The sequence below is a fragment of the Streptomyces sp. NPDC093544 genome, assembly GCF_040683495.1.
GTDB lineage: Bacteria > Actinomycetota > Actinomycetes > Streptomycetales > Streptomycetaceae > Streptomyces.
On the sequence record NZ_JBFBEA010000016.1, the window covers coordinates 1 to 57,671 of the forward strand.

Annotated in this window: 47 protein-coding genes (1 of these 47 running past the window's edge); 32 read left to right on the forward strand and 15 right to left on the reverse strand. The window is 69.4% G+C overall.

The features are described from left to right. Window positions 1–119 precede the first annotated feature (119 nt). Window positions 120–560 (reverse strand): DUF3052 domain-containing protein, encoded by a 441-nt coding sequence (locus tag AB0N66_RS24175; RefSeq protein ID WP_365438658.1) that lies wholly within the window; start codon window positions 558–560, stop codon window positions 120–122. A 470-nt stretch (window positions 561–1,030) separates the two neighbouring features. Between AB0N66_RS24175 and aceE the strand changes: the two genes are divergently transcribed. Together aceE and AB0N66_RS24185 are read left to right on the forward strand one after the other, a co-directional pair. Next, window positions 1,031–3,763, forward strand: coding sequence for a pyruvate dehydrogenase (acetyl-transferring), homodimeric type (aceE, locus tag AB0N66_RS24180; protein ID WP_365438660.1), 2,733 nt, complete (start codon window positions 1,031–1,033; stop codon window positions 3,761–3,763). Window positions 3,764–3,858: 95 nt separating this feature from the next. Further along, window positions 3,859–4,656, forward strand: coding sequence for a potassium channel family protein (locus AB0N66_RS24185; RefSeq protein ID WP_365438662.1), 798 nt, complete (start codon window positions 3,859–3,861; stop codon window positions 4,654–4,656). Window positions 4,657–4,710: 54 nt separating this feature from the next. On the opposite strand, the gene AB0N66_RS24190 is transcribed toward AB0N66_RS24185, so the two are convergent. Both AB0N66_RS24190 and AB0N66_RS24195 read right to left on the reverse strand, forming a co-directional pair. Continuing rightward, on the reverse strand, window positions 4,711–5,019 hold the full coding sequence (locus AB0N66_RS24190; RefSeq protein WP_365438664.1) for a small hydrophobic protein: 309 nt from the start codon (window positions 5,017–5,019) through the stop codon (window positions 4,711–4,713). 277 nt (window positions 5,020–5,296) lie between these two features. Continuing rightward, window positions 5,297–6,916 carry an MFS transporter gene (locus tag AB0N66_RS24195; RefSeq protein WP_365438666.1) on the reverse strand — a complete coding sequence of 540 codons (1,620 nt, stop codon included), beginning with the start codon at window positions 6,914–6,916 and terminating at the stop codon, window positions 5,297–5,299. 146 nt (window positions 6,917–7,062) lie between these two features. On the opposite strand from AB0N66_RS24195, the gene AB0N66_RS24200 reads away from it, so the two are divergent. The 3 genes from AB0N66_RS24200 to AB0N66_RS24210 all read left to right on the forward strand — a co-directional run bounded on the left by AB0N66_RS24200 (window position 7,063) and on the right by AB0N66_RS24210 (window position 10,082). After that, entirely contained in the window at window positions 7,063–7,722 is a 660-nt protein-coding gene (locus AB0N66_RS24200) for a TetR family transcriptional regulator (RefSeq protein ID WP_365438668.1), read from the forward strand. 214 nt (window positions 7,723–7,936) lie between these two features. Next, on the forward strand, window positions 7,937–9,145 hold the full coding sequence (locus AB0N66_RS24205; protein WP_365438670.1) for an alpha/beta hydrolase: 1,209 nt from the start codon (window positions 7,937–7,939) through the stop codon (window positions 9,143–9,145). Between the two features lie 67 nt (window positions 9,146–9,212). Next, on the forward strand, window positions 9,213–10,082 hold the full coding sequence (locus AB0N66_RS24210; RefSeq protein ID WP_365439046.1) for a DUF4429 domain-containing protein: 870 nt from the start codon (window positions 9,213–9,215) through the stop codon (window positions 10,080–10,082). A 256-nt stretch (window positions 10,083–10,338) separates the two neighbouring features. Here the strand turns inward: AB0N66_RS24210 and AB0N66_RS24215 are convergent, their stop codons facing one another. Together AB0N66_RS24215 and AB0N66_RS24220 are read right to left on the reverse strand one after the other, a co-directional pair. Then, entirely contained in the window at window positions 10,339–11,355 is a 1,017-nt protein-coding gene (locus AB0N66_RS24215) for an aldo/keto reductase (protein ID WP_365438672.1), read from the reverse strand. Beyond that, a complete protein-coding gene (locus AB0N66_RS24220) occupies window positions 11,355–11,837 on the reverse strand; it encodes a MerR family transcriptional regulator (RefSeq protein ID WP_365438674.1) in 483 nt (160 codons plus the stop codon). Before AB0N66_RS24220 ends, AB0N66_RS24215 begins: the two co-directional genes overlap by 1 nt. Before the next feature lie 95 nt (window positions 11,838–11,932). On the opposite strand from AB0N66_RS24220, the gene AB0N66_RS24225 reads away from it, so the two are divergent. The 3 genes from AB0N66_RS24225 (at window position 11,933) to AB0N66_RS24235 (ending at window position 15,186) form a co-directional block, all read left to right on the forward strand. After that, window positions 11,933–12,403, forward strand: a complete 471-nt coding sequence (locus AB0N66_RS24225) for a GNAT family N-acetyltransferase (RefSeq protein ID WP_365438676.1) — start codon at window positions 11,933–11,935, stop codon at window positions 12,401–12,403. 19 nt (window positions 12,404–12,422) lie between these two features. Further along, on the forward strand, window positions 12,423–13,259 hold the full coding sequence (locus tag AB0N66_RS24230; protein WP_365438678.1) for a serine hydrolase domain-containing protein: 837 nt from the start codon (window positions 12,423–12,425) through the stop codon (window positions 13,257–13,259). Between the two features lie 112 nt (window positions 13,260–13,371). Further along, window positions 13,372–15,186, forward strand: coding sequence for a protein kinase (locus tag AB0N66_RS24235; RefSeq protein ID WP_365438680.1), 1,815 nt, complete (start codon window positions 13,372–13,374; stop codon window positions 15,184–15,186). A gap of 51 nt (window positions 15,187–15,237) precedes the next feature. Here AB0N66_RS24235 and AB0N66_RS24240 read toward each other — a convergent pair whose 3' ends face one another. Next, entirely contained in the window at window positions 15,238–15,891 is a 654-nt protein-coding gene (locus tag AB0N66_RS24240) for a pirin family protein (RefSeq protein WP_365439048.1), read from the reverse strand. 94 nt (window positions 15,892–15,985) lie between these two features. Here AB0N66_RS24240 and AB0N66_RS24245 point away from each other — a divergent pair, with 94 nt between their 5' ends. From AB0N66_RS24245 to AB0N66_RS24265, 5 genes are all read left to right on the forward strand, one after another. Continuing rightward, window positions 15,986–17,191, forward strand: coding sequence for a helix-turn-helix domain-containing protein (locus AB0N66_RS24245; protein WP_365438682.1), 1,206 nt, complete (start codon window positions 15,986–15,988; stop codon window positions 17,189–17,191). 89 nt (window positions 17,192–17,280) lie between these two features. Continuing rightward, complete coding sequence (locus AB0N66_RS24250) at window positions 17,281–18,195, forward strand: ACP S-malonyltransferase (RefSeq protein WP_365438684.1); 915 nt, start codon at window positions 17,281–17,283, stop codon at window positions 18,193–18,195. Between the two features lie 16 nt (window positions 18,196–18,211). Continuing rightward, window positions 18,212–19,246 carry a ketoacyl-ACP synthase III gene (locus AB0N66_RS24255; RefSeq protein ID WP_365438686.1) on the forward strand — a complete coding sequence of 345 codons (1,035 nt, stop codon included), beginning with the start codon at window positions 18,212–18,214 and terminating at the stop codon, window positions 19,244–19,246. Between the two features lie 71 nt (window positions 19,247–19,317). Continuing rightward, entirely contained in the window at window positions 19,318–19,566 is a 249-nt protein-coding gene (locus tag AB0N66_RS24260; protein WP_365438688.1) for an acyl carrier protein, read from the forward strand. 104 nt (window positions 19,567–19,670) lie between these two features. Further along, a complete protein-coding gene (locus AB0N66_RS24265) occupies window positions 19,671–20,942 on the forward strand; it encodes a beta-ketoacyl-[acyl-carrier-protein] synthase family protein (protein WP_365438690.1) in 1,272 nt (423 codons plus the stop codon). Window positions 20,943–21,088: 146 nt separating this feature from the next. Here AB0N66_RS24265 and AB0N66_RS24270 read toward each other — a convergent pair whose 3' ends face one another. Continuing rightward, complete coding sequence (locus AB0N66_RS24270) at window positions 21,089–21,583, reverse strand: DUF3145 domain-containing protein (protein WP_266826886.1); 495 nt, start codon at window positions 21,581–21,583, stop codon at window positions 21,089–21,091. A gap of 220 nt (window positions 21,584–21,803) precedes the next feature. Between AB0N66_RS24270 and AB0N66_RS24275 the strand changes: the two genes are divergently transcribed. Together AB0N66_RS24275 and AB0N66_RS24280 are read left to right on the forward strand one after the other, a co-directional pair. Further along, window positions 21,804–22,706: an SGNH/GDSL hydrolase family protein gene (locus tag AB0N66_RS24275; RefSeq protein WP_365438692.1), complete on the forward strand. Its 903-nt coding sequence runs from the start codon at window positions 21,804–21,806 to the stop codon at window positions 22,704–22,706. Between the two features lie 189 nt (window positions 22,707–22,895). Further along, the gene (locus AB0N66_RS24280) at window positions 22,896–23,885 is read left to right on the forward strand and encodes an aldose epimerase family protein (protein WP_365438694.1); all 990 of its coding nucleotides are present in this window, start codon (window positions 22,896–22,898) and stop codon (window positions 23,883–23,885) included. A gap of 89 nt (window positions 23,886–23,974) precedes the next feature. On the opposite strand, the gene AB0N66_RS24285 is transcribed toward AB0N66_RS24280, so the two are convergent. Further along, window positions 23,975–26,467, reverse strand: coding sequence for a glycoside hydrolase family 3 C-terminal domain-containing protein (locus AB0N66_RS24285; protein WP_365438696.1), 2,493 nt, complete (start codon window positions 26,465–26,467; stop codon window positions 23,975–23,977). 230 nt (window positions 26,468–26,697) lie between these two features. Between AB0N66_RS24285 and AB0N66_RS24290 the strand changes: the two genes are divergently transcribed. Beyond that, window positions 26,698–27,948 (forward strand): pyroglutamyl peptidase, encoded by a 1,251-nt coding sequence (locus AB0N66_RS24290; protein WP_365438698.1) that lies wholly within the window; start codon window positions 26,698–26,700, stop codon window positions 27,946–27,948. Between the two features lie 100 nt (window positions 27,949–28,048). Here AB0N66_RS24290 and AB0N66_RS24295 read toward each other — a convergent pair whose 3' ends face one another. Together AB0N66_RS24295 and AB0N66_RS24300 are read right to left on the reverse strand one after the other, a co-directional pair. Continuing rightward, window positions 28,049–28,861 carry an EI24 domain-containing protein gene (locus AB0N66_RS24295; protein WP_365438700.1) on the reverse strand — a complete coding sequence of 271 codons (813 nt, stop codon included), beginning with the start codon at window positions 28,859–28,861 and terminating at the stop codon, window positions 28,049–28,051. A gap of 92 nt (window positions 28,862–28,953) precedes the next feature. After that, the gene (locus tag AB0N66_RS24300; protein ID WP_365438702.1) at window positions 28,954–30,099 is read right to left on the reverse strand and encodes an epoxide hydrolase family protein; all 1,146 of its coding nucleotides are present in this window, start codon (window positions 30,097–30,099) and stop codon (window positions 28,954–28,956) included. Between the two features lie 63 nt (window positions 30,100–30,162). Between AB0N66_RS24300 and AB0N66_RS24305 the strand changes: the two genes are divergently transcribed. The 4 genes from AB0N66_RS24305 to AB0N66_RS24320 all read left to right on the forward strand — a co-directional run bounded on the left by AB0N66_RS24305 (window position 30,163) and on the right by AB0N66_RS24320 (window position 37,544). Next, complete coding sequence (locus AB0N66_RS24305) at window positions 30,163–31,128, forward strand: YafY family protein (RefSeq protein ID WP_365438704.1); 966 nt, start codon at window positions 30,163–30,165, stop codon at window positions 31,126–31,128. A 220-nt stretch (window positions 31,129–31,348) separates the two neighbouring features. Beyond that, window positions 31,349–32,695 (forward strand): cytochrome ubiquinol oxidase subunit I, encoded by a 1,347-nt coding sequence (locus AB0N66_RS24310; protein ID WP_365438706.1) that lies wholly within the window; start codon window positions 31,349–31,351, stop codon window positions 32,693–32,695. Next, on the forward strand, window positions 32,692–33,963 hold the full coding sequence (locus tag AB0N66_RS24315; protein WP_365438708.1) for a cytochrome d ubiquinol oxidase subunit II: 1,272 nt from the start codon (window positions 32,692–32,694) through the stop codon (window positions 33,961–33,963). Before AB0N66_RS24310 ends, AB0N66_RS24315 begins: the two co-directional genes overlap by 4 nt. Before the next feature lie 44 nt (window positions 33,964–34,007). Next, entirely contained in the window at window positions 34,008–37,544 is a 3,537-nt protein-coding gene (locus AB0N66_RS24320; protein ID WP_365438710.1) for an ATP-binding cassette domain-containing protein, read from the forward strand. Window positions 37,545–37,748: 204 nt separating this feature from the next. Here AB0N66_RS24320 and AB0N66_RS24325 read toward each other — a convergent pair whose 3' ends face one another. Then, on the reverse strand, window positions 37,749–38,225 hold the full coding sequence (locus AB0N66_RS24325; RefSeq protein ID WP_365439050.1) for an Rrf2 family transcriptional regulator: 477 nt from the start codon (window positions 38,223–38,225) through the stop codon (window positions 37,749–37,751). A gap of 177 nt (window positions 38,226–38,402) precedes the next feature. On the opposite strand from AB0N66_RS24325, the gene AB0N66_RS24330 reads away from it, so the two are divergent. Beyond that, entirely contained in the window at window positions 38,403–39,131 is a 729-nt protein-coding gene (locus AB0N66_RS24330; RefSeq protein WP_365438712.1) for an NAD(P)H-binding protein, read from the forward strand. 31 nt (window positions 39,132–39,162) lie between these two features. Here the strand turns inward: AB0N66_RS24330 and AB0N66_RS24335 are convergent, their stop codons facing one another. Further along, window positions 39,163–40,026, reverse strand: a complete 864-nt coding sequence (locus AB0N66_RS24335; RefSeq protein ID WP_365438714.1) for a hypothetical protein — start codon at window positions 40,024–40,026, stop codon at window positions 39,163–39,165. 211 nt (window positions 40,027–40,237) lie between these two features. On the opposite strand from AB0N66_RS24335, the gene AB0N66_RS24340 reads away from it, so the two are divergent. Further along, window positions 40,238–42,772: a M14 family zinc carboxypeptidase gene (locus AB0N66_RS24340; RefSeq protein WP_365438716.1), complete on the forward strand. Its 2,535-nt coding sequence runs from the start codon at window positions 40,238–40,240 to the stop codon at window positions 42,770–42,772. 72 nt (window positions 42,773–42,844) lie between these two features. Here the strand turns inward: AB0N66_RS24340 and AB0N66_RS24345 are convergent, their stop codons facing one another. Both AB0N66_RS24345 and AB0N66_RS24350 read right to left on the reverse strand, forming a co-directional pair. Further along, window positions 42,845–43,264 (reverse strand): organic hydroperoxide resistance protein, encoded by a 420-nt coding sequence (locus AB0N66_RS24345; protein WP_365438718.1) that lies wholly within the window; start codon window positions 43,262–43,264, stop codon window positions 42,845–42,847. Window positions 43,265–43,395: 131 nt separating this feature from the next. Next, window positions 43,396–44,418: an NADP-dependent oxidoreductase gene (locus AB0N66_RS24350; RefSeq protein ID WP_365438720.1), complete on the reverse strand. Its 1,023-nt coding sequence runs from the start codon at window positions 44,416–44,418 to the stop codon at window positions 43,396–43,398. 141 nt (window positions 44,419–44,559) lie between these two features. On the opposite strand from AB0N66_RS24350, the gene AB0N66_RS24355 reads away from it, so the two are divergent. Continuing rightward, entirely contained in the window at window positions 44,560–44,994 is a 435-nt protein-coding gene (locus AB0N66_RS24355; RefSeq protein ID WP_365438722.1) for a MarR family transcriptional regulator, read from the forward strand. A gap of 125 nt (window positions 44,995–45,119) precedes the next feature. Here AB0N66_RS24355 and AB0N66_RS24360 read toward each other — a convergent pair whose 3' ends face one another. Further along, a complete protein-coding gene (locus tag AB0N66_RS24360; protein ID WP_365438724.1) occupies window positions 45,120–45,695 on the reverse strand; it encodes a hypothetical protein in 576 nt (191 codons plus the stop codon). Between the two features lie 395 nt (window positions 45,696–46,090). Here AB0N66_RS24360 and AB0N66_RS24365 point away from each other — a divergent pair, with 395 nt between their 5' ends. The 9 genes from AB0N66_RS24365 to AB0N66_RS24405 form a co-directional block, all read left to right on the forward strand. Beyond that, window positions 46,091–47,248, forward strand: coding sequence for a mandelate racemase/muconate lactonizing enzyme family protein (locus AB0N66_RS24365; RefSeq protein WP_365438726.1), 1,158 nt, complete (start codon window positions 46,091–46,093; stop codon window positions 47,246–47,248). Beyond that, on the forward strand, window positions 47,245–48,255 hold the full coding sequence (locus tag AB0N66_RS24370) for an alcohol dehydrogenase catalytic domain-containing protein (protein WP_365438728.1): 1,011 nt from the start codon (window positions 47,245–47,247) through the stop codon (window positions 48,253–48,255). The genes AB0N66_RS24365 and AB0N66_RS24370 overlap by 4 nt, the downstream gene beginning before the upstream one ends. A gap of 225 nt (window positions 48,256–48,480) precedes the next feature. After that, window positions 48,481–49,449 (forward strand): hypothetical protein, encoded by a 969-nt coding sequence (locus tag AB0N66_RS24375; RefSeq protein ID WP_365438730.1) that lies wholly within the window; start codon window positions 48,481–48,483, stop codon window positions 49,447–49,449. 149 nt (window positions 49,450–49,598) lie between these two features. Next, window positions 49,599–50,711 (forward strand): multiple monosaccharide ABC transporter substrate-binding protein, encoded by a 1,113-nt coding sequence (chvE, locus tag AB0N66_RS24380; protein ID WP_365438732.1) that lies wholly within the window; start codon window positions 49,599–49,601, stop codon window positions 50,709–50,711. 32 nt (window positions 50,712–50,743) lie between these two features. Next, entirely contained in the window at window positions 50,744–52,294 is a 1,551-nt protein-coding gene (gene mmsA, locus AB0N66_RS24385; RefSeq protein WP_365438734.1) for a multiple monosaccharide ABC transporter ATP-binding protein, read from the forward strand. Then, window positions 52,291–53,532, forward strand: coding sequence for a multiple monosaccharide ABC transporter permease (gene mmsB, locus AB0N66_RS24390; protein WP_365438736.1), 1,242 nt, complete (start codon window positions 52,291–52,293; stop codon window positions 53,530–53,532). The genes mmsA and mmsB overlap by 4 nt, the downstream gene beginning before the upstream one ends. A gap of 136 nt (window positions 53,533–53,668) precedes the next feature. Further along, on the forward strand, window positions 53,669–54,817 hold the full coding sequence (locus AB0N66_RS24395; protein WP_365438738.1) for an aldose epimerase family protein: 1,149 nt from the start codon (window positions 53,669–53,671) through the stop codon (window positions 54,815–54,817). Between the two features lie 261 nt (window positions 54,818–55,078). Next, the gene (locus AB0N66_RS24400; protein ID WP_365438740.1) at window positions 55,079–56,731 is read left to right on the forward strand and encodes a histidinol-phosphate transaminase; all 1,653 of its coding nucleotides are present in this window, start codon (window positions 55,079–55,081) and stop codon (window positions 56,729–56,731) included. A 180-nt stretch (window positions 56,732–56,911) separates the two neighbouring features. Then, window positions 56,912–57,671 carry the 5' portion of an intradiol ring-cleavage dioxygenase gene (locus tag AB0N66_RS24405; RefSeq protein ID WP_365438742.1) on the forward strand. 23 nt of this gene lie beyond the right edge of the window, so the window shows 760 of its 783 coding nt (coding positions 1–760); it begins with the start codon at window positions 56,912–56,914; the stop codon falls past the right edge of the window.

Here is a 57,671-nt window from a genome sequence, read left to right on the forward strand (position 1 = left end):
ACCGGGCTGAGAGTCTCAGCCCGGTCCGGCGTTTTATGACGAGGCCGTTCAGGCCGCATGCCCGGGAGCCCGGGGGCGGAAGCCTCCGGAGTGGTTGCCCGGATCGGCCCGGCGGAGTATCAGCGCTTGCCGGACTTGGCCCCCTTCGGGGTGGCCAGCCGGCTGCCGCTCCAGTCCTTGCCCACGCTGGCGCTCTTGGTCGCCGACAGACCCGCAGTCGTCGCCGCTTCGGCGATGTCGCTCGGCTCCACGTAGCCGTCACGGCCGGTCTTCGGCGTCAGCAGGAGGATCGCGCCGCCCTCTTCGATGTACGTGGTGGCATCCACCAGTACGTCGGTCAGGTCGCCGTCCTCGTCGCGGAACCACAGCACCACGGCATCGGCGACGTCGTCGTAATCCTCGTCCACGAGCTCGCTGCCGATGACTTCCTCAATGGCCTCGCGGAGCTCCTGGTCGACGTCGTCGTCGTAGCCGATCTCCTGGACCACCTGCTCGGGCTGGAACCCCAGCCTTGCGGCAGGGTTCGTCCTCTCCTCCGCGTGGTCCGCGGTCGCGCTCACGGGTTGCCTCCTGATCATGTTTCTGGTTGGGGTCTCCCCCGGCTTTGTCGGAGCCTGGGGAGTCTTCTGGCCACGCGCGTGCGCGAAGCATTGGCCGTAGTCCACACGGACGGGGCGGATCGCGCAAGTACCCGGCCGTCGAGACCGCCGAAACGGTGACGATCCTGGCGGTGTCGACGCAACTCCAGGCACGGAATCGCGACACCTGGTGACGCGCACCACACCCTTCTGTCCGGTTTGCGAATTTCACGACCCTTGAAGGGTACGAGACCCGAACGACTTTGCGGAACGCGTCATGGACTGAGCGTATCGTTGCGTTTTGGCCGGGCACGTCCCAACGTACTGCGAGAACGTCCCGGTTACCTCCCAGTAGAGGTGACGATTCCGTTCACCGGGTACACGATGGGGAACGGTATGAACACAGCGAAGTACAGCCCCATCTGACAGCCCTCTGACAGCGAAGGAACAGCGTGGCTTCCGGATCCGATCGCAACCCGATCATCATTGGCGGCCTTCCCAGCCAGGTCCCGGACTTCGACCCTGAGGAGACTCAGGAGTGGCTCGACTCCCTCGACGCCGCCGTCGACGAGCGCGGCCGTGAGCGTGCCCGCTATCTGATGCTGCGGCTGATCGAACGGGCCCGCGAGAAGCGCGTGGCCGTGCCCGAGATGCGCAGCACGGACTACGTCAACACGATCGCCACCAAGGACGAGCCGTTCTTCCCCGGCAACGAGGAGATCGAGCGCAAGGTCCTCAACGCGACCCGCTGGAACGCGGCGGTGATGGTGTCCAGGGCCCAGCGCCCGGGTATCGGCGTCGGCGGTCACATCGCCACCTTCGCGTCCTCCGCCTCGCTGTACGACGTGGGCTTCAACCACTTCTTCCGCGGCAAGGACGAGGGCGACGGCGGCGACCAGATCTTCTTCCAGGGGCACGCCTCGCCGGGCATCTACGCCCGCGCGTTCCTCCTGGACCGGCTGAGCGAGCAGCAGCTCGACGCGTTCCGGCAGGAGAAGTCGAAGGCGCCGTACGGGCTGTCCTCGTACCCGCACCCGCGGCTGATGCCGGACTTCTGGGAGTTTCCGACCGTCTCCATGGGCCTCGGCCCGCTCGGCGCGATCTTCCAGGCGCGGATGAACCGCTACATGGAGGCGCGCGAGATCGCGGACACCTCCAAGTCGCACGTCTGGGCGTTCCTCGGCGACGGCGAGATGGACGAGCCGGAGTCGCTCGGCCAGCTGTCGATCGCGGCGCGCGAGGGCCTGGACAACCTGACCTTCGTCGTCAACTGCAACCTCCAGCGGCTCGACGGCCCGGTGCGCGGCAACGGCAAGATCATCCAGGAGCTGGAGTCGCAGTTCCGGGGCGCCGGCTGGAACGTCATCAAGCTGGTCTGGGACCGCACCTGGGACCCGCTGCTCGCACAGGACCGCGACGGCGTACTGGTCAACCAGCTGAACACCACGCCGGACGGCCAGTTCCAGACGTACGCCACCGAGACCGGCGCGTACATCCGCGAGCACTTCTTCGGGCACGACCACCGGCTGCGCGCGATGGTCGAGAACATGACGGACGACCAGATCCTGCACCTGGGGCGCGGCGGTCACGACCACAACAAGGTGTACGCGGCCTTCGCGGCGGCCAAGGCGCACAAGGGCCAGCCGACGGTGGTCCTTGCGCAGACCGTCAAGGGGTGGACGCTCGGCCCGAACTTCGAGGGACGCAACGCGACCCACCAGATGAAGAAGCTGACGACCGCGGACCTCAAGGGCTTCCGCGACCGGCTGCACATCCCGATCACCGACCAGCAGTTGGAGGGCGGCGCGCCGCCGTACTACCACCCGGGCCGCGACTCGGAAGAGATCCAGTACATGCACGACCGCCGCAAGAGCCTGGGCGGGTACGTCCCGACCCGCGTCGTGCGGTCTAAGCCTCTCGTGCTCCCCGAGGACAAGACGTACGCGAGTGTGAAGAAGGGCTCGGGTCAGCAGTCGATCGCCACGACCATGGCGTTCGTCCGACTGCTCAAGGACCTCATGCGGGACAAGGAGATCGGCAGGCGGTTCGTGCTGATCGCGCCCGACGAATACCGCACCTTCGGCATGGACTCGTTCTTCCCGAGCGCGAAGATCTACAACCCGCTCGGCCAGCAGTACGAGTCCGTGGACCGCGATCTGCTGCTCGCGTACAAGGAGTCGCCGACGGGCCAGATGCTGCACGACGGCATCTCGGAGGCGGGCTGTACAGCCTCGCTGATCGCCGCGGGTTCGGCGTACGCCACCCACGGCGAGCCGCTGATCCCCGTCTACGTCTTCTACTCGATGTTCGGTTTCCAGCGCACCGGCGACCAGTTCTGGCAGATGGCCGACCAGTTGGCGCGCGGTTTCGTACTGGGTGCGACCGCCGGTCGTACGACTCTGACCGGTGAGGGTCTCCAGCACGCGGACGGCCACTCCCAGCTGCTCGCCTCGACGAACCCGGGGTGTGTCGCGTACGACCCGGCGTACGGGTACGAGATCGCGTACATCGTCAAGGACGGGCTGCGCCGGATGTACGGCCCCGACAGCGAGGACGTCTTCTACTACCTGACCGTCTACAACGAGCCGATCCAGCATCCGGCAGAACCGGAGAGCGTGGACGTGGACGGCATTCTGAAGGGCATCTACCGCCTCAAGTCCGGTGATCAGGGCACCATCCCCGCGCAGATCATGGCCTCCGGTGTCGCGGTGCCGTGGGCGGTCGAGGCGCAGCGGATCCTGGCCGCCGACTGGAACGTGAAGGCGGACGTCTGGTCGGCGACCTCCTGGAACGAGCTGCGGCGCGAGGCCGTCGAGGTGGAGCGGCACAATCTGCTGCACCCCGAGGAGGAGCAGCGCGTCCCGTACGTGACGCAGAAGCTGTCCGGGGCCGAGGGTCCGTTCGTCGCCGTCTCCGACTGGATGCGGTCCGTCCCCGACCAGATCTCCCGCTGGGTGCCGGGGACCTACCAGTCCCTGGGCGCCGACGGTTTCGGCTTCGCGGACACGCGTGGGGCGGCCCGGCGCTTCTTCCACATCGACGCGCAGTCGATCGTGGTCGCGGTGCTGACCGAGCTGGCGCGCGACGGCAAGGTCGACCGGTCCTTGCTGAAGCAGGCGATCGACCGCTACCAGCTGCTCGACGTGCAGGCGGCCGACCCGGGGGCCGCGGGCGGCGACGCGTAGTTCGTACGTCTCCTGTTCGTACGTCTCCTGAGGGGCGGTGGGGCCACGGGCCCCGCCGCCCCTTTCGCTCTCTTCTTATTACTTACGATGCGGGCATGAAGGAGCAGTCGGCACAAGTCCGCTGGGAGCGGCGCACGCAGCGGCCGCTGCTGGGGTTCGCCCTGGCGTTCGCCGTCGCCTACGCCGTGCCGATCGTGTGGCCCGCCGCGGGTCACGACGTGGCGTCCGTGTGCACGGCGGTGGAGTGGGTGGTGTGGGGCGCGTTCGCGGCGGACTACGCCGCGCGGCTGATACTCGCCGAGCGGCGCAAGGAGTTCGTACGGACGCACTGGCTGGACCTGATCGCGGTGGTGCTGCCGCTGGTCCAGCCGATGCGGCTGCTGCGGCTCGTCTCCACACTGCTGCTGGCCGGGCAACGGGCCCGGATCGCCTCACAGATACAGCTCACGACGTACGTCGCGGGCTCGGTGGTGGGCCTGTTGATGTTCGGCTCGCTCGCGGTCCTCTCCGTGGAGCGGGAGTCGCCGAACGGGAACATCAAGACGCTGGGCGACGCGGTGTGGTGGTCGTTCACGACGATGACGACGGTGGGGTACGGGGACCACGCCCCGACCACCGGTCTGGGCCGCGTACTCGCGGTCGGTCTGATGCTCTCCGGCATCGCCCTGCTGGGTGTCGTCACCGCCAACATCGCCGCCTGGTTCATCTCCCGCTTCGAGATGGACGACGTCGAGGAACGCCGGCAGACGGCCGCGATCACCGCCCTCACGGAGGAGGTACGCGCCCTGCGGGCGGAGGTGGCGGCGCTGTCGCGGGGTACGGCGCCCGAAGGCACGCCCTTCACGGCGGTGCCGCACCCGGTGCCGGGTGCGGCGGAGGAGCACTCGCTCTAGTCAACGGCCGTGTGCGTAATGCGAGTCGGTGCGCGCCGTCGTCCTGGGCCGCGGTCAGAGCAGTCCGGTACCCGGGCCTGCCGTTCCGGCCAGCCACATGATGGCCAGCAGGGTGTCGATCGCGCCCAGAACCAGCGCGACGACGGCCGGGATGGGGCGGGCTCCGGCCCAACTGCGGCCCATGGCGAGCCAGCCGCAGACGATCGCCACCGGGCCGAGGATGATCCCCAGCACGAAGAAGCCGGCGATCGCGCAGATGAGTCCCACGGTGCCCAGCGTCGCGCGATCCGGCCCGGTCCGTGACCTCGTACGGCTACGTGAACGGGGGTACTTGCGCGTGCCGTGCTCAAAGCCCGCCATCATCCATCAACTCCTGAACTCCCGGTGAAGCTCGGTCGGTTCGGGTCGATATGCGGGTACCCCCGTATCCCGGCTTAAGACCTGGCGGCGCGCTGCCCCCCTCCGGCAGCGCGCCGCAAGTCCGGTCGTCCCCCCAGGCCGTACGGAGGACTTGACCCACTGTGACGTGCGGCGCGTGCCGGGTGCGAGGGATCTTTAGCGTTGTCACCCTGATAGGGGAAACGGCCCCTGGAACGGGCCTGGGGACAGGCCTTGGACAGGCCCTGGACAGGAACAGGTCCTAGATGTGGCCGGCGCCGGCGCCCGCCTCCGCGTTGGCGCCCCGCTTGGTGAGCAGTGCGACGAAGACCGCCACGACGGCGACCCCGGACGCGACCAGGCAGGCCAGGCTCATGCCGGAGATGAAGGTGTCGTGGGCGACGTCCGTGATCTGCGCGGCGAGGGAGGCGGGCGTGTCCGGGGTGACCGGCGCGGCGCCGACCTGGACCGCCTCGGAGGCCGCGTCCAGTTGCTCCGGGGTGAGCGGGGGCAGTTTGGCGTCGGCCCAGTTGCCCGCGAGGTCGCCGTCGACCTTGGAGGCCATCACGGCGCCGAGTACCGCCGTACCGAGGCTGCCGCCGATCTGCATCGCGGCCTGCTGGAGACCACCGGCGACACCGGAGAGCTCCATCGGCGCGTTGCCCACGATGACCTCGGTGGCACCGACCATGACCGGAGCGAGACCGAAGCCGAGACCGGCGAACCAGAGCGACATGACGAAGCTGCCGGTGTTCGTGTCCAGCGTGGACATGCCGTACATGGAGATCGCGGTGAGGGCCATACCGCCGGCGAGCGGGATGCGCGGGCCGGTCTTGGTGATCATGGCGCCGGCCAGCGGGGAGGCCACGATCATCATCCCGGTCAGCGGGAGAAGGTGCAGGCCCGCGTCGACCGGGCTCATCCCGTGCACGTTCTGCAGGTAGAAGGTGACGAAGAACAGGCCGCCCAGGAAGGCGATGGCCATCAGGACCATGAGGACCACGCCCGCCGACAGCGGCACGGAGCGGAACAGCCCCAAGGGGATCAGCGGTTCCTTCACCCGCTTCTCCCAGAAGGCGAAGAGCCCGAAGCAGAGCACCGAGGCGCCCAGGAAGGCCCAGGTCAGGCCGTCGCCCCAGCCCCAGGTCGGGGCCTTGATGAGGGCCCAGACCAGGCAGAACATGGCGGTGGACAGCAGGGCTATGCCGAGGACGTCGAAGGAACGGGGGGCGTTCGCCGCGCGGTGGTCGGTCAGGATCAGCGCGCCGCCGACCAGCGCGATGACGCCGACCGGCACGTTGATGAAGAACACCGACTGCCAGCTGACGTGCTGGACCAGCAGACCGCCGAGGATCGGGCCGCCCGCGGTGGACGCGCCGATGACCATGCCCCAGATGCCGATCGCCATGTTCAGCTTCTCGGCCGGGAAGGTGGCCCGCAGCAGACCGAGCGCGGCCGGCATGAGCAGCGCGCCGAACAGACCCTGCAGGACACGGAAGGTGACCACCAGGGCGATGCTGCTGGAGAACCCGATGGCCCCGGAGGCCGCGGCGAAGCCGATCACGCCGATGAGGAAGGTCTGCCGGTGACCGAACCGGTCGCCGAGCTTGCCCGCGGTGATCAGGGTGACCGCGAGCGCGAGGAAGTAGCCGTTGGTGATCCACTGGACGTCGGCGAAGCTCGCGCCGAGGTCCTTCTGGATGGCCGGGTTGGCGATGGCCACGATGGTGCCGTCCAGGGCGACCATCATGACGCCGACGGCGACGGTGAAGAGGGTGAACCACGGGTGGCCGCGCAGCCCCGAGGTCGGTGTCGGCCCGGAGACGGGTCCCGGGGCCTTGTCGGCCGGGCCCGTCGCGTCGACGGTGGTCTGACTAGTCATGTTTTCGAGGCTAGTGTCAGCCGCTGACAGTTGACAAACCAATTCACAAGTCGGTAACTGTCATGTCGCTCGCGGATACCCTGAACCGGGCAGAAGGTTCACAAGGTACAAACGGTCCGGAGGCGAGGGACCAGAGGAGAGGGAGCATGGACACGGCGGACCGGATCGGCCCGGCGCCACGACCAGGGCTGCGCGAGCTCAAGAAACAGCGCACCCGGGACGCGCTCCTGCGCGCCGCCCTCGAACTGTTCACCACCCAGGGGTACGAACGGACGACCGTCGACGAGATCACCGAGGCCGTCGACGTCTCGCAGCGCACCTTCTTCCGCTACTTCGCGGGCAAGGAGGAAGTCGCCCTCTTCACCCAGCGGCTCACGGAGTCGCGCTTCCTCGCCGCCGTACGCGAACGCCCGCCCCACGAAGCCCCTTTGGAGGCCCTGCGGCGCTCCGTCCTGGAGAGCTGGGACACCATCGGCGAGGCGATCGAGGCCGTCATCCCGATCGAACTGCACATGCGCACCTTTCAGTTGATCGAGTCGACGCCCGCGCTGCTCGCCGTCCATCTGCGCCGTTCCGCGGAGCTGGAGGAGGAGATCGCACGGGTGATCGCCGAGCGAGAGGGGCTCGACATGGACGCGGACCCACGCCCGCGCGTCGCGGTCGCCGTGTTCAGCGGAGTGATGCGCGTGACGGGCCGCCTGTGGGGCCGGGGCGAGGACATCAGCGTCGAGGCGATCCGCGAACTGACCGCCTCATATCTCGACCAGGTGGGGCCCGCATTGGCCGAGACATGGCGTACGGAATAACTCCTGCCGTACGGAGAGATGTTCGACCGGCGAACTGAACACCGCCCACCCTGCACGCAGAGTCACTCCGAGCCCACAGGATCCCGACTTCTCTCACTCAGCGTGAGTATTTAACTCAAACTGAACCCACTTTGCCCCAATCACCCCACCAGAAACGTGATCCGGCTCACTCGGTTAACGCGAGACCCGTTTGTTCTCCTAGTGTGTCCTCCCAGTGACTTCCTTCGACGCATCCCCCCAACTGAACGTCTGGCGCGCACTGCTCGCGCTGGCCGTGGTGTTCGTGATGCTGGCCACCAGTGGCTGGACCGCGATTCACAGCCATCGGGGGTCCTCGGCCCTCGAGTCCTCGCGCTCCTCGTGGGAGCACGGCAGCCTCGCCGGACACGCGCTCCCGGACACCGACTCCGCGCCGAGCGTCCTGGCCCGCTTCTTCGCCTCGCTCGACGCCGGTCAGCGCGACCGTCTCGTCCACCGCTACCCGCTCGCGGTCGGCAACATGAACGGGGCGCCCGTGACCCTGCGCTACCAGGCGAACCGCCTCGCCCTGGACAAGCAGCGCAAGGTCGAGCTCAAGCGCATGCACGACACCCGGCTCTCGCCGCTCGGACAGCACGAGGCGGGTCGCCGGATGCACCGCTACGAGGCGCTGCTCGAAAAGGGCCGCAAGATCCTTGCCTTCGACCCGATGGGGTCGGGCCGGATCGCCGAGGTCTTCGGAAACCTGGACACGGCCGAGCGCGTCTCGGTCGTGGTGCCCGGCGTCGACACGAACCTGCTCACCTTCCAGCGCACGGTCAAGAAGTACACCGCGCCCGTCGGCATGGCGCACTCCCTGTACTCGGCCGAGCACGAGGCAAGCCCCACGACGGCTACCGCCGTGATCGCCTGGGCCGACTACACCGCGCCCAGCGGGCTCGGCATCGACTCGGCCACCGCGATGCGCGCCGAGGAGGGCGCGGTCCGGCTGAACGCGCTGGTGCGGGCGCTGCCGGGGAGCTCGTCGGTCGCGCTGTACTGCCACAGCTACGGCTCCGTGCTGTGCGGGGTCGCCGCCCGGGAGCTGCCCTCACGGGTCTCCGACATAGCGGTCGCGGGCAGCCCCGGCATGCGGGCCGACACGGTCGGCGGACTGCACACCACGGCCCAGGTCTGGGCGATGCGCGACTCCGACGACTGGATCCAGGACGTACCGCATCTGGAGGTCGGTGGGCTCGGACACGGCGCCGACCCGGTGTCGTCGGGGTTCGGGGCGCGGGTCCTGTCCGCGCGGGACGCGAATGGCCACACCGGCTACTTCGAACCGGGCACCGACAGCCTCCACAACTTCGCGGAGATCGGCATCGGCGCGTACGGCTCGGTGGACTGCGCGCACACGGATGACGCGTGCCGGACGGGACTGTCCGGCGGGTCGTCAGCCTGACGCGCGTAGAAGCGAGAGGAACCGCGGTCCGCCAAGGGTGGCGACGCGAGCCTGTGTGCCGCATACGATGGCCCGCATGGGTGACGTACTGGCCGGATTTCATGCCGCCTGGGAGTTCGAGTCCGACTCCGTGCTCATCCGCTTCGAACGGGGAATCCGCACGCCGAAGCTGTTCCAGGCGCTCGGCGAACGTCGTATCCCGCTCGACGCGATCGCGGCGGTGACACTGACGCCCGGGAAGCGCGGCACGGTCGTGCTGCGCGCGGTTCCCAGACCGGGAGCCGATCCGCTGATCGAGGCGGCGGCGGGACAGCTCAAGGAGGGGTGCGACCCTTACCGGCTCGTGCTGCCCGCCGAGCGCGAGACGCTCGCCGAGTACTACGCGGACGAACTGCGCTCGCAGCTCACGAAGGACGACGAACCCGCCGAGCGGTATCTCGTCGGACCGCCCGAGGCGCCGCTGCACTTCAAGGCGTACGACGGCAAGGCGTCCTTCGACGGCAGGTCGGTGTCCTTCCGGTGGTTCTGGACGGGGGCCTCGTCGGCGAAGTGGAAGGCAGGCGACCAGACCTTCCCCGTCGCCGGGCTCAGCGGCGTCGAATGGCGCTCGCCCGAGGTCTTCGAGGGGCATCTGCGGCTGCTGCGGCGCGAGCCGGCCGTTGCTCAGCCCGTGCAGGCCGACCAGGATCCGGCGGCGGTCGTGTTCGGGCTCGGGTACGGGCCGGTGCATGAGTCGTTGCCGTTCGCGGCGGCTGTACTGGCTGCGATACGTGGCTCCGGCGGGGCGCCTGTACCGGCCCTCGCCCCTCCCGCGTCCCGGCGGGACCCCGCCGACATCGCCGAGCGGATCCGGCACCTCGGCGAGCTCCGCGACGCCGGCCTCGTCACGGACGAGGAGTTCTCGACGAAGAAGGCGGAGCTGCTGGCGGAGCTGTGACCGAGGGGGGCGGGGAGTTGGATTCGCCCCCTCCGCCCCTACCCGTCCCTTGTTCCTGGGGGCTCCGCCTCCAGACCCCCGTATCGCGCTGAACGCGCTCGTCCTCAAACGCCGGACGGGCTGAAAACCTCTAGCGCCGGCCGGGGAAAGATTCAGCCTCTCCGGCGTTTGAGGAGCGGGGGTCCAGGGGGCAGAGCCCCCTGGGGACGGGAATGGGTTGGGGCGGAGGGGGCGAAAGAAGCCTTGCCCCAGCCCGCTACTCCCGGCCCGCCGACGTGAAGTTCATGTCGGCGTAGCGGTCGCCCGCGACCTTTGCCGCGATGGGCTCCAGGAGGCCGAGCTCGGCCTCGCTGAGGACGATCCGGGTCGCGGCCGTGTTCTCCTCGACGCGCTTCGCCTTGGTGGTGCCCGGAATCGGCACGACGACGAGCCCGTACACGGCGGCCCGCTGCTGGGCCCAGGCCAGCGCGACCTGGCCGAGCGAGGCACCATGGGCGTCCGCGACAGCGCGCACCGGCTCCAGGAGCGCGGCGTTGACAGCCGCGTTGGCACCGTTGAAGCGGGGCTGCCGACGCCGGAAGTCATCCGCCCCCAGCTCCTTCTCGGCGTCCGCGAAGGACCCCGTGAGGAACCCACGCCCGAGCGGCGAGTACGGCACGAGCGCCACGCCCAGCTCACGCGCCACCGGAACCACGCCCGCCTCGATGTCACGGCTGAACAGCGACCACTCCGACTGCACGGCGGCGATCGGATGCACGCCCTGCGCCGCACGCAGCTCCCCGCCCGTCACCTCGCTCAGCCCGAGATGCTTGACCTTGCCCTCGCGCACCAGCTCGGCCATGGTCCCGACGGTCTCCTCGATCGGGACGTTCACGTCACGCCGGTGCATGTAGTAGAGGTCGATCACGTCGACGTCCAGCCTTCGCAGGCTCGCCTCGACGGCCTGCCGGATGTACGGCGCGTCGTTGCGGATGATCCGCTTGGTCGGGTCGTCCGGCGGGATCGTCATGGCGAACTTCGTCGCGATGACGAGTTCGTCGCGGTGCGCCTTGAAGAACGGGGAGAGGAACTTCTCGTTCTCACCCTGCCCGTACGAGTCCGCGGTGTCGAAGAGCGTGACGCCGATCTCCAGCGCCCGCTCCAGGGTGGCCCTCGACTCGTCGGCGTCGGCAGGCCCGTACGCGAAGCTCATGCCCATGCAGCCCAGCCCCTGCACCCCGACCTCGGGGCCGCCGGTACCGAGCTCCGCCTTCGCGATCTTGCTGTCCGTCATCAGGACCTCTCCGACGCCAGGGCACGCCCGGCGTCCGCGTAGAAAGTGATTTTGCGGTCGAGCACCGCGAGGGTGTCCTGGAGCTCGGCGATCCGGGACCGCACGTCCCTGCGGGTCGCTTCCAGGAGCTCGTAGCGCTCGATGTAGGTGTGGTCGCCCGCGCGCACCAGCTCCGCGTACCGCACCATGTCGGCGACCGGCATACCGGTGAGCCGCAGCTTGCCGACGAGGCCCAGCCAGTCCAGGTCGCGGTTGGTGTAGCGGCGCTGCCCGGTGTGCGAGCGGTCGATGTGCGGCATCAGCCCGATCCGCTCGTACCAGCGCAGGGTGTGCGCAGTCAGGCCGGTGTAGGCGACGACCTCGCTGATCGTGTAGTTGTCCTGACCGTCCGGGCGCCGCAGCTGCCGCTCAGGGGGCGCGACACAGACATCGGGACTTGTACCGGTCTCGGCGGCCTCGGCCGTGGTCTCCATCACCGTCATGACCTCCACGCTAAAACCTTGGAGTGCACTCCAAGCAAGCGGAAGCCAATAAAATCCGGTGACGTCGCCCGCTCGCGGTGTCTACGTTGCCGATCATGACTCTTGTACGCCGTGCCCTGCCCGAGGACGCCGAGGAAGTACTGCGCCTGCGCCAGGTGATGCTCGACTCGGTCTTCGGCCCCGATTCGCCCGGTACCTGGCACGCCGAATCACTCCCCACCGTACGGGGCAGGCTCGCCGACCCCGACGGGGACTTCGCGGCCTTCGTCATCGACCATCCGGACCGGCCCGGCACGCTGGCGGCACTCGTCGCCGGGACGATCGACTACCGCATCGGGCACGCGGGCGATCCGCAGGGCGCGATCGGATACGTCTTCAGCGTCGCCACCGATCCGGACGCGCGGCGCCGCGGCTACGCCCGCGCGAGCTTGGAGACGATCCTCGGCTGGTTCCGTGAACGGGGCGTCATGACAGTCGACCTCAACGCCACCACCGAGGGCGAGCCGCTGTATGCCTCGCTCGGTTTCGTGCGCAAGCCGGACCCCTCGATGCGGCTCCAGCTCTGAGCCGCTTAGGCTCGTACGCATGTCCTTGCAGAGCCTCGCGTTGATCGAGAACTGGCCCGTTCCCACCGCCGCGGCGGCCGTCGTCCGCGCGGACGGCGCGGTGCTCGGGAGCCATGGGCCCGGTGCGCGGCCCTTCCCGCTCGCTTCGGTGACCAAGCCGCTTGCCGCGTACGCCGCTCTCGTCGCGTACGAGGAAGGCGCGATCGAGCTCGACGAACCCGCCGGGCCCACGGGCTCGACCGTCCGTCATCTCCTCGCGCACACCTCCGGACTCGCCTTCGACCAGCACCGGGTGACGTCCGCGCCCGGGGAGCGGCGGCTGTACTCCAACGCCGGGTTCGAGGTGCTCGGGGAGCACATTGCCAAGGCGACGGACATTCCGTTCGGGGAGTATCTGCGGCAGGCGGTGCTGGATCCGCTGGGGATGGGGTCGACCACGCTCGACGGGTCGCCCGCGAAGGACGGAGTCTCGACGGTGGACGACCTGGTCCGCTTCGCCGCCGAGGTCCAGGCTCCGCGGCTCCTCGACCCTCGTACGGTCGCCGAGGTGATGACCGTCCAGTTCCCCGGTACGAAGGGCGTCCTGCCGGGGTACGGGCACCAGAACCCCAACGACTGGGGGCTCGGCTTCGAGATCCGCGACTCCAAGTCGCCCCACTGGACGGGAAGTTCGTCCTCGCCGCGGACCTTCGGGCACTTCGGGCAGTCCGGTACGTTCCTGTGGATCGACCCCGTCGCGGGGGTGGCCTGCGTGGCCCTCACCGACCGGGCGTTCGGGCCGTGGGCCGTCGAGGCGTGGCCGCCGTTCACGGACGCGGTGCTCGCCGACGTCAAAGAGCTGACGTCAAGAAGCTGACGTCAAGAAGTGGTGAACGAAGCGGCGGTTGAAGCTCCCCCTGAGACGGTGGCTGATCCGTTCGGCTAGCCTCCCCCTGCACACATGCCTCACAGCTTTCGGGGGAGAAACGATGGGCGAGACACAACCGGGCGGACATTTCCGCCCGTTGGAGGCCGGCGACCCGACGGTCGTGGCGAGCTACCGGCTCGCGGCACGGCTCGGCTCGGGCGGCATGGGCACGGTGTACCTGACGTACACGCCGGGCGGCCACCCGATCGCGCTGAAGACGATCCGGCCGGAGCTGAGCGAGGACCCCGAGTTCCGCCGCAGGTTCAAGCAGGAGGTCCAGGCCGCCCAGCGCGTCCAGGGCCTCTACACCGCGCCGGTCCTGGACCACGACACCGAGAGCAGCACCCAGCCCTGGCTGGCCACCGCATACGTACCCGGCCCCTCGCTGGCCTCGGCGGTCACCGAGCACGGCCCGCTGCCGGTGCCGACAGTCCTGCTGCTGGTCGCGGGGGTCGCGGAGGCGCTGTCGGTCATCCACGGCGCGGGCATCGTCCACCGGGACCTGAAACCCTCGAACGTGCTGCTCGCCGCCGACGGCCCCCGGGTCATCGACTTCGGCATCGCCCGCGCCGCCGACGCCACCGCGCTGACCAACACCGGTGTCTCCATCGGCACCCCGGCCTTCATGTCGCCGGAGCAGGCCTCGGGGCGGGGTGAGCTGTCCCCCGCGTCGGACATCTTCGCCCTCGGCCAGGTCGCCGCGTACGCGGCCCGGGGCAGCTCCGCGTACGGGGACGGGCCCTCGCACGCCGTGCTGTACCGCATCGTCCACGAGGAGCCGGACCTCACCGGCCTCCCGGACGAACTCCGGTTCATCACGCGCCTGCTGGCCAAGGACCCGGCCGACCGGCCCTCACCGGCCGACGTCATCGCCCTGTGCCAGGAGGCCTCGCCCACCCCGCTGCGCCAGTCCGGATCCTGGCTGCCGGACCCGATCGGCGAGCAGATCACCCGGCGGGTCTCGGCGTCGGCCGAGCTCCTTGCGGCCCGCGCCGACGCCACCGCGACACCGGCCGCTCCTGCCGACGCGGTGCCTCCGCCCACCGCTCCGGTCACCCAGCTGAGCGCTCCGGGCGTCGACCCGGCCGCGCACACGGTGCACGCGGCCCACGTTCCGACGCCTCCGCCCACCCCGCCGCCGTACGTACAGCAACCCGCGCACCAGACGCACCCCACGCACCCGACGGCGCCGTACTCGCCGCCGCAGACCTGGCAGCCGCACCCGCAGGCCCAGCCGTACCCGTACCCGCACGCTCGGCCCCTCCCGCCGCCCAAGAGCAATGCGGGCAAGGTCCTCGCGATCATCGCGGGGGTGCTCGTGGTGATGGTCGGCGGCTGCGTCTCGCTCCTCGGCAACATGGACGACACGAAGGACAGCTCCTCCGACAACGCCGGCACGAGCTCCACCTCCGGTACCAGCGGAAGTTCGGACTCCAACAGCTCCGAGGCGCTCCCCGACCCCAAGCCGGCCACCTACAAGGGCATCAACATCCCCGGCGGCTACTACGTGCGCTTCGCCGACTCGCCGCCCAAGCCGGTCGACGGCGATGGTCCGTACGAGGACGACGGGGACTTCTACTACTACGTGGACAGCCTCCAGATCACCGAGAAGCACGTGGGCAGCAGCAGCGACAAAATCGTCCTGCTGAACAACTCGGTGAAGGGCTCCCTCAAGACCTGCCGTGCCGAGACCCGGTACGCGGAGACCGTCACCCTCGGCCAGCTCTCCAAGGGCACCCAGATGTGCGTCCACACCGCGTCCGGCCACATCGGTCTGGTGACCTTCCAGGGCTCGGCCCCGAGCGGCGACCCCAGCGACTACGTCTCGGTGGACATCACGGTGTGGCGGAACGCGGAGGAGCCCACATCCGGCTGAGCCTCGTCGTCCCCATGGCGGAGCCCGGTCGTCCGAAGGCCGGGCTCCCCGTCATCCCGTCATCTCCCACACCAGCACCTCCGCCGGAGACCCCGCCACCGCCTCCAGGTCCTTCGCGTCGGTGATACGGGCCGCGTCGCCGGGGCCCAACTCCTCGCCGTCCAGGCGCACTTCGCCGCGTACGACATGGACGTACGCATAGGCCGCGTCCGGAATCGCCGTCCGCTCCCCCGCTGTCAGGCGGCGTACGTGGAGCATGGCGCCCGCCTCCGGGACGGCGTACGGGGTGGAGTCCGCGATGCCGTGGACGATCTCGTAGGCGGGCTCGCCGCCGGGCTCCAGCGGGGCCAGCCACATCTGGACGAAGATGAGCGGCTCCGTGCCGTCGTTGCGCTCCACGTGGCGGACGCCGCCCCCGGCGCTCAGGCGCTGCACGTCGCCGGGGCGGACCACCGACTCGTGGCCGGTGGAGTCGCGGTGGGTCAGCTCGCCCTCGACCACCCAGGTGACGATCTCGGTGTGGCTGTGCGGGTGCTCGTCGAAGCCGGCGCCGGGGGCGAGCCACTCCTCGTTGCAGGCGATCACCGCGCCGAAGCGGAGGTTGTCCGGCTCGTAGTGCGGGCCGAAGGAGAAGGCGTGGAGCGAGGAGATCCCGGTCGCCGGGTCCCCTCCGCTGTAGCGCTCGTCGGCGCGGCGGACATCCATCACAGCCCCACCGTAGCCTCGCCCCCGCACTCTCCCGGCGCTTACTCGCGACCCGCCGCCGCACACCTCCGTCCGGATAAGGCAGTCTTGTTCCGTGCCCGAACCCGAAACCAGCAACACCGCACGCCCACCGCTCGACGCCCGCGCGCATGCGGCGACCCTGAAGCGGCTGGAGAAGTCGTCCGGGAGTCTCGCCGCGCAGGCCATCGCGCGGATGGACGAGACGCTGCCGTGGTACCGGGCCATGCCCCCGGAGAACCGTTCCTGGATCGGTCTGGTCGCCCAGGCCGGAATCGCCGCCTTCACCGAGTGGTTCCGGCGTCCGGACGCTCCGCAGGCCATCTCCACCGATGTGTTCGGGACCGCGCCACGCGAACTGACCAGGGCGATCACCCTGCGTCAGACCGTCGAGATGGTGCGTACGACGATCGAGGTGATGGAGAGCGCGATCGACGAGGTCGCGGCGCCGGGCGACGAGTCCGTGCTCCGTGAGGCGCTCCTCGTCTACGCCCGCGAGATCGCCTTCGCGACCGCCCAGGTGTATGCCCAGGCGGCGGAGGCTCGGGGGGCCTGGGACGCCCGCCTCGAATCGCTCGTGGTGAACGCCGTGCTGTCCGGCGAGGCCGACGAGGGCGCCGTCAGCCGGGCCTCGGCGCTGGGCTGGAACTCACCCGAACATGTCTGCGTGGTGCTGGGTACGGCGCCCGACGGTGACAGTGAGCTGACGGTCGAGGCGATCCGGCGGGCCGCCCGGCACGCCAAGCTCCAGGTACTGACGGGGGTGCTCGGGGACCGGCTGGTCGTCATCGCCGGTGGGAGCGACAACCCGCTCGCCGTCGCCAAGTCGCTGATCGGGCCGTATGCGGCCGGGGCCGTCGTCGCGGGGCCCATCGTGCCCGACCTGCTTGCCGCGACCCGCTCCGCGCAGGCCGCCGCCGCCGGGCTGAAGGCGTGTTTCGCCTGGCAGGACGCGCCGCGGCCGGTGCTCGCGGACGATCTGCTGCCGGAGCGCTCGATCGCCGGTGACCCCGCCGCCCGCGACCAGCTGGTGGAGGAGATCTACAGACCGCTGGAGGAGGCCGGCTCCGCACTCCTGGAGACACTCGCGGTCTATCTGGAACAGGCGAGCAGTCTCGAGGGCGCGGCCCGGATGCTCTTCGTCCACCCCAACACCGTGCGCTACCGGCTCCGACGTGTGACTGACGTCACCGGTTGGTCGCCCTCGGATGTACGCTCCGCGTTCACGCTGCGCATCGCGCTGATCCTCGGGCGTTTGGCCGGAGGAGATCCACAAACCTAGGCTTTTGTCGGGGCCCTACAATTCCCCTTCGTGTTCTTCGTCCCTGTCCCCACGGGCGGTTGTGGCCGTCCACAAGAGAGAGTGTGAGAGTGCTCGTACTCGTCGCTCCCGGCCAGGGCGCCCAGACGCCTGGCTTCCTCACTCCTTGGCTCGACCTCCCCGGCGCGGCTGACCGCCTCGCCGGCTGGTCGGACGCCATCGGGCTCGACCTTGCCCACTACGGCACCCAGGCCGACGCGGACGCGATCCGCGACACGGCCGTGGCGCAGCCGCTGCTCGTCGCGGCCGGACTGTTGTCCGCGGCCGCGCTGGGCGAGGTGACCCCGGGTGCCGTCGCGGGCCACAGCGTCGGTGAGATCACCGCCGCCGCGTTCGCGGGAGTGCTGGACGACACGGCCGCGCTCCAGCTCGTACGCAAGCGGGGCCTGGCGATGGCCGAGGCCGCCGCCATCACCCGGACCGGGATGTCCGCGCTGCTGGGCGGCGACCCCGAGACGACGGTTGTGCACCTGGAGAAGCTCGGCCTGACGGCGGCGAACGTGAACGGCGCGGGCCAGATCGTGGCGGCCGGCACGCTGGAGCAGCTCGCCGAACTCGCCGAGAACAAGCCCGAGGGCGTACGTAAGGTCATCGCGCTGAAGGTCGCCGGTGCCTTCCACACGCAGCACATGGCGCCCGCCGTCGACGCGCTGGCCAAGGCCGCCGAGGAGCTGGCTCCGGCGGACCCGAAGCTCACATACGTCTCGAACAAGGACGGCAAGGCCGTGGCCACCGGCGACGAGGTCGTCGCCCGGCTGGTCGGCCAGGTCGCCCACCCGGTCCGCTGGGACCTGTGCATGGAGACCTTCAAGGAGCTCGGCGTGACCGCACTGCTTGAGGTATGCCCCGGCGGCACCCTGACCGGCCTGGCCAAGCGCGCCCTGCCCGGTGTGAAGACGCTGGCGCTGAAGACCCCCGACGACCTCGACGCGGCTCGCGAGCTCATCGCCGAGCACAGTGCCTGACAAGGAGCTTGAGAGCATGTCGAAGATCAAGCCCAGCAAGGGCGCCCCGTACGCGCGCATCCTCGGCGTGGGCGGCTACCGCCCCGTCCGGGTCGTGCCCAACGAGGTGATCCTCGAGACGATCGACTCGTCCGACGAGTGGATCCGTTCGCGCTCCGGCATCGAGACCCGGCACTGGGCGAACGACGAGGAGACCGTCGCCGCGATGTCCATCGAGGCGTCCGGCAAGGCGATCGCCGACGCCGGGATCAGCGTCGAGCAGATCGGCGCGGTCGTCGTCTCCACCGTGTCGCACTTCAGCCAGACCCCCGCCGTCGCCACCGAGATCGCCGACAAACTCGGCACGAACAAGGCCGCCGCCTTCGACATCTCGGCCGGCTGCGCGGGCTTCGGCTATGGCCTGACCCTCGCCAAGGGCATCGTCGTCGAGGGCTCCGCGGAGTACGTCCTTGTCATCGGAGTCGAGCGTCTCTCCGACCTCACCGACCTGGAGGACCGCGCGACGGCCTTCCTGTTCGGTGACGGCGCGGGAGCGATCGTCGTGGGTCCCTCCGACGAGCCGCACATCGGCCCGACGATCTGGGGCAGCGAAGGCGACAAGGCCGGCACGATCAAGCAGACCGTGCCGTGGGACGAGTTGTTCCGCGGCGGCGACGGGGCCAAGCTGCCGCTCGACTCCAAGGGCGAGGTCAAGTTCCCCGCCATCACGCAGGAGGGCCAGGCGGTGTTCCGCTGGGCCGTGTTCGAGATGGCGAAGGTCGCTCAACAGGCGCTGGACGCGGCCGGGATCACCTCGGCCGACCTGGACGTCTTCATTCCCCACCAGGCCAACGAGCGGATCATCGACTCGATGGTGAAGACACTGAAACTGCCGGAGCACGTCACGGTCGCCCGCGACGTACGCACCACCGGCAACACGTCGGCCGCCTCGATTCCGCTCGCGATGGAGCGGCTTCTGGCGACCGGCGAGGCGAAGAGCGGCGACATCGCGCTCGTCATCGGCTTCGGGGCGGGTCTCGTGTACGCCGCCACGGTCGTTACCCTCCCCTAGGCACACCGTCCGGATCTCTCCGGCCGGAGTACCGCCACACCCTCTGGATACATACCGAAGGAGCGCCTGACATGGCCGCCACTCAGGAAGAGATCGTCGAAGGTCTCGCCGAGATCGTTAACGAGATCGCCGGGATCCCCACCGAGGACGTCCAGCTGGACAAGTCCTTCACCGACGACCTGGACGTCGACTCGCTGTCCATGGTCGAGGTCGTCGTCGCCGCCGAAGAGCGCTTCGACGTCAAGATCCCGGACGACGACGTCAAGAACCTCAAGACCGTCGGCGACGCGACGAACTACATCCTCAAGAACCAGGGCTGATCCTCCCGATCAACTTGGGCTGACTGCCCGATCCCTGGGCTGACTGCCCCGCCACCCGGCGGTGGCGCCGCTGAATCCTCGTATCCGTTGGAGAAAGAATTCCCGTGAGCCCGACCAATCGCACCGTGGTCGTCACCGGTATCGGCGCAACCACACCGCTGGGTGGCGACGCAGCCTCAACCTGGGAGGGCCTGGTCGCCGGACGTTCCGGTGTCCGCGCCCTGGAGCAGGACTGGGCCGCCGAGCAGGCGGTCCGTATCGCGGCGCAGATCGCCGTGGAACCGAGCGAGGTCATCCCGCGCCCGCAGGCCCGCCGTCTGGACCGCTCGGCGCAGTTCGCGCTGATCGCGGCCAAGGAGGCGTGGGCCGACGCCGGTTTCACCGACAAGGCGGGCGAGGACAAGAACGTCGACCCCGACCGGCTCGGCGCGGTCATCGCCTCCGGCATCGGCGGCGTCACCACCCTCCTCGACCAGTACGACGTGCTGAAGGAGAAGGGCGTACGCCGCGTCTCCCCGCACACCGTCCCGATGCTGATGCCGAACGGTCCGTCCGCCAACGTGGGCCTCGCTGTCGGCGCCCGCGCCGGTGTGCACACCCCGGTCTCCGCCTGCGCGTCAGGCGCCGAGGCCATCGGCTACGCGATCGAGATGATCCGTACCGGCCGCGCCGACGTCGTCGTCGCCGGTGGTACGGAGGCGGCCATCCACCCGCTGCCCATCGCCGCGTTCGGCAACATGATGGCGATGTCCAAGAACAACGACGACCCGCAGGGCGCCTCGCGCCCCTACGACGTCGCGCGCGACGGCTTCGTCCTCGGTGAGGGCGCGGGCGTCCTGGTCCTGGAATCGGCCGAGCACGCCGCCAAGCGCGGTGTCCGCGTCTACGCGGAGGCGGTCGGCCAGGGCATCTCCTCCGACGGCCACGACATCGTGCAGCCGGAGCCCGAGGGCCGCGGCATCGCGCACGCACTGCAGAACCTGCTCGACAGCACCGACCTGGACCCGGCCGAGATCGTGCATGTGAACGCGCACGCCACCTCGACGCCGGCCGGCGATGTCGCCGAGCTGAAGGCGCTGCGCAAGGTCTTCGGCAACGACGCCGACCACATGGCGGTCTCCGGCACCAAGTCGATGACCGGTCACCTCCTCGGTGGCGCGGGCGGCGTGGAGTCGGTCGCCTCGGTGCTCGCCCTGTACCACCGGGTGGCTCCGCCGACCATCAACGTCGACAACCTCGACCCCGAGGCCGCGGCCAACGCCGATGTCGTGCGGGGGGAGGCGCGGAAGCTGCCCGTCGAGGGGCGGATCGCCGCGCTGAACGACTCGTTCGGGTTCGGTGGGCACAACGTGGTGCTCGCCTTCCGAACGGTCTGAGCTGTTCTGACCTGAACGGCGTGTGGCCCGAACCCCTCGGAGGGGTTCGGGCCACATGTCGTTTCGTCGGCTGCCGGCCGGTGGGGGCTGGTCGCGCAGTTCCCCGCGCCCCTGACGGGGCGCTCCAGCACAGGGCGCTTATTGGCTCAGACGACCTGGTGGAGCCAGCGCACCGGGGCGCCCTCGCCCGCGTACCGGAAAGGTTCCAGCTCGTCGTCCCAGGGCTTGCCGAGCAGCTTGGCGAGTTCGGCTTCCAGGTCGGTCTCGCCCCGCTGGGAGCGCAGGAGCGCGGCGCGCAGGCGGTCCTCGGGGATCAGGATGTCGCCGTGGATTCCGGTGACGGCGTGGTAGATGCCCAGTTCGGGGGTGCAGCTGTAGCGCTCGCCCTCAGCCGTCGGGCACGGCTCGGCGGTGACCTCGAAGCGCAGCATCTGCCAGCCGCGCAGCGCGGAGGCGAGCTTGGAGGCGGCGGAGACCTCGCCCTTCCAGGAGAACTCTGATCTCCAGGTGCCCGGCGAGGCGGGCTGCCGGATCCAGTCGAGGTTGACGCGCGTGCCGAGCACTCCGGCGACGGCCCACTCGACGTGCGGGCACAGCGCGCGGGGCGCGGAGTGCACGTAGAGAACTCCACGTGTCGTCACTGGGGCCTCCGGACAGAGCGACGCATCTTGTAACTTAGCGGGACGGCAGTGGCGGGGCGGCCACGTGGCGAGGCTACCGTGCGGCGGCGCAAGGAGTGTGACGTACCGTCGGTCCCAGCGCGCAGAAACATTGAGGTTTCACCCAAGGGGACGCGGTGTTGACCGACCGTGTCCGTCGGGGTAGCGACCGACCCTGCACAACGAACGAGGGGACCAGTGGATGCGAAACCGTAGCCACCGTTCGCGGGCCGTCCTCGCCGTCGTGGCGGCGGCCCTGCTGGGCATTGCCGGTTGCGACGCCACCGGTGGCAACTCCTCGGCGCCGGAAGGCACCACGGCCAATGGACGGCCGTCCCCGAAGCCCACGCCCGCCTGGGACCGCAGCCCTGAGTCCGTGGCCGCGATCGGCGACTCCATCACGCGCGGCTTCGACGCGTGCACCGTGCTGTCGGACTGCCCCGAGGCGTCCTGGGCGACCGGCAGCGACAAGGAGGTCAACAGTCTCGCCGTACGGCTGCTGGGGACGGCCGGGGCGGCGGAGCACAGTTGGAACTACGCGGTGACCGGGGCGCGGATGGCGGATCTGCCCGGGCAGATGGCGCAGGCCGTCACGGAGAAGCCGGAGCTGGTGGCGGTGATGGCGGGCGCCAACGACGCCTGCCGCGCGTCCGTCTCGGCGATGACGTCCGTCGCCGAGTTCCAGGCCGACTTCGAGGACGCGCTCGGCACGCTGCGCGCCACGCTGCCCAAGACCCAGGTGTACGTGTCGAGCGTGCCGGACCTGAAGCGGCTCTGGTCCGAGGGCCGCAGCAACCCGGTCGGCAAGCAGATCTGGAAGCTGGGCATCTGCCCCTCGATGCTGGAGGACGCGGACTCCCTCACCGCGGCGGCGACGCTGCGGCGCGACACGGTGCAGGACCGGGTGGAGGCGTACAACGAGGTCCTGAAGGAGGTCTGCGCCAAGGACAAGTACTGCCGCTTCGACGGCGGCGCGGTCTTCGACTACCGATTCGGGACCGATCAGCTGAGCCACTGGGACTGGTTCCACCCGAGCAAGAACGGGCAGGCGCAGCTCGCGGAGATGGCCTATCGCGTGGTGACGGCGAAGAAGCCGGTGGCGTAGGAGCTCGATCGGGACGGTGGCTCAGGCGGCCGATCGGGATGCTGGCCCAGGCGGTCGATCCGGACGGTGGCGCAGGCGCTCGATCGGGAACGGCGGCCCAGGCAGTCAACCGTGACCGTGGCCCAGGCGGTCGACCGTGACCGGTGGCGTAGCCATTCGATTCTGACCGGGTGGCCTAGGCTTTCGATCATGCGCGACGAACTCTTCGGCACCCTTCCTGACGGCGCCCCGGTCCACCGCTGGACGCTGGAGCGTTCCGGTGTGCGGGTGCGGGTCCTGACGTACGGCGGGATCGTGCAGTCGGTCGAGGTGCCGGACGGGGACCGGCAGGCCGTGGACGTGGTGCTGGGCTTTCCGGACCTGGCGGGGTATCTCGCGCATCCGGAGCCGTACTTCGGGGCGCTGGTCGGGCGGTACGCGAACCGGATCGCGGGCGGCCGCTTCCCGCTCGACGGTCTGACCTATCACCTGGCCCAGAACAACGGCACCAACTCCCTGCACGGCGGCGAGCGCGGCTTCGACAAGCGCGTGTGGGACTCGGAGGCCGTCGAACACGGGGTCCGGCTGTCTCGGGTCGCTCCGCACGGCGAGGAGGGCTTCCCGGGGCGCCTGGAGGTCTCGGCGACGTACACGCTGGACGAGCGTGGCGCGCTGCGGATCGCGTACGAGGCGGTCACGGACGCGCCGACCGTGGTGAACCTGACGAACCACACGTACTGGAACCTGAGCGGCAGCGGCTCGGGGAGCGCGACCGGACACGAACTCCGCATCGCCGCCTCGCGGTTGACGCCGGTGGACGGGGACCTCATCCCGACCGGGGAGTTCCTGGACGTGGCGGGCACCCGCTTCGACTTCCGGGAGGCGCGGAAGGCGGGCGCGGGTTACGACCACAACTTCGTGCTCGACAAGGGACTGACCGAGGCTCCCATCGAGGTCGCCGAGCTGTACGACCCGGCCTCCGGGCGCGTACTGACCGTGGCGACCACCGAGCCCGGCCTCCAGTTCTACGCCGCCGACCACCTCGACGGCTCGGGGTCCTTCGCGCCCGGCGACGGCATCGCGCTGGAGACGCAGCACTTCCCCGACTCGCCGAACCGGCCCGACTTCCCGAGCACCGAGCTGCGGCCGGGCGGGGTGTACAGGTCGGAGACCGTGTATCGCGTCGCGGTGCGGGACTAGGAGACTCTGAGCTCTTTGTTCTTCCCGAGCCCCGGCCCGGTCTGTCAGGTTCCGGACCGGGACTGTTCAGGAGGGCGGCTCGTCCTGGGTCAGACGGTAATGCGCGACGCGACGCGACGGTCCGCGATCGAGCGTCCTGCCTGGATCTCGTACGAACCCTTCACAAACACCCACGAGTTCGCCGTCTCGTCCCAGATCTCGAAGGCGCGGCGCGGGATGTCGACGACGGCCTCGACGCTCTCGCCTGGTCCGGCCTCCACCCCCGCGAAGCCGGCGAGCCAGCGGGCCGGGCGGTCGGTGTCCTGCTCGGTGTCCTGTTCATTGGGCGCCAGATAGACCTGGACGACCTCATGTCCGGCGCGCTCGCCGGTGTTGCGGACGCGGATCGTGGCGGTCGTGCCGTCGATGCCGACGTCGATCGACTCGTACGTCCAGTGGGTGTAGCCGAGGCCGTGTCCGAAGGCGTACGAGGGGGTGGCGCCGGCCTTGTCCCAGGCGCGGTAGCCGATGAACACGCCTTCGGTGTACGGGAGTTCGCCGTCGGTGGGGGTTACCCGGGTGACCGGGGTGTCGCTCAGTGAGCCCCAGGTGGTCGGCAGGCGGCCGCCCGGCTCGTGGGCGCCGGTGAGGACGTCGGCGAGGGCGGCGCCGCCCTCCTGGCCGGGGAACCAGCTCAGCAGGACGGCCGCGACCTCGTCGCGCCACGGAAGCTCCACCGGGGAGCCGGAGTTGACGATCACGACGGTGTTCGGGTTGGCGGCGGCGACGGCGTAAACCAGATCGTCCTGCCGGCCAGGGAGTTGGAGATCCCTGCGGTCGAAACCCTCGGACTCGACGCGGTCGGTGGTGGCGACCACGACGACGGCGGTGTCGGCGGCGCGGGCCGACTCGACCGCCTCGGCGATCAGTTCGTCGGCGTCGCGCCGCGGCTCCTGGTGGGCGAGCGTGAAGGCGATCACCTTCAGCGGGATGCGCTCGGGGAGGGCGACGACGTGGGTGAGGGATACGTTCACCGGTTCACCCGCGGTCAGTTCGACCTGGGCGCGGGGCATCGGAGCACCGAAGAAGGTCACGAACGGGTCGTCCTTCTCGGCGCGCTGGACGCCGTCGAAGTACGTCGTGCCGTCGATCGTGAGGGTGAAGGCGCCGAGCCCCTTGATGCCGAAGGTGTGCGTGCCGCTGTCGCGCGGGGTGAAGGTGCCCGTCAGCTCGACGGTGTGGAGGGCGGCGTGGGTGACGCCGGCCGGAAGGTCGTTGCCCATCCACTGGATCTGGCCGCTGGGCGCCGAGCCGCTGCCGATGACCTCGCCGGCCGCGTCGCGACAGACGGCGCGCAGCTCGAATCCCTTGTCGGCGGCGGCGAGTTCCTCGTTCGGGTCGGCTCCGACGGCGTACGTCAGGCTGCCCTCGGGGAGGGCGGCGGTGAGGCCGTCGAGAGGCGAGACGACATGGGAGGGAAAGACGGTGGCGGAGCCGCCGCCGAGAACGCGTGCGTCGCGGGCGGCGGCGCCGATGAGCGCGACGGTGCCGGGCCTGAGTGGGAGGGCTTGGCGTTCGTTGCGTACGTCGTCGCGTACTTCGTTGCGTACTTCGTTGCGTACGAGAACGAAGGAGCGGCGGGCGATCTCGCGGGCCAGGTCTTCGCCGTCGATGGTGGCGGGCGGCTCGGTCACGACCGGTTCGGCGCCGTCCAGGATGCCCACGCGGGCGGCAAGGCGCAGGACGTTGCGTACGGCCTCGTCGACCGTCGACTCCTCGACGCGGCCGTCCCGTACGGCCCGCGCGAGCGGCTCGCCGTACACGGTGCTCGGGCCGGGCATGGCGACGTCGAGGCCGCCCTCGATGTCGGCGGTCGTGGAGCGGGCGGCCATCCAGTCGGAGACGTTGATGCCGTCGAAGCCCCACTCGCCACGCAGGATCTCGTTCACGAGGTGGCGGTGCTCGGTCATGGTCGTGCCGTTGACCGAGTTGTAGGCGGTCATGATGCCCCAGGGACGGGCGTTCTCGACGATGGCCTCGAAGGGGGCCAAGTAGAGCTCGCGCAGGGCGCGTTGGGAGACCAAGTTGTTCACCGTGAAGCGGTCGGTCTCGGCGTCGTTGGCGACGAAGTGCTTGACCGTGGTGCCGACGCCGCCGGACTGGACGCCGTTCACGTAGCCCGAGCCGATCTGTCCGGTCAGGTACGGGTCCTCGCTGTACGCCTCGAAGTGGCGGCCGCCGAGCGGGGAGCGGTGCAGGTTGACCGTGGGCGCGAGCAGGACGTGGACGTGTTTGCGGCGGGCCTCCTGGGCGAGGAGCGCGCCGGCGCGGCGAGCGAGGGCCGGGTCCCAGGTGGCGGCGAGCGCGGTCGGGGACGGGAGGGCGACAGAGGGGTCGTCGGCGGTCCAGCGGACGCCTCGTACGCCGATCGGGCCGTCGGACATGACCAGGGACTTCAGCCCGATCTCCGGGAGCGCGGGCAGCGACCACATGTCCTGCCCGGACAGCAGCCTCGCCTTCGCGTCGAGGTCGAGCCTGCCGAGCGCGGCCTCGACGATCGCCTCGCGGGCCTGGTCCAGCGGGCTCTGCTCGGTCTCCGGCACGGCGACACCTCCACGTTGAAGTCCTGGTTGAAGTCCTGGTTGAAGTCCTGGTTGAAGTCCTGGTTGAGGTCCTGGTTGAAGTGCTCGTAGAAGTCCTTGGACATCCCCCTCTCCATCCTGCCCCGGCCGTCCGCGCACCGGGATCAACTTGCGATGGCGTACGCCCCACCCGTCACGGGATACTTTCGCCGTCCGGCAGCACCCCACAGCGGCGGAAGGCCAGAACTCCCTTGAATCACATACGTACTCGGATCGGCGTACTCGGACTGACCCTGGTGGCGGGGCTGGCGGCGGCGCCCACCTCGTCCGCCGCCCCGTCGGCCGCCGAGACCCCCACCGTGGAGGAGCTGCGGCTCGACAAGGCCGCACCCCAGGAGATCCTGCGGCGTTCCGGATTCGACACCGTGGCACCGGAGTTCGCTCGGACGCTGGAGAGGGCCGATTCGTACGCGCAGGCCGAGCGTGCCGCCGTACAGCAGGGTGCGCGGCTGTGGCAGCGGGCCGTGGACCGGGCGCAGGGCCGGGGTCCGGCGGGCGGGGACCTGAGCCGGGACGACGACCGGCCGCTGTACTGGGCGCGGCTCGGCATGACGCGTGAAGTGCGCGAGTGGGAGCCGGAGTTCGGACTCACGGATGCCCAACGGGACAAGCTGCTGGCCAAGTTGGAGGTGTCCTCGCGCGGTCAGGACGCCATTCGCTATCCCCGGGCCAAGGGCGTGAAGCGGATCCTGGTCACCGGATTCGACCCGTTCACGCTGGACCGTGACATCCGGATCTCCAATCCGTCCGGGGCCAGCGCGCTCGCCCTGGACGGTACGACGATCCAGACCGCGGACGGTCCGGCGCGCGTCGAGACCGCCATGTTCCCGGTCCGCTGGGAGGACTTCAGCGACGGCATGGTCGAGCGGGCGCTGCGGTCGTCCTTGCCCCAGGTGGACCTGTTCACCACCGTCAGCCAGGGCCGCGTGGGCCGGTTCGACGTGGAGCGGACCAACGGGGCCTGGCGTGGCGGCTTCGGGGACAACCTGAACACCGGGGTCCCCGAGACCGTCCCGGTCACCGACCCGGCGTCGCAGCCGCAGTGGACGTCAACGACCCTTCCGTACGCGGAGATCGTCGCCGCGAACACGGGCCGCTTCCCGGTGTACGACAACACGTCGGTGACCGAGATCCCGGCGGGCGGCACCACCGCGGTCGTACGTCCCGCGGGCCCGACCTCGGGTTCTACGGCCCGTGCCGGGGGCGGCGGGGACTACCTCTCCAACGAGATCGCCTACCGCGCGACGCTGCTGCGCGACCGGCTCGGCCTGCACGACAGTCTGCCCGGCGGGCATGTGCACACGCCCGTGCTGCAGTTCGGCGCGGGGAACACGGACCCGGCGACGGGGGTGGTCACCGACCCCGAGTTCGTACAGAACCGGCTGGACATCATCGCTCAGGTGCGGGCGATTCTGACGGTGGCGGTGGACGCGGGGTCCTGACCACGGTGGTGGTCGCCGGCTCGCTCGCGACTGAGGTGGTGGACGCCGGCTGGTGACTGAGGCGGTGGACGCCGTTTCTGGCTGAGGCGGTGGACGCCGGTCAGCTCGTGGAGGCCCGCTCCTGATTGTCCGAGCCGTTCCTGTCCCGGTCGCCGTTCGTCGTCGCCGTCTCCTCGCCCAGCAGGTCGCGGGCCATCAGTGTGGCGCCCGCGACCGCGCCGGGCATCAGGAAGACGGCGACGAACGGGACCAGGAAGGAGACGGCCAGGGGGGTGCCGAAGCCCCAGATCAGGGTCTTGCGTGAGCGGAGGAGGGTGAGGCGGTGGCGAAGGTCGACGCGACGGCGTTGCATCGCCACCGCGGTCAGCTCCTCCGTGAGGAAGAACCCCGTGACGAAGAATCCGATCACCGGAACGGCCGTCTGTCCGACGAACGGGATGAACCCGAGGGCGAAGAGCAGGACGCCCCAGAGGGCCGCCCGCACGACGATACGGAGACTGTCGCGGGCCGAGATCCACAGCTCCCGCCACAGCGGCAGGCCCGACTCGGGGGCCGTGCCGTCCTTGGAGACGTCCCGGTCGACCTTCTCCGAGAGGTTCTCGTAGAAGGGCTGGCCGATGAGGAGGGTGACCGCGGTGAAGGTGACCACGGAGAGGAGGAGGGCGAGGGCGAACAGCACGACAGTGAGGAGGCCACGGAAGAGGCCCTGCCAGGGGCTGCTCCAGTCATCCGCGAACGGAGTGGCCCAGCCGATGAAGTCGTCGCCGTATATCGCCAGCGCAACGAGTGCCGCCGCGTACAGCACGAGGGTGATCAGCCCCGGGAGCAGTCCGAACCCGTACTGCTTCCCGTGCCTCCCCACCCATCGCTGGCCCTGCACCAAGTAGTTGAAGCCCACCCCGAAGTCACGCATGGGGGAACTTTAGCCTCGATCCTTGCTGAGGATCCGTCAGCTTGTCGGCGCCCCGGACTGTGTCAGTGACCTGAGCGAGAGTCTCAGCCATGTCAGCCTCCGAGTGTGCCGAAGAAGGCGCGGACGTCGGTGATGAATGCCTTGGGCTGCTCCAGTGCGAGGAAGTTGCCGCCGTGCTCCAACTCGGTCCAGTGGGTGATGTTGTGGTCCCGCTCGGCGAAGCGGCGGATGGTGATGTCGGTGTTCCGGGCGACGGCCACGCCGGTCGGGACGGTGCCGCGCGGCTTCGGGGCCCAGGCGCTCGCGTCGTGGCCCGCCTCGTAGTAGAGGTTCGCCGAGGAACCCGCCGTGCCGCTGAACCAGTAGACGCTGATGTTGGTCAGCAGGCGGTCGCGGCCCACGGCGTCGTCGGGGAGTTCGGCGGCGGGGTCCGTCCACTCCTTGAACTTCTCGGCGATCCAGGCAAGTTGGCCGACCGGCGAGTCATGCAGTCCATAGGCGAGGGTCTGCAGGCGGGTGGACTGGATGGCGTTGAAGCCCATCTTGTCCTGCTGGAAGTCCTCCAGTCGGGCCAGCCGCTCCTGCTCGGGCCCAGTCAGCCCGTCGAGTTCGGCGGGGTCACCGGAAGGGAAGGTGAGCAGGCCGTTGACGTGAACGCCGATGACCTGATCGGGTGCCTGGCGCCCCATCTCGGCGGCGATCCAGGCGCCACCGCCAGTTCCCTGAACGCCGTAGGCGCCGTAGCCGAGCCGACCCATCAACTCGACGAATGCGCCTGCGATGCGGCCGGTGTTCCAGCCGGCCTCGCCGAGCGGACCGGAGAAGCCGGTACCGGGCGTCGAGGTCACGATGACGTGGAAGTCCTCCGTCAGCGGTCGGACGACCTCGACGAACTGAACGAACGAGCAGGGCCAGTCATGCAGCAGAAGCAGCGGGACGGCCGCCGGGTTCTGCGAACGGACATGCAGGAAGTGGATGTTCTGGCCATCGATCTCGGTGGTGAACTGGGGGAACTCATTGAGCTCCGCCTCCGCCTTGCGCCAGTCGAAACCGTCGGCCCAGTACGCGGCCAGGGCCTTGAGGTAGTCGGTGGGCACGCCCCGGCTCCAGCCGGCGCCGGGGATCTCGCTGCCCCAGCGGGTACGTGCCAGCCGCTCGCGCAGGTCGTCCAGTTCCTCCTGCGGAACGTCGATGCGGTACGGGTGGATCCGGGCGTCGGTGTTGCTGCTGGTCACCATGGGTAAAACGGTATTCTCGATATAGGCACGTTACGTTCCTAATCACATCACAGGCTGGGCTCCATGCTTGATACCTCCGCGCGTTTGCTGCGCCTGCTCTCCCTGTTGCAGACCCCGCGAGCCTGGCCGGGATCCGAACTGGCCGAGCGCCTGGGGGTGAGCGGCCGTACCGTCCGCAACGACATCGACCGACTGCGCGAGCTCGGCTATCCCGTGGACGCCACGCGCGGAGCCGCCGGCGGCTACCGGCTGGGGGCCGGGGCGGCGATGCCCCCGCTGCTTCTCGATGACGAGGAGGCCGTAGCGGTGACGATCGCCCTGCGCACCTCGGTGCAAGGTGCCGTCCCCGGCACCGAGGAGACCTCATTGCAGGCGCTGGCCAAGCTGGAGCAGGTACTTCCCTCGCGGCTGCGCAGACGGGTGCGGACACTCCAGGCTTACACCGTGGCCGTACCGGCCGATCGTCCGGCCGCCGCCGTCTCCGCGGATGTGCTGACCACCCTGGTATCCGCCTGCCGCGACCGGGAGCGACTTCGCTTCGACTACCTGGACCACTCCGGCTCGTCCACCCGCCGTCTGGTGGAGCCGTATCGGGCGGTGAACTGGGGACAGCGCTGGTATCTGGTGGCGTGGGACGTCGAGCGCGTGGACTGGCGGACCTTCAGGATCGACCGGATCCAGCCCCGCACCCCGACCGGACCACGCTTCGCCCCGCGCGAACTGCCCGGCGGCGCCGCGGAGTATGTCTCCCGAGGGGTCTCGAGCGCGGCCTGGCGCTACCACGCGCGGGTGACCGTCCACGCCCCCGCGACGACGGTGGTCGAGCAGATCAACCCGGCGGTCGGCACGGTCGAGGCAATTGACGCCGACAGCTGCGTCCTGATCACCGGTGCTGACACCGTGCAGGCCCTCGCTGTCCACCTGGGCATGCTCGACGTCGACTTCGACGTGACCGAGCCCGTGGAACTGATCGCCCACCTCCGTCGACTCGCGGAACGCTACGCCCGCTCCACACCGCCTACCCGATAAGACGAAAAGACCTATCCGATCGACCGCCTTGCCGTACTTCGTACGCGGGTCAATCACACGGTGGAGCAACCGAGTTGCACCGGTCCTGCCAGGGATCGGGGTCCTGTCGTCGAACGGGTGGTTTCCGCCTCGGCCGGTTGTGGCGTGCCCTCCGAAGGTATTCCCCGATGGTTCCATTCGTCCGGAATCGATATCCGAGGCGAGAGACGGGAACGTGATCGTGGGATCGGAATCCCTGTTGAACCTCTCCCGTCTCCAGTTCGCGATGACGGCGCTCTTCCACGTCACCCTCCCCACGCTCACCGTCGGCACCAGCCTGTTCGTGGCGTTCCTGTACGCGGCTTGGCTGCGTACCCGCAACCCGGCCTGGCTGGCTCTGTTCCGGTTCTGGCGGCGGATTTTCGCGGTGACGTTCGGGCTTGGCGTGGTCACCGGCATCGTGCTCACCTTCGAGCTGGGGCTGAACTGGGGCCGGTACGCGCATGACGTGGGCCCGGTGGTCGGGCCGCTCCTCGGTATGGAGGTGGTCAGCGCCTTCTGCTTGGAGGCCGCCTTCTTCGGGGTCATGGTCTACGGCGAGAACCGGGTGAGCGAGCGGGTCATGATGTTCTCGGTGGCGATGGTCTCGCTGGGCACGCTGTCCTCGACGACCTGGATCATCATGGCCAACACGTGGATGCAGGCGCCGACCGGGTACCGGCGGATGTCCAACGGCCAGTTCCGGGTCTCCGACTGGGGCGAGGTGATCCTCAACCCGCTGTTCGGCTGGCGCGTCACGCACATGTTCCTGGGCGCGCTGCTGGGAGCCTCACTGCTGGTCGCCGGGATCGGGGCGTCGTATCTGCGGCGGGGTGTCCACCGGGACGCGGGCGCGCGCATGGTCTCGATGGCGGTGGCCACGCTGCTCCTCGTACTCCCGGTGCAGATCGCTGTCGGAGACACCTTGGGCGGGCGGCTCCTTCCGTACCAGCCGGCCAAGCTGCTGGCCACCGAAGGGCATTGGCAGGCCACGAGCCAGTACAACCTGTTCATCGTCCCGGACGAGAAGGCCCACAAGAACACCGTGCAGGTGTCGGTGCCCTTCATCACGCCGCTCGTCATCGGCAAGGACTGGTCGATGAAGTTCAAAGAGCCGCCGGTGACCACGATCCCCGCCGCCGACCGCCCGGCGCTCCTGTGGCCGTTCTACGGGTTCCGGATCATGTTCTTCATCGCGTGGGGTCTGCTGGCCACCGCCCTCGTCGGCGTCGTGCTGCGGCTGCGCGGCCGGCTGTACGTCTCCCGGCGTTTCCTCAGACTGCTGACGTGGCTCACGCCGTTCGGGGTGTTCGCCGTCTGGGGCGGATGGGTGACCGCCGAGGGCGGCCGACAGCCGTGGGTGGTCTACAACCAGCTGCGCACCGCGGATGCCGTCTCCTCGCTGGCCACGTGGTCGGTCGCCGTCTCGATCGCCGTACTGGCCGTGGTCTACGCGACGCTGGCAACCGTGTGGATCAGGACCGTACGCCGTTACATCCACGAGGGCCCGCCCCGGCCCGAGCCTGTACGGGCGGAGGCATCGTCATGACCGCGGAGCTGATCTGGTACGCCGTCATCCTCGCGGCCCTGGCCGTCTACGTGGTGTTGGACGGTTACGACCTCGGCATCGGGGTGCTGACCTTCGCCGAGCGGGACCCGGCGCGCCGCCGTCGCATGATCGACCTGGTGGCGACCATGTGGGACGGCAACGAGACCTGGCTGCTGGTCTCCGTGGTCGGGGTGTGGGCGGGCTTTCCGCTGGTGTTGGCCTCGGCCCTGCCGCACCTGTACCTCGGGGTCATCGCCATGCTCGTGCTGCTGGCGGTGCGCGGGTTCTCCTTCGAGATGCAGGCCTCCTCCCCCGCGTACGACCCGCTGTGGGGCACGCTGTTCGGCATCGCGTCCGGGCTCGTCGCGTTCATCCAGGGCACGATGGCCGGGGCGCTGCTCAAGGGCGTGACACCCATCGGGCAGCTGACCGGGAGCATCAGCCCCCTGGGATTCCTGGACGGCTTCACCATCTGCTCCGGGCTCGCCGTGGTCGCCCTGTACTCGCTGGCCGGATCGGCATGGCTGGCTCACAAGACCGATGGGGAGTTGGGAGTCTCGGCCAGGCGGACCGGGCAATTCCTCGTGCCGGTCACGGCGGCACTTCTCGTCCTGGCGGGTGTTCTCTACTTCACCCTGGACCAGCACCTGGCATCGGCCCACCATCCGGCGACGGTGGTCGCCCTGGTGCTGGCCGTCGTGGCGTGTCTGCTGGCGGCCGGGGCGTTCTTCGCCTTCCGACGGCCGGGACGGGACTGGCTGCCCTTCGTCTGCGTCGCCTTGGCGACCGTGTGCGGGACGGCGGCCGTCCCGCTTGGGCTGTATCCGATCGTGCTGCCCGACGGAATGACGCTGAAGGAGGCGTCAGCACCGAGCAGCACACTGCATTTCGTACTCGGCTGGATGTTCGGGTTCCTGGTCCTGTTCGCCGCGTACACCGTGTGGGCATACCGGATCTTCCGCGGCAAGTTCGCGGGATACGACACGGAGAAGGCCATCCCGCCCGGGTCGGTCGCCATGGGCGGCGGGCACTTGCGCACGGTGACGCCACCGTTGCCCTGGCCCGCCCGGATCGTCGCCGTGGTGCTGGTGGTGGCATTGTGGGTCGGCGCCCTGCTGATCGCTCAGATGACTTTCACGGCCTACTCGACATGGGGCAACTGGGTCGCCGTGTTCGCGCTCGCGGTCGTGATGCTCGCGGCGTGGGTTCTCGCCGGGAGGCGAGAGCCGCGGCCGGACGCGGCCGATCCCGCCACGGCACCGGAATAGTGCGAGGCCTACTCGCCGAACTGGCGAAACCGGTGTCGGGGGCCATGCGACGCGCCGCCGCCGCGAGGACGGTGGCGCTGCTCGCTTCACTGGGACAGGCATACGGGATCGCGTCCGTGGTGCACGCGGTCTCCGTCCGAGAGAGCGGTGGCGCGGCCGAGCTGGGATGGTTCGCGGCGTCCACGGTGGTCCGGGCGGTCGCGGTACGGGCGGCCGCGCTGGCCGGGACACGGGCCGCGTCGGAAGGTGAACTCGCACTGCGGCGGCGGTTGGTGCGATCGGTGGTCGCTGATCCACGTGGGCGGTGGGCGAAGGCCGCCGAGGCGCGTGGGCGGTGGGCCAAGGAGGTCGAGGCGCGTGGGCCACGGACCAAAGCCGCCGAGTCCCCTGGGTCGTGGGCCAAGACCGGCGAGCCCCGTGAGCCGTGGACCACGGGAGCCGAGCCCCCTGGGCCGTGGACCACGGGAGCCGAGCCCCCTGGGCCGTGGACCACGGGAGCCGAGCCCCCTGGGCCGTGGACCACGGGAGCCGAGCCCGAGGATCCGGCGGTGCACGGCTCAGCTTCCGCAGTGCTCGGCGGTGTCCCGGCGGCCGGGGAGGCGACGGTCGTCGTCCTCGACCATCCCGCGAAGCTCGGCCCCTACCTGGCCGAATATCTGCCCGCGCGGATGGCGCTCGGCATCGGGCCGCTTCTCGTCCTGGCCGTCGTCGCGTGGATCAGCCTGCCGGTGGCGCTGCTCCTGGCCGTCGCCGTTCCGATCGTCATCGTCAACCTGATCGTCGTCGGACACGGCGCTGCCGAGGTGAGCCGCCGTCATCTCGCACGCCGCGAACGGCTCTCCGGCTACTTCCTGGACCGGATCCAGGGACTCGGCGTGCTGCGGTATCTGGGAGCGTCGGAACGCGAAGCGGACGAGGTCGCCCGGGTCGGCGACGAGCTCGTCGACGACAGTCTCTCGGTGCTGCGCATCGGCTTCCTCTCGACGGCGGTGGTCGAGCTGGTCGTGACGATGGCGGTCGCCGTCGCGGCCACGTACATCGGCCTGACCCTGCTCGGCTACGTCGACATCCCCTGGCTTCCGCACCAAATGCCGTTGCGCACCGGTCTTTTCCTCCTGCTCGCGGTTCCGGTGTACTTCCAGCCGTTGCGCGCGTACGCGTCCGCCTATCACGCGCGTGCGGACGCCGACGCGATGGCATCCGAGGTCGAGGCGTTCCTGGACGGTCCCGACGCGCCGGAGCTGTTCGTACCACCGTCCGCCCCGGACGTCGTCGTCAGCGCCGTGACCGTCGCCTTCGACGGCGAGCCGGCGCTGCGGGATGTCGACATGACAGCGGCGGCAGGCTCGTTCATCGCGGTGACCGGTGCGAGCGGGGCGGGGAAGACCACTTTGCTGCGTACCATCGGCGGCTACCTCCGCTGCGACACGGGTTCGGTGGGTATCGACGGCGAAACCGGATGTGTTCCGCACGTCGTCTGGCTTTCCCAGCACCCTGTGCTGTTCCCGGGGACGGTCGCCGGCAACATCGCTCTCGGCCGCCCGAACGCCGACCGCCGGACGCTGCGAGGTGTCGCCGACGAGGTCGGACTCGTTCTCCGTGACGGCCTGGACACAGAGGTACGTGAACAAGGCGCCGGGCTGTCGGCCGGCGAGGCCCAGCGCGTCGCCCTCGCCCGCGCGCTGCTGGTCGAGGACGCGAGGCTGTGGCTGCTGGACGAACCCACCGCACACCTCGACGGCCGTGCCGAGGCCGAGCTCATCGAGGTCCTGCGACGCGCGGCGCGGGGCCGTACCGTCATCGTCGCGACGCATTCCCCGGCGATGATCGCGGCAGCCGACGGGGTGTTCCATCTAGACCAGCGCGGTTCCTCCGAAACTGCGGCTCTCCACCCGGCTGTGGCATCCCTGACAGTGCCGCCGCCCCGGCGCGGGGTTCCGGTACCGGAGACATCACCCGCTCCCGCGTTCCGGACCGGCCGTCCCGGCCGCGACCTCATCCGCCTGCTGCGTGAAGCCGGGAACTTCGCCCCCTTGCGGCGCCGACTGATCGCGGGTCTGGGCCTGGGAATCCTGGCCGCGGCGTCGGCGGCGGCACTGACGTCCTTGGCCGGATGGTTCCTCGCCACCTGCGCGGCGGCCGGACTCGCCTTCACCACGACGTTCAACTGGATGATCCCGGGCACGGCGGTCCGGGCACTCGCCGTGACCCGCACCGCGGCCCGTTACGGCGACCGGCTGGCCACGCACGCCGCCACCTTGACGTTTCTCGCCCGTCTGCGGACCGCCCTGTTCGCCCGCGCGGCGTCCGCGGGCGCCGAGGCCGACGTACTGCGCAGCGGTGACGTCCTGGCGAGGCTGACCGCCGACGTCGACGCGCTGGACGCGGTGGTCCTGCGCGTGGCGTCCCCGGTGCTCACCGCGCTGGTCGTGGCACTCGGCGGGATCGCCGTCCTGGCGGCCGTGGCACCAGCAGCGGCAACCGTCACGGCCTTCGCGGTCCTCGGCCTGGCGTTCGTGCAGCCGCTGCTGACGCTCCGCCAATCCCGGGAAGCCGCGCGCACGGTCTCCCGGATCCAGGGCGGCTGCCGGGTCGCCGTGGCCGAGGCCGTGGACGGAGTCATGGAGCTGGTGGCGTTCCGCGCCACGGACACGGCGGCGTGCCGTCTCGACGACCGCTTGACGGACCTTGCCCACGCGGAATCGGCGCGAGCCCGTCGTGATGCGGCACGCCAAGCAGTGGGCTGCTTCGTCACCGGGGGAGCTGTCCTGACGGTACTGGCCGAGGGGAGCCGCTCCGGACTGTCCGCGCCGCTGCTGATCCTGACCTGCCTGATCGTGGCGGCGGTCTGTGAAACCGTCGAACCTCTGCGCACCGCCGCGGACGCCTGGGCCGACGTCGAGACTGCCGCCGACCGCGTGAGCCGGCTGCTGCCGACGGACGCCCGGATCGACATCGAGGCCGCCCCCGATCACGCGAGCCGACCGCTGCCGGCGGCGGCCGGACCGCCATCCCCCTCGCGCGTCGCCGACAGCGATACCCGCCCGGCCCCGGCCGCCGGAACGACGACCCTCGTCACCGGACCGAGCGGCAGCGGCAAGACCACGTTCCTCAGGCAGTTGGCCGGAGCCGACAGCCGACGCACCGTCCTGGTCGCCCACGACGACCACATCTTCGACGGCACCATCGAGGACAACCTCCGTCTGGCCGCCCCCAAAGCGACCGAGCAGGAGCTCCACGACGCCCTCGAAGGCGTCTGCCTCGCCGACCTCGGCGGCCTGACGAGGGCGGTCGGCCGTCGTGGTGGGCATCTGTCCGGCGGCCAGCGGAGGCGCCTGGCGCTGGCCCGCGCCCTCCTGGCCGAGCCCGACGTCCTGCTCCTGGACGAGCCCACCGAAGGCCTGGACGCCCCGACCGCCCGCGCGGTGCTGGAAGCGATCCGCGAACGGCTGCCCCACTGTGCCCTGGTCATCGTCGCCCACGACCGTCACCGCGACCACCTGCCTTGGGCCCCCGACACCGAGATCGCGATGCCTCCGATCCTGGCCATCGACCGAGTGGGCGACACTCCCCGGGCATGATGATCGCCTTCGCCTCGCCCCTGCTCGGTGGCGAGGTGGATCGAGGTAGATCGAGGTAGATCGAGGTAGATCGAGGTAGATCAGCGCGGTTCGACCTGGACCGGATTACTCAACCGAGGTCGATCGGACTCCTCAAAGGTGTCCCCGTCCGAAAACCGGTACCGCACCTCGCGGGACCGCCCTGACTGTCGTGCGAGTCGGCCCTCACGCGTCCGGCGTCGTCAGCCACGTGCCGATGCCTGCCATCGCGCCGGGGCCGTAGTCCGAGCCGACGCTCTGGACCAGGTCGGCGATCGACACGGCACGTAGCGACGCTCGCCAGGCCGCGTCCGCTCCGTTCATCGCGCGGGTGATTGCGCAGGGTACGGTGCACGACTCGGCCGGGGTGGCCAGTGGGCCTCTCTGGCGGATCTCTGTGCAGACGAACGCATGGCCGGGACCGTCGACCGCTTCGACCACGTCAAGGACCGTGATCGAGTCCGGTTCCCGGGTGAGTACGTAGCCGCCCGCCTTGCCCTGCACCGAACGCACCAGCCCCGCACGCGAAAGGGCTTGCAACTGCTTGGCCAGATAGCTCGCCGAGACGTCGTGCAGCTCTGCCAGCCGGGTCGCGGGGACGGGCTCGTCGACCGACGTGAGCACGACGCAGCAATGCAGGGCCCACTCGACTCCGCCGGACATCTTCACTCGATCACTCTATCCAGACCCGCTTGACTCGGACAGTACCTGTCCGAGTATATTCTCGGATAGAAGGTGTCCGAGTTTGGTGCGCGCAGCGCCCCCGTGGAGTCCATGCGGAGCCCACGGGGAGCCCATGTGCCACATCTGCGGACATACGATCCCAACGAAGGGCATGTCATGAAGTTCGCGGTCATCGGCGGTACGGGACTGATCGGGTCGCAGGTCGTCAAGAATCTGAACGCCGCCGGGCACGAGGCGGTACCGCACTCGCAGTCCACCGGAATCGACGTCATCACCGGCCAGGGACTGGACGAGGCGGTGGCGGGGGCGGACGTCATCGTCAACCTGACGAACTCCCCGACCTTCGACGAAGCCTCCCCGGCCTTCTTCCGGACCTCGATGGACAACCTTCTGGCCGCGGGGCAGAAGGGCGACGTCCGTCACTTCGTCATTCTCTCGATCCTCGGCGTGGACCAGGTCCCGGAGCTGGACTACTACCGGGCCAAGGCGCTCCAGGAGGACATTCTCGCGGCCGGACCGATCCCCTACTCCATCGTCCGCGCGACGCAGTTCATGGAGTTCATCGACGCCGTGCTGTCCTGGACAACCGACGGCGACACCGTCCGGCTGCCCGCCACGCCGATCCAGCCGATCGCCGCCAAGGACGTGGCCGACGCGGTGGCGGAAGTCGCCGCGGGCACGCCGCTGGGGGGCGTTCGCAACATCGCCGGCCCCGAGATCTTCTCCCTGGACGAGCTGGGCCGGGTCACCCTGTCCCACAAGCCCGACGGCCGCACCGTGGTCACCGACCCCACCGCCGGCATGTTCGCCGCCGTCAAGGGTGACGTCCTCACCGACAAGGACGCCCACCTCGCCCCCACCCATTACGCGGACTGGCTCTCCTGAGCCGCTCGCGCCCACCCCGTGACATCGCCCGTCACCCCGGCGTCACCGCCACCACCACCCCCCGCTCCGCCGCAGGCGACACCGCCGCCGAGACACGGACCGCCACCGAGCGGGCCACGCGGCCGGCGCGGGAGGCCGTGGGCAGCAGGACGGGCTGGAGGCGTTCCAGGCCGGAGACGAGGAACTCCCCGCCTGCGACGAGGAGGGGGCGGGCCGCGTTCGTGACGGTCGAGGCCGTCTCCGTGAGGTCGGCCAGGGGCGGCAGGGAGGCGCGTACGACCCCCGCCCCCACCGTGGCGACCCGTTCCGCCAAGGTCACCTGGAGCGGGAGGAGTGGGGCCAGCGCGGCTGTCAACGCGTCGGCGATGCGCCGGAGTTCGGGGGACGTGTCGCGCAGGACGTCCGCTGCTGCCCGTATCACCGGAGTCAGTACGAGGAGCAGGCCCGCGGCGACCCCAGCCGCCGCGGGCAGCAGCGGTGAGCCCGCGTCGACCAGCTCGACCAGCGCGTCGGCCACCTCCTCGACCGCGGGCGCCACCGCGTCGAGGACCGGCAGCAGGCTGTCGCCCAGCGCGGCGAGCAGCACCTGGGCGGGTTCGCTCACGGGATGTGCCGCCAGCGGCGCCCCGCTGGTGCCGAGCCGGGTCAGCGTGTCCACCATGCGGTAGAAGGCCTCCTGGGCCTGCGGCGACGCACTCGCCTCGGCCAGCTCGGCCGTGGTCTCGCGCAGGACGCGCAGCGCCTCCGCGCCCGAACCGTCGCGGGGGTCAAAGGTGTTGACGGCGATTTTGGTGATGTTCCCGGCCGTGTCGAGGAGTTGGCCGGTGATGTCGGTCGTGCTGCGTGCCATGCGCAGCACGTCTTCTCTGCTGGGGAGCGACGGAATCGGGGACATGGGGGCTCTCCTCGCCACGCGCGTACCGCTCGGCCGTTGCACTCAGCATGCCCCGTCGGCCCTGCCCGGAATGCGCCGTCAGGGGCATCCGTAACGGCGTGTGTGACGGCATGTGTGACACCAACGCCCTCTTGTTGCGGGAGAGTCGAACAGGTACACCTCGCCGTACCGACCCGTGCCGATCTCAGGCATCACCCAGGAGGTACGACGCGTGCGCCTACCGAGACCCGTCCTGACCGCCACCGTCATCGCCACGGCGACCGGCTCACTCCTGCTCGCCCCGCAGAGCGCCACCGCGGACCGCAATCCGCCGGTCAGGGAGGGATCCACCCAAGCCCAAGGAAGCGGCGCCGCCAGGAACTCCGCGAGCGCCGCCCTCAACGCCCTCGACACTCCCGTCACCGACCTCTCCGGCAGCGCGGCCGGATATCCTCGTGAACAGGTCCTCACCCCGGACCCGGAGAACCCCGCCGACAAGTCCATCAAGCTCGGCCTCACCCCGTACCACGCGATCGCCCCGAAGCTGAACTCCCTTCAGGAGCTGGGCAATCGGGTGAGTGTGGAGGTCGCGGGCGAGTCGGCCGGCGGCCACCGCCTCTACCTCGTCACCGTCACCGCGCCCGAGTCCGCCCGCGAGACGCGCGCACAGGAGCGGATGCGTGAGCTCATCGAGAACGCGCCGCAGACGGCGGCCAAGGATCCGGCCGTGAAGAAGACGTACAAGACGCCCGTCTTCTTCAACAACAACATCCACGGCAACGAGTGGGAGGGCACCGACGCCGCCCTCGGGCTCATCGAGCAGCTCGCGACGGCCAAGGACACCAAGACCGCCGACCTCCTCGCGCACAGCCGCCTGTACTTCAACATCACCGCGAACCCCGACGGCCGTATCGCCGGCACCCGTGCCAACGCCAACGGCTTCGACCTGAACCGGGACTTCGTCACCGCCTCACAGCCCGAGGCGCGCGCGATCCGCCAGATCGGTATCGACAAGCAGCCCGCGGTCATGGTCGACCTGCACGGCTATGTCAACGGCACACTGATCGAGCCGACGACCCCGCCGCACGGCGAGAACTACGAATACGACCTCTTCCTCAAGAACACCTACGCCAACGCACTCGGCATGGAGGCCGCCGTCAACGGCCTCGGCTACACACCCGCCGCCGACGGCGTGGAGCCGGCCCAGATCCCCTTCCGCGACCAGGAGGAGGGCTGGGACGACTGGCCGCCGATCTTCACGCCGCAGTACGCGGCGTTCCACGGCACGGTCGCCGCGCACACCGTCGAGATCCCGATGACGGTGAACAACGCCGCCTACGAGTCGCTGCCGGTGGCCGAGCTGAAGCGGCGCTCCGCGATCAACGTCGATGTCGCGGGCGCGGCCATGCGCGCGACCCTCAACTTCGCGCAGACGCAACGGACTTCGCTCATCGCCGACCAGATCGAGGTCTTCCGGCGCGGCACCACGGGAGCCGCGCAGGTAGCGGTCTCCACCGAGACGGTCCCCGGCGTCCCGGGCATCGGCCCCGAGGACGTCTACACGACCGAGTTCCCGCGCGCGTACGTCATTCCGGCGGGCGCCACGCAGCGCTCCGCGACCGCCGCCGCCCGCCTCGTCGACCACCTTCTCGCCAACGACGTCCGGGTCAGCCGCGCGACCGGCGGCTTCCGGCTCGCGGGACGGTCGTACGCGAAGGGCAGTTACGTCGTCGACCTGCGTCAGCCCAAGCGCGGAATGGCCAATGTGCTGCTGGCGGACGGGACGGACATCAGCGACAAGGTGTCCGTCATGTACGACATCTCGGGGTGGAGCCTGGGCCGGCTGTGGGGTGCGACGGTCACGCCCGTACGCAGCGGCACCAGCCTGGCGGCCGTCCCGCTGCGCACGGTCGATGCGGCCACGGACGTCGGGTACGTCGCCCCGCGCGGCGACCTGCGGCTGCGCCTCGACGATCCGCAGGAGATCGCGGCCCTCAACTCCCTCCTGAAGCAGGGTGTTTCGGTACGGCAGGCCGCTGACGGCAGTGCGCTCGTGCCGGCCTCCGCCCAGGCGAAGGCCGTCGCCGCCGCCCGCGAGTACGACGTCGCCTTCGACGCGACAAAGGCGACCGGCGGTACTCCCCTGCGTGTCACCCGGGTTGCCGCCGCCGTCACCCCGGGCGAGCTGTTCGCGCTGCGCGAGATGAACTTCGATGTGGTCCCGGTGTCGACGGCCATCCTCAACGCGGGCTTCAACTGGTCAGGCGCGGATGTGCTGTTCGTGTCGTCCGGGCTCAGCCACACGGGCCTCAACACGTCCGCACGGGCCGCTCTCGGCGCCTTCCTGGGCACCCATGGCCTGGTGGGGCGCGGAGCCACCGGCGCCGCGCTCAACGCCGCCACAGGGCTGCTCGCCGTGCGGCCGGTGGAGGGCAACGGGGACGCCAACGGCGTTGTGCGGGTGGTCAATTCGGGCGCGGTGACCGCGGGCGCCCCCGACCACAGTTTCGTCTACGCCCCGCTCTGGTTCACCGATCTCGGCGCCGGGGTCCGCGTGGAGCAGTCGTACGCGACAGGTAATCCGCTCGTCTCCGGGCACTGGCGCCCGCTGGCCGACGGCACGGCCGGACCCACGGCGGCAGGGGGCCAGGCTTCCGTGGTCAGTGGTCCGCACGCGGTCCTCTTCGGCACCGAGCCGCTCTTCCGCGACCATCCGAAGGGTGAATTCCCGCAGGTCGGACGGGCGTTGCTGACGGTCTCCCCGTAGCGGAGGTCCGTACGAGAGAGGCCGCACCCCACGTCCTTGGGGTGCGGCCTCCGCCGTGTGCAACGAGTGCGGTCAGACGAGCGTCACGGTGATGTTGCCGCGCGTCGCCTTCGAGTACGGGCAGACCTGGTGGGCCTTCTCGAGCAGCGCCGTGGCCGTCGCCGTATCCACGTTCGGGATGGTGGCGGAGATCTCGACGATGAGCCCGAATCCGTCCTCGTTCTTGCCGATGCCGACCTTCGCGGTGACGGTCGAGCCGGATATGTCGGCCTTCTCCTGGCGGGCCACGACGCCGAGGGCGCCCTGGAAGCAGGCGCTGTACCCGGCGGCGAACAGCTGCTCCGGGTTGGTGCCGGCGCCGCTGCCGCCCATCTCCTTGGGCGGATTGAGGACGACGTCGATCTTGCCGTCGTCGGTGGCTACTCGGCCGTCGCGGCCGTTCTCTGCGGTGGCGACGGCGGTGTACAGGACGTCTGACTGCTGGATGGACATATGGTGCGTTCCTCCTTGGTCCGCCGCGACTCGCGCCCGCGATCGCGACGATTCTGGAAAGAATTTACCGCATGTCGGAATTCCAGCAGAAGGGCAGGGACCGGAAGTCCCGGCCGAGGGGCGGGCAGGGGTCAGAGCTTGACGATCATCTTTCCGGTGTTGTCGCCGCGCAGAACCCCGAGGAACGCCTCCAGGTTGTTCTCGATGCCCTCGACGACCGTCTCTCGGTACTTGAGCGCGCCCGAGGCGACCCAGGGGCCGACTTCCTGGACGAACTGCGACTGCAGGTCGTAGTGATCGCCGACGAGGAAGCCCTCGATGCGGCCACGGGTCTGGATCAGGCGGGCGAGGTTCTTCGGGCCGGGGACGGGCTCGGTGCTGTTGTAGACGGAGATCGCGCCGCAGACGGCGATGCGGCCGTCCCGGTTCAGCCGGCCGATGGCCGCCTCCAGGTGCTCACCGCCGACGTTGTCGAAGTAGACGTCGACACCGTCGGGGGCGGCCTCGCGCAGCTGCGTGTTCACGGGGCCGTTCTTGTAGTTGAACGCGGCGTCGAAGCCGTACTCCTCGACGAGCAGCTTGACCTTCTCGTCGGAGCCCGCCGAGCCGATGACGCGCGAGGCGCCCTTGAGCTTGGCGATCTGGCCGACCTGGCTGCCGACGGCACCCGCGGCGCCCGACACGAACACCGAGTCGCCCTCCTTGAAGGAGGCGGTGCGCAGAAGACCGGCATACGCGGTGAGGCCGGTCATGCCAAGGACGCCGAGGTACGTGCTCAGCGGCGCGGCCCCCGGGTCCACCTTGACCGCCTGCTTGGCGTCGACCACGGCGTACTCGCGCCAGCCGAAGAAGTGCAGCACATGGTCGCCGACCTCGATGCCCTCGGCATTGGAGGCGACGACCTCGCCGACCGCGCCGCCCTGCATGACCTTGCCCAGTTCGAAGGGGGCGACGTACGACTTGGCGGCGCTCATGCGGCCGCGCATGTACGGGTCGACGGAGACGTACTTGTTCCGCACCAGCACCTGGCCCTCACCCGGCTGCTTCACCTCGGCCTCGACCAGGGCGAAGTCCTCCGGCTTGGGCCAGCCTTCCGGGCGGCTGACCAGGTGCCATTCGCGGCTGGCGGCGGGGAGCTGGGGGGTGTCGGTCATGAGAGGGCGCCTTTCCTGTTCCTGCGGCTCTGACGCTTCGGGTGCATCAGTTCAGCTACTTCGGTTCATTTACTTCAGTACCTGAAACAACCATGCTCCTGAATATTTCATGATGTCAAGTAACGGGGTAGTCTGGAGCACATGGCCACGCAGAAGACCCCCCGTATCGACCCGCTGACGCTGGAGGTCGTCGACCTCATCGGCACGGTGGTGGCGCGGTATCACGAGGACTACGAGGACGCTGCCGCGGAGCATGCGCTGACGGGCGCGCAGGCGCGGCTGCTGAGCCTGCTGTCGCTGGAGCCGCTGCCGATGCGGCGGCTCGCGCAGAAGCTGAAGTGTGAGCCGTCGAATGTCACCGGGATCGTGGACCGGCTGGAGGCGCGGGGCCTGGTCGAGCGGCGGCCGGATCCGACGGACCGTCGGGTCAAGTTGGCCGCGGCCACGGAGGAGGGGGGGCGGGTTGCGCGCAGTCTGCGTGAGTCGCTTCGCTTTGCGCGGGAGCCGTTGGCCGGGTTGTCCCGGGAGGAGCGGGTGTCCCTGCGGGGGATGCTTCAGCGGATGCTCGCCGCGTAGGGAGTTGGGGTGGGGTTTGTTCGCCCCCTCCGCCCCTGCCCGTCCCATACCTGGGGGCTCTGCCCCCAGACCCCCGTATCGCGCTGAACGCGCTCGTCCTCAAACGCCGGACGGGCTGAAAGCCCCTACGTGCACCACCACAAGAACTGGTCGCACGACTTCGAAGGCGAAGGCTCCGGGGTCGGGTCCGCCGAGGTCGGGTCGGCGCTCGGGGTCTGGGAGGGCTCGGTGGGGGTCGTGGACGCGGGGGTCGAGGTCTCCGGGGTTGCGATCGTCGACGCCGACTCCTCTTCGTTGTCATCGGTCTCGGCGGACTCCGAGGCGGATATGGACGCGGACGGGGAGGGCGACTCGGAAGCGGAGGGTGAGTCGGTGGCCGAGGTGCCGGTGGAGCCTGCCGTGTCGTCGATGGGCAGGGCTGTCTCGGCCGGGGTTTTGGCGCCCCCCTCGGGTGACTCGTCGGCTGTCGCGGCCCGTGGGCTGGAACCCGGGGCCTCTATGCCGAGTTCGGCGAGGCTCAGCCCGCCCGCGGCGAGGAGCAGGCCGGCGCCGACTATCAGGGCTCCACGGCGTCTTCGCCGGTGCGCGGCGGCCTTCCGGTCCCGTCGGCTGCCCCCGCCCGCGGCGGAACCCCGACGCCGCCCACGTCCGCGGGGACCGGTGTCGTCGTCCTCGTGCGCGTCGTCGACGTCGTCATCCACTTCCGGGCGCGATTCGACCGCTTCCGCGTGTTCGCGAACCTTCTCGGCTGGTGTACCGCACCCCGGGCATACGAGGGCGCCATTGAGGTGCCTGTGGCACGGGTGGCAATAGTCCATGACGCCGGAAGACTAGGTTCCCCACAGGTCACGTTCATAGTCACAGCTGTGAAGGTTGTGTAGTGAACCATCCATTCCGGTGTGCCGAGTTGAGGACGCCCCCGAACATTCCCCGCCATCCTCAGGCATCCCGCGCGCATCACATCGAAACCCTTATGTGTTCGACCCATTGACACCCCCCGGGCCGCCTCCTTACTGTCACGCCAGCATTTCGAACGCGTGACGAAATTTCGAACAGACCTGAAGAGCAGACCTGAAGAGCACAGGGGGCAACTGCCGTGCGCATCACGGGAATCAGCACACACGTGGTCGGGACGCCCTGGCGGAACCTGACCTACGTCCAGGTGCACACCGACGAAGGTGTCACCGGAGTCGGCGAGACCCGCATGCTGGGCCACACCGACGCGCTGATCGGCTACCTGCGGGAGGCGGAGGCCAACCACATTCTCGGCTCCGACCCTTTCGCTGTCGAGGATCTCGTACGGCGGATGAAGTACGGCGACTACGGGCGGGCCGGCGAGATCGTGATGTCCGGTATCGCCGTCGTCGAGATGGCCTGCTGGGACATCAAGGGCAAGGCGCTCGGCGTGCCCGTCTGGCAGCTGCTCGGCGGCAAGGTCACCGACAAGGTCAAGGCGTACGCCAACGGTTGGTACACCACCGAACGGACCCCGGAGGCCTACCACAAGGCCGCACAGGAGGTCGTCGCGCGCGGGTACAAGGCCCTCAAGATCGACCCCTTCGGCACCGGGCACTTCGAGGTCGACCACGAGGCCACCCTCTACTCCGTCTCGCTGATCGAGGCCGTGCGCGACGCGATCGGCCCGGAGACCGAGCTGATGCTGGAGATGCACGGCCGGTTCTCGCCCTCGACCGCCGTCCGGCTCGCCCGCGAACTCGCTCCCTTCAAGCCCGCCTGGCTGGAGGAACCGGTTCCGCCGGAGAACCTCAAAGCCCTGGAGAAGGTCGCCGCCAAGGTGGACATCCCGATCGCCACGGGCGAACGCATCCACGACCGCATCGAGTTCCGCGAGCTGTTCGAGAGCCAGGCCGTCGACATCATCCAGCCCGACGTCGGTCACATCGGGGGTATCTGGGAGACCCGGAAGCTGGCCGCCACGGCCGAGGCGCACTACGTACTCGTCGCGCCGCACAACGTGGGCGGGCCGGTCCTGACCGCCGCCTCCCTCCAAGTCGGCTTCACCTCCCCGAATTTCAAGATCCTGGAGCACTTCAACGACTTCGCGGACGCGGAGATCAAGAAGGTCGTGAAGGGGGCCCCAGAAGTCGTCGACGGGTACTTCCACCTCTCCGACGCGCCCGGTCTCGGTGTCGAGCTCGACGTCGACGCGGCGGCCGAATTCCCGCAGCAGCAAGCCCGGTTCGACCTGTGGGCGGACGGCTGGGAGCAGCGCAAGCCGAAGGGCGCACAGTGAGTACGGCGGAAGCGGTGGTCATCACGGCGCCTGGCGAGCACCGACTGACCGTCCATGAGCCCAGGCGGCCGGATGCCGGCGAGGCACTGGTGCGCGTGCACGCCGTCGGCATCTGCGGCAGCGACCGCGAGGTCTACCAGGGCAACCGGCCCGAGGGGTACGTCCGTTACCCCCTCACTCCCGGCCACGAGTGGTCCGGGACGGTGGACGCGGTCGGTGCCGGGGTGCCCCCCGCTCTCGTCGGGCGCAAGGTCGTCGGTGAGGGCTTCCGCAACTGTCAGGTCTGCGATCGCTGTCACGCGGGCGAGACCACGCTGTGCACGGCGGGGTACGAGGAGACCGGCTTCACCCAGCCCGGTGCGATGGCCGCCACCCTCACCCTCCCCGCTCGCCTTCTCCATGTCCTCCCGGACGACGCCGATCTGACGGCGGCGGCCCTGCTGGAGCCCGCCGCCTGCATCGCGGCCGCCGCCCTCAAGGCCGGCGCGCTGCCCGGGCAGCGGGTCGCGGTCGTGGGCACGGGGACGCTCGGGATGTTCGCCGTGCAGTTCCTGAAGGCGGGTTCCCCGGCCGAGCTGCTGGTCGTCGGCTCCCGCCCCGACCGCGCGGAGCTGGCCAGGACGTTCGGCGCCACCGACTTCCGTACCAGGGATCAGCAACTGCCCGACGACTTCGATGTGGTCATCGAGACCGCCGGGTCCGCGTCCGCCGCGCGCACCGCCGCCTCCCTGCTCAGGCGCGGCGGACGCCTGGTCCTCACGGGCATCCCGGCGCCGGGCGCGGAGGGTCTCGACCCCACCGATCTCGTCGTACGGCAGCTGGAGGTGCACACCGTGTTCGGGGCGCCGCCGGATGCCTGGGCGCACACGGTGCGGGTGTTCGGCGCGGGACTCCTCGATCCGCTGCCGCTGGTCACGCACGAGCTGCCGCTCGCCGAGTTCCCGGCGGCCATCGAGCTGGTGGGGTCCGGCGATCCCAAGGTCGGAAAGGTCCTGCTCCGCCCATGAACCAGGTCGTTCTCTGCCACGCATCAGGTCGCTCCCAGCCCATGAACCAGGTGGTTCTCAGTCATGCGCCAGGTTGTTCCCGGCCCATGAGCCTGCTCCTTTCGCTCCCCTAGGCAGTACGCCGGTACGGGTGCCTGGCCACTCCGGACCGGCGTACCCCCATCGACACGAACCGTGTTCGGAATATCGGACACATCTCCAGTCAACGAACGCGAAGGACAGCTTGTGACCGACGCCCCGCCAACGGCAGCCCGTCGACCCGGCGAGCAGGCGCTCGCCGCGCTCGGCCTGGGCGCACCCGCCCTCTCCCCCGCCGACGCCTCGCCGCACACCTTCCCGGGAGGCGGCCGCTGGCGTACCGAGGTTCCGTCCGTCGAGGGTCCCGAGGCCCTTGCCGTGGTCCTCAAGGAGTCCTCGCGGCTCGATGTGCCGATCCACCGGATCAGCCAGGGCAGCGGCGTCTGGATGCTGACCGACTCCGAGATCACCGAGATGGTCGAGGCCACGGCCGAACACGACATCGAGCTCTGCCTGTTCACCGGCCCGCGCGGCACCTGGGACATCGGCGGCTCGGTGCGCTCCGACTCGCGCGGCGGCGGGTTGCGCGCCCGGGGCCACGACGCGGTCGCCGGGTGCGTCGAAGACGCCCTGAGGGCAACGGAGTTGGGCGTCAAGTGTCTGCTCGTCGCCGACGAGGGTGTGCTGTGGACGCTGCACCGGGCGCGCGTCGCCGGGATCATCCCGGCCGACACGACCCTCAAGCTGTCGGCGCTGGTGGGCCCCGTCAACCCGGCCTCGTACGCCGTGTACGAGAACCTCGGCGCGGACTCCCTCAACGTGCCGAGTGATCTGACACTCGGTCACCTCACCGAGATCCGGCGGGTTTCCGCCGCCCCCATGGACATGTACATCGAGGCCCCCGACGACCTCGGCGGGTACGTGCGGATGTACGAGGTCGCCGAGTTGATCCGGCGCGGCGCACCGCTCTATCTGAAGTTCGGTCTCTCCAAGGCGCCCGGCATCTACCCCTACGGGCACCATCTGCGGGACCTGGCCCTGACCACGGCCCGGGAACGGGTGCGGCGCGGCCGGCTCGCCCTGGACCTGCTCACGCGGCACGGAGCCGACGGTGACATGGCGCCGCTCGGTTCTCGACTGCCGGGCGTGCTGAAGCGATTCGAAACGCCCTCATAACGTTCGACGCCAAACCCCTTCACAAAAGACGACGCAGCCGCACACAATCCCACACACCTCTTCTCGGTCTCACCTCGCGCCGCCCGCCTTTCGAGAGCGTCCCCGCACCGCCAGACCGAGTCCGGTCCACGACATCAAGGATGATGATCATGCGTAACCGCAGAGCCTCCCTCGCCGCCATGGCCACCGCCGCCTCCCTCGCCCTGACCCTCTCCGCCTGCGGGCAGGACAGTGACGGCGGCAGCGACGACTCGGGAGGCGACGCCAAGGACGCCACCATCGGCATCTCGATGCCCACCAAGTCCTCCGAGCGCTGGATCGCCGACGGCGCCAACGTCGTCAAGAACCTGGAGTCCAAGGGCTTCAAGACCAAACTGGTCTACGGCGAGGACGAGCCGGACCAGCAGGTCTCGCAGATCGAGAACATGATCACGCAGGGCGTGGACGCGCTGATCGTCGCCGCGATCGACAACAAGTCGCTCAACAACGTGCTCCAGCAGGCCGCGGACGCCAAGATCCCGGTGATCTCGTACGACCGCCTGATCCTCGGCACGAAGAACGTCGACTACTACGCGTCGTTCGACAACGAGAAGGTCGGCGAGCTCCAGGGCTCCTACATCGTCGAGAAGCTCGGGCTGAAGGACGGCAGCGAGAAGGGCCCGTTCAACCTCGAACTGTTCGCGGGCTCGAACGACGACAACAACACCCGGTACTTCTTCCAGGGCGCGATGACCGTCCTGCAGCCGTACATCGACGAGGGCAAGCTCGTCGTCAAGTCCGGTCAGACGGAGCTGACTCAGGTCACCACCCTGCGCTGGGACGGTGCCACCGCGCAGCGGCGCATGGACGACATCCTCACCGCCTCGTACAAGAGCGGCAAGGTCGACGCGGTGCTCTCGCCGTACGACGGCATCTCCATCGGCATCATCTCGGCGCTGAAGTCGGACGGCTACGGCTCCGCGAGCAAGCCGCTGCCGGTCGTCACCGGGCAGGACGCCGAGGTCGCCTCGGTGAAGTCGATCATCGCGAGCGAGCAGGCGATGACCGTCTACAAGGACACCCGCGAACTCGCCAAGGTGGCCTCGAACATGGTCGACGCGGCGCTCAACGGCAAGAAGCCCGAGACCAACGACACCAAGACGTACGACAACGGCGCGAAGGTCGTGCCCGCGTACCTGCTGGTGCCCGTGAGCGTGGACAAGGCCAACTACCAGAAGGTCGTCGTCGATTCCGGCTACATCAAGGAATCCGACCTCAACTAGCCGCCGCACCCTAGGGATTGGAAGGCACGACCATGGCGGGACCCGTCCTGGAAATGCGCTCGATCATCAAGACCTTTCCCGGCGTCAAGGCGCTGTCGGACGTCACACTGACTGTCCGTCAGGGCGAGGTCCACGCCATCTGCGGGGAGAACGGCGCCGGCAAGTCGACCTTGATGAAGGTCCTCTCCGGCCTTCACCCGCACGGGAGTTACGAGGGAGACGTCCTCTTCGAGGGAGAGGTCTGTACGTTCAAGGACATCAGGGCCAGCGAGCAGCACGGCATCGTGATCATCCACCAGGAGCTGGCCCTGGTGCCCTACCTCTCCATCGCGGAGAACATCTTCCTCGGCAACGAGCACGCCAAGCGCGGGCTCATCAACTGGAACGAGACCCTGCGGCACGCGTCCGAGCTGCTGCGCCGGGTCGGTCTGCACGACCACCCGGAGACCCGCGTCACCGATATCGGCGTGGGCAAGCAGCAGCTCGTGGAGATCGCCAAGGCGCTGTCGAAGAAGGTGAAGCTGCTCATCCTGGATGAGCCGACTGCGGCGCTGAACGACGAGGACAGCGGCAAACTCCTGGATCTCATCCTGGAGTTGAAGAATCAGGGCATCACCTCGATCATCATCTCCCACAAGCTCAACGAGATCCGCAAGGTCGCCGACTCGGTGACGATCCTGCGCGACGGGAAGTCCATCGAGACCCTCGACGTGAAGGCGCCCGAGACCACCGAGGACCGGATCATCAGCGGCATGGTCGGCCGCGACCTCGACCATCGTTTCCCCGAACGCACCCCGTACGAAGGGGAGGTGGGCGCGGCCCCGGCCCTGGAGATCCGCAACTGGACCGTGCACCACCCGATCGATCAGCAGCGCAAGGTGGTCGACGATGTGTCGATCAACGTCAGACGCGGCGAGATCGTCGGCATCGCGGGCCTGATGGGCGCCGGCCGCACCGAGCTGGCGATGAGCGTCTTCGGGCGCTCCTACGGCCGGTACGCGGGCGGCACGGTCCTCAGGGACGGCAAGGAGATCCGTACGAAGTCCGTGCCCGAGGCGGTCGGACACGGGATCGCGTACGTCACCGAGGACCGTAAGCACTACGGCCTCAACCTCATCGACACCATCAACCGCAACATCTCGCTCAGTGCCCTGGGCAAGGTCTCCAAGCACGGTGTCGTCGACGAGCACGAGGAGCGGCAGGTCTCCGAGGGCTTCCGCAAGTCCATGAACATCAAGGCGCCGACCGTCTTCGAGCCGGTGGGCAAGCTGTCGGGCGGCAACCAGCAGAAGGTCGTCCTCAGCAAGTGGATCTTCGCGGGCCCCGAGGTGCTGCTCCTGGACGAGCCGACCCGGGGCATCGACGTGGGCGCCAAGTTCGAGATCTACACGGTCATCGACAAGTTGGCCGCCGAGGGCAAGGCGGTCGTCTTCATCTCCTCCGAGCTGCCGGAGCTGCTCGGTATGTGCGACCGCGTCTACACGATGGCCGCCGGGCGGCTCACCGGTGAGTTCTCGCGGGCGGAGGCCTCGCAGGAAACGCTGATGCGGCAGATGACAAAGGACAAAGAGGTAACGCGATGAGCACGGATGTGACCGCCAAGACGCCGGCCCCCGCGCCGCCCGGCAAGGGCGGATCGGCCGGCGGAGGTTTGCTCCAGCTGGTCCTTGACGGGCTGCGCCGCAACATGCGCCAGTACGGCATGCTGATCGCCCTCGGTCTGATCGTGGCGCTGTTCGCGGTGTGGACCGACGGCGACCTGCTGCTGCCGCGCAATGTCTCCAACCTGGTCCTTCAGAACAGCTACATCCTGATCCTCGCGATCGGCATGATGCTGGTGATCATCGCGGGCCATATCGACCTGTCGGTCGGCTCGTTGACGGCGTTCGTGGGCGCGTTCGCGGCCGTGCTGACGGTGCAGCACGATGTGCCGTGGCCGATCGCCATAGTCCTCTGCCTGATGATGGGCGCGCTGGCGGGCGCGGTGCAGGGATTCTTCATCGCGTACGGCGGCATACCGTCGTTCATCGTCACCCTCGCCGGCATGCTGATCTTCCGCGGTCTGACGGAGATCCTTTTGGAGGGGCAGACCCTCGGCCCGTTCCCGGGCGGGTTGCAGGATCTCGGCAACGGCTTCCTGCCGGAGACCGGCCCGGACACCAACTACCACAACATCACGCTGCTGCTCGGCCTCGCCCTGATCGTCTTCGCGGTCCTCCAGGAGGTCCGCGACCGAAAGCGCCAGCAGGAGTTCTCGCTGGACGTGGTGCCCAGGAACCTCTTCCTGCTCAAGCTCGTCGCCATCGCCGCCGCGATCCTCGTCGTCACCATGCTGCTCGCCAGCTACAAGGGCGCGCCGATCATCCTGCTGGTCCTCGGTGTGCTGGTGGTCGGCTACGGCTACGTCATGCGCAACGCCGTCTTCGGCCGCCACATCTACGCCATCGGCGGCAACCTTCCGGCGGCGAAGCTGTCCGGCGTCCGGGACAAGAAGGTCACCTTCCTGGTCTTCCTGAACATGGGCGCGCTCGCGGCCCTGGCGGGTATGGCGATCGCCGCCCGCCTCAACGCGGCCTCACCGAAGGCGGGCCTGAACTACGAACTGGAGGCGATCGCCTCGGCGTTCATCGGTGGCGCGTCCATGAGCGGCGGCGTCGGAACCGTCCTCGGCGCGATCATCGGCGGTCTCGTCCTCGGTGTGCTGAACAACGGCATGAACCTCCTCAGCGTCGGCTCCGACTGGCAACAGGTCATCAAGGGCCTGGCCCTGTTGGCGGCGGTCGGCTTCGACGTGTGGAACAAGCGCAAGGTCGGTTCGTAAGTCAGCGAGGGTGCTCCGCCGGGAAGGCCGTACACAAGCTGCGGGCCGTACATGGCTGGTCGCGCAGTTCCCCGCGTCCCTTCGGGGCGCGGGCCCAGCGGGGCTCCTTTCAACTCACCTTCTCGGGAGCCGCTACATGGAACTGAACAGACGCACCGTCATCGCCGGAGCCGCGGCCGCGGGTGTCGCCGCCACCGCCATCGGAGGCACCGCGCACGCCACCGGAGGCAGGACCCCGGTGAAGTCGCTCTTCGGCAAGCTCGCCGACGGCACCAAGGTCTACCGTTGGTCGCTGGCGAACGGCGGGACAAAGCTCAAGGTCCTGTCGTACGGCGGGATCGTCCAGTCCCTGGAGATCCCCGACCGGCACGGCAAGTACAAGAACGTGTCGCTGGGCTTCGACAACATCGAGGACTACGTCGCCTCCAGCCCGTACTTCGGCGCACTGATCGGCCGGTACGGAAACCGCATAGCCAAGGGCCGGTTCACCCTCGACGGGACGGCGTACCAGCTCTCGGTCAATGACGGCGAGAACACCCTGCACGGCGGCGCCAAGGGCTTCGACAAGCGGGTGTGGGACGTCGAGCCCTTCACCAAGGGTTCCGATGTCGGCCTCCACCTGCACTACACGAGCGCCGCCGACGAGCAGGGCTTCCCGGGCACGCTCAAGGTCAAGGTCACGTACACGCTCACCGAGCACGGCGACTGGCGCATCGACTACGAGGCCACCACCGACAAGGCGACCGTCGTCAACCTCACCAGCCACGTCTACTGGAACCTGGCGGGCGAGGGCAGTGGCTCGGTCTACGACCACGAACTGAAGATCGCCGCCGCCCGCTACACGCCGGTCGACTCGGGGCTCATCCCCACGGGCGAGCTGGCGAAGGTCGCGGGCACCCCCTTCGACTTCCGGCGTACGAAGACGGTCGGCGAGGACATCCGGGTCGCGAACCAGCAACTGCTGTACGGCCAGGGCCTCGACCACAACTGGGCCCTGGACGAGGGGATCACGGCGAAGCCCGAGCACGCGGCGACCCTGCGGGACCCGTCCTCCGGCCGCACCCTGAAGATCGCCACCACCGAGCCGGGCCTGCAGTTCTACTCCGGCAACTTCCTGGACGGCACGCTGGTCGGCACGGGCGGGCACATCTACCGGCAGGGCGACGCGCTGTGCCTGGAGACCCAGCACTTCCCGGACTCCCCCAACCATGCGTCGTTCCCGTCGACCGTGCTGCGACCTGGGCAGACGTACCGTACGAGCACGGTGCACACGTTCGACACCTGAGGGTTCCGCGGGGGCGACGCATGAGGATCCGGCGGGGCAATGCTGGAGGATCCGACGGGGCGACGCGGGAGGATCCCGCGGGGGCTGAGGGCCTTAGGGTCCCCTCGGTTGCCTGTGATCATTAACCCTCACCAAATTCACACGAGTTGAACAGCGCCCCCTCTGTATCCGTACCTGTGGGTGGCCCGCGCTCCCCCGCGCGGGCCACCCACAGACGGAGGGCCCGTCCTCCCCACCGGGCCCGCCCCCTACGGAGGTTCCATGGCCGACAACGTCACCTCGCTGTTCCGCAGCACGGCGGCGCACAGCCCCTCAATGGCAGCGCTCACCCGTGAGGGCGGCGAAGGGGCCGGTCCGGTCGACTTCTGTATCCCGTGCAACCCGTACTTCCCGACGCCCGCCATGTTCGACGACCTGGCGGGCCGGCTGCGCGAGATCATCACGTACTACCCGAGCAGCGCCGACACCATCACGGCCGAGCTCTGCAACCTCCTCCAGCTCCCGCCGCAGTGCGTCGCGATGGGCAACGGATCGACCGAACTCATCACCTGGATCGACCACTTGCTGGTCCGGGAGTCGCTCGCGATACCCGTCCCCACCTTCGGCCGCTGGACCGACCAGCCGATGGAGACCGGCAAGCGCGTCGACATGTTCCCGCTGCAGGAGTCCAGCGGGTTCGCCCTCGACCTCGCCAAGTACGCCGAGTTCATCCGCGCCCGCGGCACCCGGGTCGCCGTCATCTGCAACCCGAACAACCCCGACGGCGGCTTCATACCCCGCCAGTCGCTCGTCCAGTTCATGGACGCGATGGCGGACCTGGACCTCATCGTCATCGACGAGTCGTTCCTGGAGTTCGCCGACGCGGAGCACGAGCCGAGTGTCGTCGAGGACGCCGTGATGCGCCCGAACGTCATCGTCCTGCGCAGCCTCGGCAAGAACTTCGGCCTGCACGGCATCCGCTTCGGCTACATGGTCGCCAACCCGGCGCTGGCCGGCAAGGTCCGCTCCATGCTGCCCAAGTGGAATCTCAACTCCTTCGCGGAGACCGTGGTGTTCATGCTCAAGAACCACGGCCAGGAGTACATGCAGAGCCTGCACATGGTCCGCCGGGACCGGCTCGACATGGCCCAGCAGCTCGCCCATCTGCCCGGTCTGACGGTCTATCCGTCGCAGGGCAACTTCCTCTTCGTACGCCTCCCCGTAGGCGCCGAAGGCACCGTGGTCCGGGACCGGATGCTCACCGAGCACCGCATCCTGGTCCGCGAGTGCGGCAACAAGATCGGTTCGTCGAGCCGCTTCCTGCGGCTCGTGGTGCGCCCCCAGGTGGACGTGCGTCGCCTGGTGTCCGGCCTGGAAGGGGTGCTCTACGGGACCAGGAGGGGAGCCGCCGTACCCGAGATGGTCAACGGGACCAACTACACCTCGGGTACGGCGGCGGTGGACCGGCTGGTCGGCGCCACGAACGGTGCGGGCATGCAGGGGCTGGCGGCGCAGGCCACGGCGATGCCGAGCCTCGCGGCGGCGCAGGCCGCCCCCTGGCCAGGACCGGCCCCGGCGCAGATCCCCGGTGCCATGCCGGGTCTGGCACCCGCCGCGGCACCGGCCGCCATGATGCCGCCGCCGGCCGCCATGATCCCGCCACCGGCCGCCCCGATGCCCGGGTACGCCCCGGTCCCGGCCGCCGGACTGCCCGCCTACACCCAGACCGGCATGCCCGGCATGGCCGCGGCCGTACAGACCCCCCAGCCCGGCGTGATGGCCCCCCAGCCCAGCGTGATGGCTCCCATGCCGGGAGCCCACCCCAGCGGACTGACCGCCGCCCAGGTCCGCGGCCGGACCCAGCCAGAACCTCCACCGCAACCTCAGGCCATGGGCTGGCCTGCCGCGGGAGCCATGTACAACCAGGCGGGTTAGTGCGGTGGGAGGGAACTACGCCCCTCCCCCAACTCCCGTCACACGCCTGCGATTTCACGTCGCACGCGTCCCACTCACGTGATCAGACAGCCCGTCAGATCCCTTGTCCGACAAGGAACTTGACGGGCTGTCACTTTGCCGAACACACAGCCCACCGACAGCTTCCGTCCCTAGGGTGCCATGTTCATGACAGAGACCCCAAAGGACACAACAGAAGCCCCGATCGGGCGCCGCACCGTGCTGATCGCCACAGGTGCCACAGCGGCAACGCTGGCCGTCGGCGTCACCGCAGCCCCTGAAGCCCTCTCAACCGACACAGCGGACGCGGCTCCCGCCGCCGCGGCGGCCGTCTGCACCCTCACCAAGGAGATGACCGAAGGGCCCTACTACCTGGACGGCGCCTACGTACGCGCCGACATCGGCGAGGACAAGGCGGGCATCCCCCTTCAGCTCACGCTCACCGTCGTCGACGACGACACCTGTGCGCCGCTGGACAAGGCCCTCGTCGAGATCTGGCACTGCGACGCGCTCGGTGAGTACTCCGGCTTCGTCGGCGGCAACGGGCACGACGAGCCCGACAACGGCACGTTCCTGCGCGGCGGCGTGCTGACCGGCACGGACGGCTTAGCGCGGATCACGACCCTCTACCCGGGCTGGTACCGCGGCCGCTGTATCCACATCCACCTCAAGGTGCACACCGGCGTCACGCTCACTGCCGACGGCTCGTTCACGGGCGGCCAGGAACTCCACACGGGCCAGCTCTTCTTCAGCGAGACGGTCACAACGGCGGTGGCCAGGATCTCCCCGTACGCCACCAACACCGTCACCCGCACCACCCTCGCGCAGGACTCCATCTACGACGACGGAGGCGCCGCCTCCGGCCTCCTCACGCTGGCGCTCCTGGGCACCTCGCCCTCATCCGGCTACGCCGGCACGCTCA

Excerpts from the sequence above, each read along its gene's own strand:
- AB0N66_RS24185 (WP_365438662.1), top strand. The coding sequence starts at position 3,859 with ATGAAGGAGCAGTCGGCACAAGTCCGCTGGGAGCGGCGCACGCAGCGG.
- AB0N66_RS24190 (WP_365438664.1), bottom strand. The coding sequence starts at position 5,019 with ATGATGGCGGGCTTTGAGCACGGCACGCGCAAGTACCCCCGTTCACGT.
- AB0N66_RS24195 (WP_365438666.1), bottom strand. The coding sequence starts at position 6,916 with ATGACTAGTCAGACCACCGTCGACGCGACGGGCCCGGCCGACAAGGCC.
- AB0N66_RS24200 (WP_365438668.1), top strand. The coding sequence starts at position 7,063 with ATGGACACGGCGGACCGGATCGGCCCGGCGCCACGACCAGGGCTGCGC.
- AB0N66_RS24210 (WP_365439046.1), top strand. The coding sequence starts at position 9,213 with ATGGCCCGCATGGGTGACGTACTGGCCGGATTTCATGCCGCCTGGGAG.
- AB0N66_RS24215 (WP_365438672.1), bottom strand. The coding sequence starts at position 11,355 with ATGACGGACAGCAAGATCGCGAAGGCGGAGCTCGGTACCGGCGGCCCC.
- AB0N66_RS24220 (WP_365438674.1), bottom strand. The coding sequence starts at position 11,837 with ATGACGGTGATGGAGACCACGGCCGAGGCCGCCGAGACCGGTACAAGT.
- AB0N66_RS24225 (WP_365438676.1), top strand. The coding sequence starts at position 11,933 with ATGACTCTTGTACGCCGTGCCCTGCCCGAGGACGCCGAGGAAGTACTG.
- AB0N66_RS24230 (WP_365438678.1), top strand. The coding sequence starts at position 12,423 with ATGTCCTTGCAGAGCCTCGCGTTGATCGAGAACTGGCCCGTTCCCACC.
- AB0N66_RS24235 (WP_365438680.1), top strand. The coding sequence starts at position 13,372 with ATGGGCGAGACACAACCGGGCGGACATTTCCGCCCGTTGGAGGCCGGC.
- AB0N66_RS24240 (WP_365439048.1), bottom strand. The coding sequence starts at position 15,891 with ATGGATGTCCGCCGCGCCGACGAGCGCTACAGCGGAGGGGACCCGGCG.
- AB0N66_RS24255 (WP_365438686.1), top strand. The coding sequence starts at position 18,212 with ATGTCGAAGATCAAGCCCAGCAAGGGCGCCCCGTACGCGCGCATCCTC.
- AB0N66_RS24260 (WP_365438688.1), top strand. The coding sequence starts at position 19,318 with ATGGCCGCCACTCAGGAAGAGATCGTCGAAGGTCTCGCCGAGATCGTT.
- AB0N66_RS24275 (WP_365438692.1), top strand. The coding sequence starts at position 21,804 with ATGCGAAACCGTAGCCACCGTTCGCGGGCCGTCCTCGCCGTCGTGGCG.
- AB0N66_RS24280 (WP_365438694.1), top strand. The coding sequence starts at position 22,896 with ATGCGCGACGAACTCTTCGGCACCCTTCCTGACGGCGCCCCGGTCCAC.
- AB0N66_RS24295 (WP_365438700.1), bottom strand. The coding sequence starts at position 28,861 with ATGCGTGACTTCGGGGTGGGCTTCAACTACTTGGTGCAGGGCCAGCGA.
- AB0N66_RS24300 (WP_365438702.1), bottom strand. The coding sequence starts at position 30,099 with ATGGTGACCAGCAGCAACACCGACGCCCGGATCCACCCGTACCGCATC.
- AB0N66_RS24305 (WP_365438704.1), top strand. The coding sequence starts at position 30,163 with ATGCTTGATACCTCCGCGCGTTTGCTGCGCCTGCTCTCCCTGTTGCAG.
- AB0N66_RS24315 (WP_365438708.1), top strand. The coding sequence starts at position 32,692 with ATGACCGCGGAGCTGATCTGGTACGCCGTCATCCTCGCGGCCCTGGCC.
- AB0N66_RS24320 (WP_365438710.1), top strand. The coding sequence starts at position 34,008 with ATGCGACGCGCCGCCGCCGCGAGGACGGTGGCGCTGCTCGCTTCACTG.
- AB0N66_RS24325 (WP_365439050.1), bottom strand. The coding sequence starts at position 38,225 with ATGTCCGGCGGAGTCGAGTGGGCCCTGCATTGCTGCGTCGTGCTCACG.
- AB0N66_RS24330 (WP_365438712.1), top strand. The coding sequence starts at position 38,403 with ATGAAGTTCGCGGTCATCGGCGGTACGGGACTGATCGGGTCGCAGGTC.
- AB0N66_RS24335 (WP_365438714.1), bottom strand. The coding sequence starts at position 40,026 with ATGTCCCCGATTCCGTCGCTCCCCAGCAGAGAAGACGTGCTGCGCATG.
- AB0N66_RS24345 (WP_365438718.1), bottom strand. The coding sequence starts at position 43,264 with ATGTCCATCCAGCAGTCAGACGTCCTGTACACCGCCGTCGCCACCGCA.
- AB0N66_RS24350 (WP_365438720.1), bottom strand. The coding sequence starts at position 44,418 with ATGACCGACACCCCCCAGCTCCCCGCCGCCAGCCGCGAATGGCACCTG.
- AB0N66_RS24355 (WP_365438722.1), top strand. The coding sequence starts at position 44,560 with ATGGCCACGCAGAAGACCCCCCGTATCGACCCGCTGACGCTGGAGGTC.
- chvE (WP_365438732.1), top strand. The coding sequence starts at position 49,599 with ATGCGTAACCGCAGAGCCTCCCTCGCCGCCATGGCCACCGCCGCCTCC.
- mmsA (WP_365438734.1), top strand. The coding sequence starts at position 50,744 with ATGGCGGGACCCGTCCTGGAAATGCGCTCGATCATCAAGACCTTTCCC.
- mmsB (WP_365438736.1), top strand. The coding sequence starts at position 52,291 with ATGAGCACGGATGTGACCGCCAAGACGCCGGCCCCCGCGCCGCCCGGC.
- AB0N66_RS24395 (WP_365438738.1), top strand. The coding sequence starts at position 53,669 with ATGGAACTGAACAGACGCACCGTCATCGCCGGAGCCGCGGCCGCGGGT.
- AB0N66_RS24400 (WP_365438740.1), top strand. The coding sequence starts at position 55,079 with ATGGCCGACAACGTCACCTCGCTGTTCCGCAGCACGGCGGCGCACAGC.